The organism is Nonomuraea composti (genome assembly GCF_012034275.1).
Taxonomy (GTDB): domain Bacteria; phylum Actinomycetota; class Actinomycetes; order Streptosporangiales; family Streptosporangiaceae; genus Nonomuraea; species Nonomuraea composti.
This window is the reverse complement of the sequence record NZ_JAATEP010000065.1, coordinates 1-56,057: the sequence shown is the minus strand read 5'-3', so window position 1 is coordinate 56,057 and position 56,057 is coordinate 1. Positions and strand designations below refer to the sequence as shown.

52 protein-coding genes (1 of these 52 running past the window's edge) are annotated in these 56,057 nt (G+C 72.8%); 23 read left to right on the top strand and 29 right to left on the bottom strand.

Features of this window, described 5'->3' with window-relative positions; all coding sequences use genetic code 11:
- Positions 1–522, bottom strand: partial view of an aspartate/glutamate racemase family protein gene (locus HCN51_RS49840; RefSeq protein WP_168019581.1) — the 5' portion only. It extends 207 nt beyond the left edge of the window; 522 of the gene's 729 nt are visible here — the first part of the coding sequence; its start codon is at positions 520–522; its stop codon lies beyond the left edge, outside the window.
- Positions 519–1,979: an NCS1 family nucleobase:cation symporter-1 gene (locus HCN51_RS49835; RefSeq protein WP_240974063.1), complete on the bottom strand. Its 1,461-nt coding sequence runs from the start codon at positions 1,977–1,979 to the stop codon at positions 519–521. Before HCN51_RS49835 ends, HCN51_RS49840 begins: the two co-directional genes overlap by 4 nt.
- 106 nt (positions 1,980–2,085) lie before the next feature.
- Between HCN51_RS49835 and HCN51_RS49830 the strand changes: the two genes are divergently transcribed.
- From HCN51_RS49830 to HCN51_RS49810, 5 genes are all read left to right on the top strand, one after another.
- Positions 2,086–2,700: a helix-turn-helix domain-containing protein gene (locus HCN51_RS49830; RefSeq protein WP_168019568.1), complete on the top strand. Its 615-nt coding sequence runs from the start codon at positions 2,086–2,088 to the stop codon at positions 2,698–2,700.
- 62 nt (positions 2,701–2,762) lie between these two features.
- Positions 2,763–3,101, top strand: a complete 339-nt coding sequence (locus HCN51_RS49825) for a luciferase domain-containing protein (protein WP_155128320.1) — start codon at positions 2,763–2,765, stop codon at positions 3,099–3,101.
- A 66-nt stretch (positions 3,102–3,167) separates the two neighbouring features.
- Positions 3,168–4,415: a Tm-1-like ATP-binding domain-containing protein gene (locus tag HCN51_RS49820; RefSeq protein WP_168019564.1), complete on the top strand. Its 1,248-nt coding sequence runs from the start codon at positions 3,168–3,170 to the stop codon at positions 4,413–4,415.
- A gap of 136 nt (positions 4,416–4,551) precedes the next feature.
- On the top strand, positions 4,552–5,367 hold the full coding sequence (locus tag HCN51_RS49815; protein ID WP_168019562.1) for a phosphoenolpyruvate hydrolase family protein: 816 nt from the start codon (positions 4,552–4,554) through the stop codon (positions 5,365–5,367).
- An 8-nt stretch (positions 5,368–5,375) separates the two neighbouring features.
- Positions 5,376–5,792 (top strand): cupin domain-containing protein, encoded by a 417-nt coding sequence (locus HCN51_RS49810; RefSeq protein ID WP_168019560.1) that lies wholly within the window; start codon positions 5,376–5,378, stop codon positions 5,790–5,792.
- Here HCN51_RS49810 and HCN51_RS49805 read toward each other — a convergent pair.
- The 4 genes from HCN51_RS49805 to HCN51_RS49785 are packed head-to-tail and all read right to left on the bottom strand — an operon-like array spanning position 5,779 to position 9,350.
- A complete protein-coding gene (locus tag HCN51_RS49805; RefSeq protein ID WP_168019559.1) occupies positions 5,779–6,735 on the bottom strand; it encodes a catechol 2,3-dioxygenase in 957 nt (318 codons plus the stop codon). The genes HCN51_RS49810 and HCN51_RS49805 overlap by 14 nt on opposite strands.
- A complete protein-coding gene (locus HCN51_RS49795) occupies positions 6,732–7,940 on the bottom strand; it encodes a 4-oxalomesaconate tautomerase (protein WP_346434087.1) in 1,209 nt (402 codons plus the stop codon). The genes HCN51_RS49805 and HCN51_RS49795 overlap by 4 nt, the downstream gene beginning before the upstream one ends.
- Positions 7,930–8,622 carry a 4-carboxy-4-hydroxy-2-oxoadipate aldolase/oxaloacetate decarboxylase gene (locus HCN51_RS49790; RefSeq protein ID WP_168019557.1) on the bottom strand — a complete coding sequence of 231 codons (693 nt, stop codon included), beginning with the start codon at positions 8,620–8,622 and terminating at the stop codon, positions 7,930–7,932. The genes HCN51_RS49795 and HCN51_RS49790 overlap by 11 nt, the downstream gene beginning before the upstream one ends.
- The gene (locus tag HCN51_RS49785) at positions 8,619–9,350 is read right to left on the bottom strand and encodes a PIG-L family deacetylase (RefSeq protein ID WP_168019555.1); all 732 of its coding nucleotides are present in this window, start codon (positions 9,348–9,350) and stop codon (positions 8,619–8,621) included. The genes HCN51_RS49790 and HCN51_RS49785 overlap by 4 nt, the downstream gene beginning before the upstream one ends.
- Before the next feature lie 121 nt (positions 9,351–9,471).
- On the opposite strand from HCN51_RS49785, the gene HCN51_RS49780 reads away from it, so the two are divergent.
- Positions 9,472–10,266, top strand: coding sequence for an NAD(P)-dependent oxidoreductase (locus tag HCN51_RS49780; RefSeq protein ID WP_168019553.1), 795 nt, complete (start codon positions 9,472–9,474; stop codon positions 10,264–10,266).
- A gap of 43 nt (positions 10,267–10,309) precedes the next feature.
- Here the strand turns inward: HCN51_RS49780 and HCN51_RS49775 are convergent, their stop codons facing one another.
- Positions 10,310–10,951, bottom strand: coding sequence for an FCD domain-containing protein (locus HCN51_RS49775; RefSeq protein WP_168019551.1), 642 nt, complete (start codon positions 10,949–10,951; stop codon positions 10,310–10,312).
- A gap of 205 nt (positions 10,952–11,156) precedes the next feature.
- On the opposite strand from HCN51_RS49775, the gene HCN51_RS49770 reads away from it, so the two are divergent.
- From HCN51_RS49770 to HCN51_RS49750, 5 genes are read left to right on the top strand one after another with little or no spacing between them, the layout of a single operon-like run.
- Positions 11,157–11,648: a hypothetical protein gene (locus HCN51_RS49770; RefSeq protein ID WP_168019550.1), complete on the top strand. Its 492-nt coding sequence runs from the start codon at positions 11,157–11,159 to the stop codon at positions 11,646–11,648.
- Positions 11,648–13,189, top strand: a complete 1,542-nt coding sequence (locus tag HCN51_RS49765; RefSeq protein ID WP_168019548.1) for a hypothetical protein — start codon at positions 11,648–11,650, stop codon at positions 13,187–13,189. Before HCN51_RS49770 ends, HCN51_RS49765 begins: the two co-directional genes overlap by 1 nt.
- A 5-nt stretch (positions 13,190–13,194) precedes the next feature.
- Complete coding sequence (locus tag HCN51_RS49760; protein WP_168019546.1) at positions 13,195–14,529, top strand: vWA domain-containing protein; 1,335 nt, start codon at positions 13,195–13,197, stop codon at positions 14,527–14,529.
- Positions 14,530–14,541: 12 nt separating this feature from the next.
- Positions 14,542–15,657, top strand: coding sequence for an ATP-binding protein (locus tag HCN51_RS49755; RefSeq protein WP_168019544.1), 1,116 nt, complete (start codon positions 14,542–14,544; stop codon positions 15,655–15,657).
- Positions 15,654–18,461 carry a DUF5682 family protein gene (locus tag HCN51_RS49750; RefSeq protein WP_168019542.1) on the top strand — a complete coding sequence of 936 codons (2,808 nt, stop codon included), beginning with the start codon at positions 15,654–15,656 and terminating at the stop codon, positions 18,459–18,461. Before HCN51_RS49755 ends, HCN51_RS49750 begins: the two co-directional genes overlap by 4 nt.
- A 102-nt stretch (positions 18,462–18,563) precedes the next feature.
- Here the strand turns inward: HCN51_RS49750 and HCN51_RS49745 are convergent, their stop codons facing one another.
- The 5 genes from HCN51_RS49745 to HCN51_RS49725 all read right to left on the bottom strand — a co-directional run bounded on the left by HCN51_RS49745 (position 18,564) and on the right by HCN51_RS49725 (position 24,057).
- Complete coding sequence (locus HCN51_RS49745; protein ID WP_168019540.1) at positions 18,564–19,019, bottom strand: MerR family transcriptional regulator; 456 nt, start codon at positions 19,017–19,019, stop codon at positions 18,564–18,566.
- Positions 19,020–19,073: 54 nt separating this feature from the next.
- The gene (locus tag HCN51_RS49740; protein ID WP_168019538.1) at positions 19,074–20,093 is read right to left on the bottom strand and encodes an NADP-dependent oxidoreductase; all 1,020 of its coding nucleotides are present in this window, start codon (positions 20,091–20,093) and stop codon (positions 19,074–19,076) included.
- A gap of 110 nt (positions 20,094–20,203) precedes the next feature.
- Positions 20,204–21,724, bottom strand: coding sequence for a PepSY-associated TM helix domain-containing protein (locus HCN51_RS49735; RefSeq protein ID WP_168019536.1), 1,521 nt, complete (start codon positions 21,722–21,724; stop codon positions 20,204–20,206).
- Positions 21,725–22,169: 445 nt separating this feature from the next.
- Complete coding sequence (locus tag HCN51_RS49730; RefSeq protein WP_168019534.1) at positions 22,170–22,892, bottom strand: hypothetical protein; 723 nt, start codon at positions 22,890–22,892, stop codon at positions 22,170–22,172.
- Positions 22,893–22,974: 82 nt separating this feature from the next.
- Positions 22,975–24,057, bottom strand: coding sequence for a polysaccharide deacetylase family protein (locus tag HCN51_RS49725; protein ID WP_168019532.1), 1,083 nt, complete (start codon positions 24,055–24,057; stop codon positions 22,975–22,977).
- Positions 24,058–24,231: 174 nt separating this feature from the next.
- Between HCN51_RS49725 and HCN51_RS49720 the strand changes: the two genes are divergently transcribed.
- Together HCN51_RS49720 and HCN51_RS49715 are read left to right on the top strand one after the other, a co-directional pair.
- A complete protein-coding gene (locus HCN51_RS49720; protein ID WP_346434086.1) occupies positions 24,232–24,978 on the top strand; it encodes an MFS transporter in 747 nt (248 codons plus the stop codon).
- Positions 24,979–25,034: 56 nt separating this feature from the next.
- Positions 25,035–28,295 carry a glucodextranase DOMON-like domain-containing protein gene (locus HCN51_RS49715; RefSeq protein ID WP_168019528.1) on the top strand — a complete coding sequence of 1,087 codons (3,261 nt, stop codon included), beginning with the start codon at positions 25,035–25,037 and terminating at the stop codon, positions 28,293–28,295.
- Positions 28,296–28,301: 6 nt separating this feature from the next.
- Here the strand turns inward: HCN51_RS49715 and qcrB (HCN51_RS49710) are convergent, their stop codons facing one another.
- From qcrB (HCN51_RS49710) to HCN51_RS49700, 3 genes are all read right to left on the bottom strand, one after another.
- Entirely contained in the window at positions 28,302–29,813 is a 1,512-nt protein-coding gene (qcrB, locus tag HCN51_RS49710) for a cytochrome bc1 complex cytochrome b subunit (RefSeq protein WP_168019526.1), read from the bottom strand.
- Between the two features lie 70 nt (positions 29,814–29,883).
- On the bottom strand, positions 29,884–31,332 hold the full coding sequence (gene qcrB, locus HCN51_RS49705) for a cytochrome bc1 complex cytochrome b subunit (RefSeq protein WP_168019524.1): 1,449 nt from the start codon (positions 31,330–31,332) through the stop codon (positions 29,884–29,886).
- An 84-nt stretch (positions 31,333–31,416) separates the two neighbouring features.
- Positions 31,417–32,112: a hypothetical protein gene (locus HCN51_RS49700; RefSeq protein WP_155128314.1), complete on the bottom strand. Its 696-nt coding sequence runs from the start codon at positions 32,110–32,112 to the stop codon at positions 31,417–31,419.
- Between the two features lie 122 nt (positions 32,113–32,234).
- Here HCN51_RS49700 and HCN51_RS49695 point away from each other — a divergent pair, with 122 nt between their 5' ends.
- Complete coding sequence (locus HCN51_RS49695; protein ID WP_168019522.1) at positions 32,235–33,428, top strand: L,D-transpeptidase; 1,194 nt, start codon at positions 32,235–32,237, stop codon at positions 33,426–33,428.
- Positions 33,429–33,750: 322 nt separating this feature from the next.
- On the opposite strand, the gene HCN51_RS49690 is transcribed toward HCN51_RS49695, so the two are convergent.
- Both HCN51_RS49690 and HCN51_RS49685 read right to left on the bottom strand, forming a co-directional pair.
- Positions 33,751–34,407, bottom strand: coding sequence for a response regulator (locus HCN51_RS49690; protein WP_346434089.1), 657 nt, complete (start codon positions 34,405–34,407; stop codon positions 33,751–33,753).
- A 68-nt stretch (positions 34,408–34,475) separates the two neighbouring features.
- Positions 34,476–35,687, bottom strand: a complete 1,212-nt coding sequence (locus HCN51_RS49685) for a sensor histidine kinase (RefSeq protein WP_168019518.1) — start codon at positions 35,685–35,687, stop codon at positions 34,476–34,478.
- 153 nt (positions 35,688–35,840) lie between these two features.
- Here HCN51_RS49685 and HCN51_RS49680 point away from each other — a divergent pair, with 153 nt between their 5' ends.
- The 3 genes from HCN51_RS49680 to HCN51_RS49670 all read left to right on the top strand — a co-directional run bounded on the left by HCN51_RS49680 (position 35,841) and on the right by HCN51_RS49670 (position 38,869).
- Positions 35,841–36,260 (top strand): hypothetical protein, encoded by a 420-nt coding sequence (locus HCN51_RS49680; protein WP_168019516.1) that lies wholly within the window; start codon positions 35,841–35,843, stop codon positions 36,258–36,260.
- A complete protein-coding gene (locus HCN51_RS49675) occupies positions 36,257–37,897 on the top strand; it encodes a multicopper oxidase family protein (protein WP_168019514.1) in 1,641 nt (546 codons plus the stop codon). Before HCN51_RS49680 ends, HCN51_RS49675 begins: the two co-directional genes overlap by 4 nt.
- 105 nt (positions 37,898–38,002) lie before the next feature.
- Positions 38,003–38,869, top strand: coding sequence for a fumarylacetoacetate hydrolase family protein (locus HCN51_RS49670; protein ID WP_168019512.1), 867 nt, complete (start codon positions 38,003–38,005; stop codon positions 38,867–38,869).
- A 69-nt stretch (positions 38,870–38,938) separates the two neighbouring features.
- Here the strand turns inward: HCN51_RS49670 and HCN51_RS49665 are convergent, their stop codons facing one another.
- The 3 genes from HCN51_RS49665 to HCN51_RS49655 form a co-directional block, all read right to left on the bottom strand.
- On the bottom strand, positions 38,939–40,930 hold the full coding sequence (locus tag HCN51_RS49665) for a glycosyl hydrolase family 28-related protein (RefSeq protein WP_168019510.1): 1,992 nt from the start codon (positions 40,928–40,930) through the stop codon (positions 38,939–38,941).
- Positions 40,931–41,007: 77 nt separating this feature from the next.
- Positions 41,008–41,763, bottom strand: a complete 756-nt coding sequence (locus HCN51_RS49660) for a cache domain-containing protein (protein ID WP_168019487.1) — start codon at positions 41,761–41,763, stop codon at positions 41,008–41,010.
- 75 nt (positions 41,764–41,838) lie between these two features.
- Positions 41,839–42,600, bottom strand: a complete 762-nt coding sequence (locus HCN51_RS49655; RefSeq protein WP_168019485.1) for a FadR/GntR family transcriptional regulator — start codon at positions 42,598–42,600, stop codon at positions 41,839–41,841.
- An 82-nt stretch (positions 42,601–42,682) separates the two neighbouring features.
- Here HCN51_RS49655 and HCN51_RS49650 point away from each other — a divergent pair, with 82 nt between their 5' ends.
- From HCN51_RS49650 to HCN51_RS49635, 4 genes are read left to right on the top strand one after another with little or no spacing between them, the layout of a single operon-like run.
- Positions 42,683–43,717 (top strand): ABC transporter ATP-binding protein, encoded by a 1,035-nt coding sequence (locus HCN51_RS49650; protein WP_168019483.1) that lies wholly within the window; start codon positions 42,683–42,685, stop codon positions 43,715–43,717.
- A gap of 33 nt (positions 43,718–43,750) precedes the next feature.
- Positions 43,751–44,950, top strand: coding sequence for an ABC transporter substrate-binding protein (locus HCN51_RS49645; RefSeq protein ID WP_168019481.1), 1,200 nt, complete (start codon positions 43,751–43,753; stop codon positions 44,948–44,950).
- Complete coding sequence (locus HCN51_RS60695) at positions 44,947–45,777, top strand: ABC transporter permease subunit (RefSeq protein ID WP_168019479.1); 831 nt, start codon at positions 44,947–44,949, stop codon at positions 45,775–45,777. The genes HCN51_RS49645 and HCN51_RS60695 overlap by 4 nt, the downstream gene beginning before the upstream one ends.
- The gene (locus tag HCN51_RS49635) at positions 45,774–46,580 is read left to right on the top strand and encodes an ABC transporter permease subunit (protein WP_168019477.1); all 807 of its coding nucleotides are present in this window, start codon (positions 45,774–45,776) and stop codon (positions 46,578–46,580) included. The genes HCN51_RS60695 and HCN51_RS49635 overlap by 4 nt, the downstream gene beginning before the upstream one ends.
- A gap of 5 nt (positions 46,581–46,585) precedes the next feature.
- On the opposite strand, the gene HCN51_RS49630 is transcribed toward HCN51_RS49635, so the two are convergent.
- The 8 genes from HCN51_RS49630 to HCN51_RS49595 form a co-directional block, all read right to left on the bottom strand.
- Positions 46,586–46,915, bottom strand: coding sequence for a hypothetical protein (locus tag HCN51_RS49630; RefSeq protein ID WP_168019475.1), 330 nt, complete (start codon positions 46,913–46,915; stop codon positions 46,586–46,588).
- A complete protein-coding gene (locus tag HCN51_RS49625) occupies positions 46,882–47,826 on the bottom strand; it encodes a hypothetical protein (RefSeq protein WP_168019473.1) in 945 nt (314 codons plus the stop codon). The genes HCN51_RS49630 and HCN51_RS49625 overlap by 34 nt, the downstream gene beginning before the upstream one ends.
- Complete coding sequence (locus HCN51_RS49620; protein WP_206068819.1) at positions 47,781–48,527, bottom strand: beta-xylosidase family glycoside hydrolase; 747 nt, start codon at positions 48,525–48,527, stop codon at positions 47,781–47,783. Before HCN51_RS49620 ends, HCN51_RS49625 begins: the two co-directional genes overlap by 46 nt.
- Before the next feature lie 111 nt (positions 48,528–48,638).
- Complete coding sequence (locus HCN51_RS49615; RefSeq protein WP_168019471.1) at positions 48,639–50,111, bottom strand: sulfatase-like hydrolase/transferase; 1,473 nt, start codon at positions 50,109–50,111, stop codon at positions 48,639–48,641.
- On the bottom strand, positions 50,108–51,076 hold the full coding sequence (locus HCN51_RS49610) for an aliphatic sulfonate ABC transporter substrate-binding protein (RefSeq protein ID WP_168019469.1): 969 nt from the start codon (positions 51,074–51,076) through the stop codon (positions 50,108–50,110). Before HCN51_RS49610 ends, HCN51_RS49615 begins: the two co-directional genes overlap by 4 nt.
- Before the next feature lie 32 nt (positions 51,077–51,108).
- On the bottom strand, positions 51,109–51,888 hold the full coding sequence (locus tag HCN51_RS49605) for an ABC transporter ATP-binding protein (protein ID WP_168019467.1): 780 nt from the start codon (positions 51,886–51,888) through the stop codon (positions 51,109–51,111).
- Positions 51,885–52,691 carry an ABC transporter permease gene (locus HCN51_RS49600; protein ID WP_168019465.1) on the bottom strand — a complete coding sequence of 269 codons (807 nt, stop codon included), beginning with the start codon at positions 52,689–52,691 and terminating at the stop codon, positions 51,885–51,887. The genes HCN51_RS49605 and HCN51_RS49600 overlap by 4 nt, the downstream gene beginning before the upstream one ends.
- Complete coding sequence (locus tag HCN51_RS49595) at positions 52,688–53,932, bottom strand: ROK family transcriptional regulator (RefSeq protein WP_168019463.1); 1,245 nt, start codon at positions 53,930–53,932, stop codon at positions 52,688–52,690. The genes HCN51_RS49600 and HCN51_RS49595 overlap by 4 nt, the downstream gene beginning before the upstream one ends.
- A 224-nt stretch (positions 53,933–54,156) precedes the next feature.
- Between HCN51_RS49595 and HCN51_RS49590 the strand changes: the two genes are divergently transcribed.
- The gene (locus HCN51_RS49590; protein WP_206068818.1) at positions 54,157–54,954 is read left to right on the top strand and encodes a beta-galactosidase; all 798 of its coding nucleotides are present in this window, start codon (positions 54,157–54,159) and stop codon (positions 54,952–54,954) included.
- An 11-nt stretch (positions 54,955–54,965) separates the two neighbouring features.
- On the opposite strand, the gene HCN51_RS49585 is transcribed toward HCN51_RS49590, so the two are convergent.
- Entirely contained in the window at positions 54,966–55,295 is a 330-nt protein-coding gene (locus HCN51_RS49585) for a putative quinol monooxygenase (RefSeq protein WP_168019461.1), read from the bottom strand.
- Positions 55,296–55,438: 143 nt separating this feature from the next.
- Between HCN51_RS49585 and HCN51_RS49580 the strand changes: the two genes are divergently transcribed.
- On the top strand, positions 55,439–56,057 hold a 619-nt coding region (locus HCN51_RS49580), incomplete at its 3' end, for an ABC transporter ATP-binding protein (RefSeq protein ID WP_346434085.1).

Sequence of the window (56,057 nt, the reverse complement as noted above, 5' to 3'; positions counted from 1 at the left end):
GTCGCTGCCGTCCCGCTCCAGCGCCGCCGCGCACAGCTCGATCACCGCCTTCCTGGCCGGCGGCTCCTCCAGGGCCAGGACCGGGACGTCGCAGGCGTGCACGCCCGCGCACGCGGCGCCGAAGCCGTAGCGGTGGGCCAGCTCCCAGGCCCGGCCGGTCGTCCTGGCCAGCGTGGTCACCACGCTGAAGCGCCGGCCGACCAGCGTGGCGGCGTGCATGGCGGCCTCCGCGACGCCGATCACGGGGCCGGTTGCCAGCTCGCGGGCCGCGTCCAGGCCGGGGTCGCCGAAGCAGGCGATGACGTACGCGTCCACCCCCTCCCGCTCGCCGGCCGCGATCTCGGCCAGCACCCCCGGCACGGCCAACGCCTCGTCGTAGTGACTCTCGATCGACTCGGGCCCCATGGCCGGGCTCACCGCCGTGACGGAGGTCCCCGGGGACGCCACCGCCCTGGCGCGACGGCCGATGGCGGCGGTCATGGCCAGGGCGGTGTTCGGATTGATCACGCGGATGTGGGTCATGCGGGGACGATCCGCGGCGTACGGCGCTCCAGCACGACCATCGCCACGAACCCGAGCCCGCAGCCCAGGAACCAGCTGTAGTCCGCGATCCACGCCAGGCCGGCGGCCGTGACCAGCTTCGGCACCAGGACCGAGGCGATGGCGGGCACGCCGCTGAGCACCATGGCCCACACGGCGTTGCGGTTGTATCCCCGGTCGAACCAGTAGCGCCCGCCCGGGTCCAGCGTGAACAGCTCGTCCACCGCCACCCGCTGCCGCGCGCAGACGTAGTAACCGGCGATCAGGATGCCGAACAGCGGTCCGATCAGCGCCCCCAGCAGGCCCAGCGTGTAGTGGATGGCGTCGGGGTTGCCGTACCAGTTCCACGGCGTCAGCAGCACCGACCCGACCGCGGCGATCATCCCGCCGGTGCGCCAGCTGATGCGCTGCGGGCTGACGTTGGAGAAGTCGAAGGCCGGTGAGATGAAGTTGGCCACGATGTTGATGCCGACCGTGGCGATCACGAAGGTCAGCCCGCCCAGCAGGATCGCGAACGGCGTGTCGATGCGCTGCACCGTGTGGATCGGATCGGTGATCAGCTCGCCGAAGACCGGCACGGTGGCCGAGGCCGTGATCACCGTCAGCAGCGAGAAGAACAGGAAGTTGACCGGCAGGCCGAGGAGGTTGCCGCGCTTGACGGCCCGGAACGAGCGCCCGTACCGGGAGAAGTCCCCGAAGTTCAGCATCGGCCCGGAGAAGTACGACACGACCAGCGCGATCGCGCTCAGCATCACCGGGATCGACTCGGCGAACCCGAGGCTGCGCCCCTGCGACAGGTCCAGGCTGACGTTCTCCCAGCCCGCCTGGCTGACCAGGTAGCCGGCCAGCACGACCATGACCACGTACACGGCGGGCCCGGCCCAGTCCACGAACCGGCGGATCGCGTCCATGCCGCGCCAGAACACCGCCGCCTGCGCCACCCACAGGATGGCGTAGCAGAGGTAGCCGAGCACGGACAGGCCGAGGAAGCTCGGCTCGTTCAGCGCCGCCGTGGCGGGCCAGAACTTGAGGAAGATGATGATCAGCGACTGCGAGGCCAGGTACGTCTGCACGCCGTACCACGCGATCGCGATCGCGCCGCGCACGATGGCCGGGATGTTCGCGCCGAGCACCCCGAAGACGGCGCGGTTGATCACCGGGTACGGCACCCCGGTCACCTGGCTCGGCCTGGCCACCAGGTTGCAGAAGACGTTGACGATGATGATGCCGGCCAGCAGCGCGAACAGCACCTGCCAGCTCGCCAGGCCGAGCGCGAACAGGCTGCCCGCGGTCACGTAGCCGCCGACGCTGTGCACGTCGGACATCCAGAAGGCGAAGATGTTGTACGACGACCAGGTCTGCTCGCGCAGCGGGGCCAGATCCTCGTTGGTGAGCCGGGGGTCGTAGGAAGGGGCGGGGGCGACGGTGGGCTGTGTCATCTGCGGCATCCTTGGGGGGTAGGTCGCCGGACGGTGTTAAGTCATCACTTAACACCTGGGTTCGAGGGCGCGCATTGCGCCCGTGTTAACACCCCGTGAAGGAGCCATGGAGGACCTGGAGGCGGTCAGCGGCGAGCGGCTCGGCCGCCGGCTGCGGGAGCTGCGCGCCCGCTCCGGCAAGTCGCTGCGGGCGGTGGCCCGCGAGCTGGGCATCTCGGCCAGCGCCGTGTCGCAGATCGAGCGCGGCACGATGCGGCCCTCGGTGAGCCGGCTGATCGCCTACACCTCGGCCATCGGGGTGCCGCTGGCCGCCGTGTTCGACCCGCGGGAGGAGCGCGGGCCCGCGCCGGGCCAGGCCGGGGAGCGGGATCCGGCTCCCGAGCTCGCCGTGCGGCGGGCGGGGCAAGTGGCGCCGATCCGGCTCGGCGGCGGGGTGACGTTCCGGCGGTTGTCGCCCGGCCCCACGCCCGACGTCGAGTTCTTCGAGTCCACCTATCCGCCGCACGCCGTCTCCACCGCTCACGGCCGGTTCCTGCGGCACGAGGGGTACGAGGTCGGCACGGTGACGGCGGGGGAGCTGACGATCGAGTTCGAGTCGGAGGTCGTCACCCTGGCCGAGGGCGACTCGGTCACGTTCCCGTGCAGCCGCCCGCACATCATCGGCAACCGCTCCGGCACCGTGACGGCGGTGGCCATCTGGCTGATCGTGCACGCCCGATAACGGTTGCGGAACGGACCATGACGCCGCGTACGCGCATCCCTCAGCATGGAGGTGTGGCAGGGATGACCGCCTGGCGGCGGGAGGCTGAACGTCGGGGGCCGTACGTGGCCCGAGCGGTGGCGGAGCTGAGGTCGTGGCCCGCGCTCGCGGCGCGCGACGGCCGGCGCGGCACGACGTTCGCCGTGAGCGGCACCGAGATCGTCCGGCTCAGCGGCGCCGACGAGATCCAGGTGCGCCTGACGGCCCCGGCCATCGACCGGCTGCGGCCCTACCTGAGCACGTGCGAGCAGGTGCAGGCGTGCGAGGACCGCGCCTGGGTGGCGGTGTACGTCGACGCCGAGCCGGACCTGGCGCTGCTGCTCGCCCTGACCAGTGTGGCCATCAAGGCTCACGTGCCCTGAGAGGCGTGACGGCCCGCACCGCGGGGGAGGCTGCACTGTGGCGGCGAACCCGGAGGAGGAGCGGTCATGGCCGTATTACTGATCGGGACCCTCGACACCAAGGGCGCGGAGTACGCCTACGTGCGTGACCTCGTCACGGCGGCCGGGCAGGAGGTGGTGCTGCTCGACGCAGGGGTGGTGGGTGATCCCGGGCTGCCCGTCGACGCGCCCGCGCTGGTCGCCGACGTGCCGGCGCAGGTCGTCGCCGAGGCGGGCGGGGCCAGCCTGGCGCGGCTCAGGAGCGACGGCGACCGCGGCGCCGCCCTGCGGGTCATGGCCGACGGTGCCGCGCGGCTCGCCAGAGACCTGTGGGAGCGCGGCCGGCTGAGCGGCGTGCTGGCGCTCGGCGGCAGCGGCGGCTCCTCGATCGCGGCGGCCGCCATGGCGGCGCTGCCCGTCGGGGTGCCCAAGCTGCTGGTCTCCACGATGGCGAGTGGCGACGTCTCCCCGTACGTCGGGCAGAGCGACGTGACGCTCATGTACAGCGTCGTCGACGTCGCGGGGATCAACGCGATCTCCCGCCCCATCCTCGGCAACGCGGCGGCGGCGATCGCCGCGATGGCCGCCGCCTACGACGCGCGCCGCCGCGAGGCGCCGCGCGACGACCGGCCCCTGGTCGCGGCCACGATGTTCGGGGTGACCACGCCCGCCGTGACCGCCGCCCGGGCCCGGCTGGAGGAGCTGGGCTACGAGGTGGTCGTCTTCCACGCCACCGGCTCCGGCGGGCGCGCCATGGAGGCCCTGATCAGGGACGGCTACTTCGCCGGCGTGCTCGACCTGACCACCACCGAGCTGGCCGACGAGCTGGTGGGCGGCGTCCTGTCGGCGGGACCCGACCGCCTGTCCGCCGCCGGGGCCGCCGGCGTGCCGCAGGTGGTCAGCCTGGGCGCGGTCGACATGGTCAACTTCGGCCCGATGGACACCGTCCCCGAGCGGTTCGCGCGGCGGCGGCTGCTGGTGCACAACCCGACCGTGACGCTGATGCGCACCACGGCGGAGGAGTGCGCCGCGATCGGCCGGCAGATCGGCGCCAAGCTGGCCGCCGCCACCGGTCCGGTGGCGCTGTTCGTGCCGCGCGGCGGCGTGTCCGCCGTGGACGTCGAGGGCGGCCCGTTCCACGACCCCGCGGCCGACGCCGCCTGCTTCGATGCCGTGACGGAGGCGGTGGCGGGCACCGGCGTCCAGGTGGTGGACAGCGACGACGACATCAACCAGCCCCGGTTCGCGGTCGCCGCCGCCGACCGGCTGCACGAGCTGATCCAGAAATCGGGCTGATCCAGACACTGGGCTGATCCAGACACTGGGCTGATCCAGACACTGGGCTGATCCAGACACTGGGCTGATCCAGACATCGGGCTGATGCAGGAATCGAGCCGATCCCAAAGATCGAGCTGATCCGGAAAGGAGCGGTATGAACCGCGACGAGGCGCTCAGCAGGCTCAGGGCCGAGCAGAAGAGCGGCCGGCTCGTCATCGGGGCCGGCGCGGGCACCGGGCTGTCCGCCAAGGCGGCCGAGCTGGGCGGCGCCGATCTGATCATCATCTACAACTCCGGCCGGTTCAGGATGGCCGGGCGCGGCTCGCTGGCCGGGCTGATGCCGTACGGCGACGCCAACGCGATCGTGGTCGAGATGGCCGGCGAGGTGCTGCCGGTCGTCAAGGACACCCCCGTGCTGGCCGGCGTCTGCGGCACCGACCCGTTCCGGCTCATGCCGCAGTTCCTCGACCAGCTCAAGGCCATGGGCTTCGCCGGCGTCCAGAACTTCCCCACGGTCGGCCTCATCGACGGCGTCTTCCGGGCGAACCTGGAGGAGACCGGCATGGGCTTCGACCTGGAGATCGAGATGATCCGGCTGGCCGCCGAGCGCGGCCTGCTCACCGCCCCGTACGTGTTCACCCCCGAGCAGGCCACGGCCATGGCGCGGGCGGGCGCCGACATCATCGTGCCGCACATGGGCCTGACCACGAAGGGCACCATCGGCGCCAAGACCGCGCTCACCCTCGACGAGTCGGCCGTGCGCGTCCAGGAGATGCGCGACGCCGCCGTCGCCGTGAACCCCGACATCATCGTCCTGTGCCACGGCGGCCCCATCGCCGAGCCCGACGACGTCGCCTACATCCAGGCGCGCACCAGCGGCGTCGCGGGCTTCTTCGGCGCCTCCTCCATGGAGCGCCTGCCCGCCGAGCGCGCCATCGCCGACCAGCTACGGGCCTTCAAGGGCCTTTAGGAGAACGCATGCACCGCAGACCGGACGACGTGCCGACCATGGTCTTCGACTGGGGCTCGATCAAGTGGCACGTGACGCCCGGCAGCGTGCCGGGCGCCTCGTCCACGTTCGGCGAGGTCGTGATCAACCCGGGCAAGGGGCACGACCGCCACCAGCACCCCCTCTCCGACGAGGTGCTCTACATCATCGAAGGGGAGGGCAGGCAGACGGTCGGCGACGGGCCCGAGTTCGCGGTCACGGCCGGCGACGCCGTCTACATCCCGATGGGCACGATGCACTCGACGTTCAACACGGGGTGGCGGCCCCTGCGGATCATCGCCACGTACACGCCGGGCGGCGCCGAGGAGGCGCTGCGCGACCTGCCGGACTTCGTCGAGCTGGCACCGGGCGAGCAACCTGCCTGGGAGGCCGTCAAGCCGGGCTGACCGGCGGCGTCCCGTGCGTGTGGAAGGACTCGATCGTCTTCAGCCCCCACGCCTGGCCCTTGGCGCGCTCGGCCTCCGTCCACGTGATGGTCCGCCAGTCAGGGGCCAGGATGAGCCTGGTCAGCGGGTTGCACAGCTCGACGCGGTTGCCGCCGGGCTCGTAGACGTACAGGAAGAACGTCTGCTGGATGGCGTGCTTGTGCGGGCCCGTCTCGATGAAGACGCCGCTCTCCAGGCAGATGTCGGCCGCGCGCAGGATGTCCTCGCGCGCGTTCGTGGCGAAGGCGACGTGGTGCAGGCGGCCGGACGAGCCCGACCAGTCGTCGGTGTAGACGAGGTCGTACGACTTGCTCGCGAAGTGCAGCCACTGGGCCGAGACGCGGCCGGAGTCGAGCATGATCTGCTCGGTGACGCGCGCGCCGAGCACGTCCCGGACGAACGCGCCGTTCGCCGCGGCCTCGGCGGCCAGGAAGTTGACGTGGTCGAGGCGGCGCACGCCGACGCCGTGCCCGGGGAACGCCTGGGGCTGGTTCTTCAGCGCCGGGCGCAGCTCCTCGGGCGCCTCGTACCACTCCGACTCCCAGTACAGCCGGAACTCGTGGCCGTCGGGGTCGCGGAAGGCGTAGGTGGGGCCGCGGCCCGGCTCGCCGTCGCGCCAGCCGATGCCGAGGCCCGCGTCCTTGATCGCCAGCACCCGGCGGTCGAGCGCCTCCTGGCTGCTCGCCCGCAGGCCCGTCGCCCGGATGCCCGAGGTGTGGTGCGCGGTCAGCGTCAGGCTGTGGTGCTCGTAGTCGTCGTAGGTGCGCAGGTGGACGGAGTCGCCGTCCTGGCTCGCGGCCGTCATGCCGAGGATCTCGGTGAAGAACCACAGGCTGCGCTCGGGCTGGGGAGTGAGCAGTTCGACGTGGCCGAGATGGGCGACGTCGTGCAGCAGCGCGTTCACGGATTTCCTTCCCGCGGGTAGACCGTTCCGTCGAAGAGCTTGCGCGCGGTGCGGACGTTGGCCGCCCGCACCGCGGTCGGCGGGTCGGTGGACAGGTCGAGTTCCACCTCCACCTCCAGGTGCCCGGTCGGATGCTCGACGTCGAACCGCCCGCCCACAGTCGGGTGCTCGACGTCGAACCGGCCCCCTCCGGTCGGATGCTCGACGTCGAACCGCCCGCCCACAGTCGGGTGCTCGACGTCGAACCGGCCCCCTCCGGTCGGGTGCTCGACGTCGAACCGGCCGCCCCCGGGCAGGCGGGCGTGCCGGCCCGCCACGCCGCCCGGCAGCAGCGCGGCCGTCACGACGCTGATCGCGCCCAGCACCCCGATCGCCGCGTGCGGCCGGACCGGGATGAACGTGCGCGTGCACAGCACGCCGCCGTCCCTCGGCGGGGCGACCAGCGTGGTCTTCGGCACCGACGCGGCGCTCACGTCGCCGAGCCCCATCAGCTCGCCCGCCTGGAGCCGCAGCGACTGGATCCGGTCGAGCAGCGCGGCGTCCCGCGCCAGCTCCTCGTGCGGCTCGTAACCGGTGATCCCCAGGTCTTGGGCCGCCGCGACGACGACCGGCATGCCGTTGTCGACGCAGGTCACCTCCACGCCGTCGATCACGTCCAGCACCCGGCCGGTCGGCAGCAACCCGCCGGTCGCCGAGCCGGCCGTGTCCTCGAACCCCAGCACGACCGCCGCGGCCGTGCCCGGCACGCCCGAGATCGCGGTGCCGCCCCGGTAGTCCACCCGGCCGCCCGGCGTCGGGAAGCTCGCGGTGGCGAAGCCGCCCGTGTTCACCAGGCGGATCCGCACGTCCGTACGGTCGCCGCCCGGCTCCACCAGCCCCCGCTCCACGGCGAACGGGCCGACGCCCGCCAGGATGTTGCCGCAGTTCTGGCGGGCGGAGACGACCGGCTCGTCCACCGCCACCTGGAGGAAGAGGTAGTCCACGTCCGCGGACGGGTCCGCGCCGGCCGAGACGACGGCGACCTTGCTGGTCAGCGGGTGCGCGCCGCCGATGCCGTCGATCTGGCGCGGGTCGGGGCTGCCCAGGACGCGCAGCAGCAGGCCGTCGCGCTCCCCGGGGTCCGCCGGCAGGTCCCCCGCCAGGAAGTACGCGCCCTTGGAGGTGCCGCCGCGCATCAGCATGCAGCGCACGCCCTCATCGGTCACCGTCGAACTCCTCGTAGGTGATGCCCAGCGCCGGCAGGCGCTCGCGCAGGCCGTACCGGTCGAGGCCCAGCTCGCCCTTGAGGAAGGCGGCGCGGGTGGTGGCCTCCTTGTCCGCGCGGGCGGCGGAGGCGGCGATGGCCCGGTCGAGGTCCGTGCGCGGGCAGACGAGCACGCCGTCGTCGTCGGCGAGGATCGTGTCGCCGGGCCTGATGAGCTGCCCGCCGATCGTGACCGGCACGTTCACCGCGCCCGGGGTGGCCTTCACCGTGCCCTGCGCGCTGACGGCCGCGCTCCAGGCCGGGAAGCCCATCGCGCGCAGCTCCGCCACGTCCCGCACGCCCGCGTTGACCACCACCCCGCGCACCCCGCGATAGCGCAGCGCGGTCGCGAACAGCTCACCGAACATGCCGTCCGTGGACGGCGACGTCGTGGTGACGACCAGGATGTCGCCGATCTGGCACTGCTCGACCGCGACGTGGATCATCAGGTTGTCGCCCGGCCAGCACAGCACGGTGACCGCGTTCCCGCCCGTCCGCGCGCCCGGCCAGGCGGGGCGCAGCCCGGGGCCGAGGTAGCCGGTGCGGCCCAGCGCCTCGTGCACGGTCGCGACGCCGTACGAGGCCAGCGTGTCGATCCGGCCGAGGTCGGCGCGCGGGATGCCGGTGACGACCACGTTCCTCACGACAGCACGTCCGTGACCTGCGGGTACAGCCGCATGTACGCCTCGCCCATCGTGTCGTGCGCCAGCCCCAGGTTCGGGCCCGCGTTGCGCTTGAGCTGCACGCCGCGGCGCCTGGCCAGGTCGGTGTAGTAGTCCCACATGTGCTGCTGGGCCGGCAGGCACTCCATCGCCTTGCGCTTCGCGCCGAACACCGGCGTGATGTCGAGCAGCACGTCCGGCTTGAAGTCGCACTGCTCCGGCTGGTGCGGCTCGAAGAAGAACACGGGCGGCGCGCCCAGCGGCTCGCCCGGCGCGTCGTACCCGATGGCCTGCGCCAGCACCCGCGCCTGCAACGCCATCCGGGCCGCCGCCGGATGGTCACCGTTGTACGGGTCGGCCGGCGGGTGCGTCAGCACCACGCCGGGCACCACCTCGCGGTAGACGCCGACCAGCCGGTCCACCAGCTCCCGGCTCTCCACCAAAGGGTAGTCGCCCGCGTCGAGGAACTCGATCTCGGCGCCCAGCGCCGCGGCGGCGTGCTCCGCCTCCTCACGCCGGATCGCCTTGATCTCCTCCAGCGTCTTGCCCGCGCGCCACGCCCTCGCGGACTCGCCGCGCTCGCCGTAGCTGAGGCACACCACCTTGGCGCGCTCGCCGCGGCTCGTGGCCAGGGCTATCGCGCCGCCCGCGCGCCAGACGAAGTCGCCGGCGTGCGCGCTGATCACCAACAGGGTACGAGGAGAGGTCACTTCGCTGACGCTAGGAGCGTGGCGACTATATTGTCAACACTTTCTCTGGTTGTGGCGGGTATGTGGCGAGCTGTGCCTTGTTATCGCACAATATTGTTAACCATAAGGAAGGAGTGGCGGCATGGACGCACCCCGGGTGGCACTGCTCGGTTACGGCGAGGTCGGTCGCGTTCTCGCCGTCGGGCTGGCGGGGAAGGTGCCGCTGCGCGTGTACGACCCCGCGTACCCGCCAGGCGATGCGGAGGGGTTCGCGCTGGTCGCCCGCAACGCCGACGCCGTGCGCGAAGCCGACGTCGTCATCGCCGTGACCACCGGGGCCGACAGCCGCAGCGCCGGCGCCGAGTCCCGCCCCCACCTGCGGCGGGGCGTCCTCTACGCCGACCTGTCCACCGGCGCGCCCGGCGACAAGCGGCAGCTCGCCGAGCTGCTGGAGCCGGTCGGCGCGGCGGTCGTGGACGGCGCGATCATGGCTCCGGTCCCATTGCGGGGCCTCGCCACCCCGATCCTGGCGAGCGGCCCTGAGGCGGAGCGGTTCGCCGCGCTCGCGGGCGGCCTCGGCATGTCCGTGACGCCGATCGGGGGCGTGCCCGGTGACGCCGCCGCCCGGAAGCTGCTGCGCAGCGTGCTGGTCAAGGGGTTGAGCGCGCTCGTCATCGAGGCGCAGCGGGCCGCCGGGGAGGCCGGGCTGGGGGAGTGGTTCTGGGGGCATCTGGTGGAGACCGTCACGTCGGCCGACGAGGAGTTCGTGGTGCGGCTGCTGCAGGGCGCGGGGCAGCACGGCGTACGGCGGGTGCACGAGATGGAGGCCGCCACCCGCATGCTGGAGTCGCTGGGCGTGCCGCACACGATGACCAGCGCCACGACCGCGACCCTCGACGAGGTCACCCGCACCGGCGTCCCGACCATCCCCTCGTGAGGCGTCGGCCGGGGGTGGCCTCCAGGGCCTTGGCCCCGAGAGGTCAGTCGGGAGCGGCCTCCAAAGCCTTGGCGACGCTGCGCAGGTGCTGCTGCATGGCCGTCTGCGCCGCCTCCGGGTCGCGCGCCACGATGGCCGCCACGATCAGCTCGTGCTGCGGCAACGACACCGCCGCCCGTCCCGGCTGCCGGGCCAGCCGGAACTTGTGCCGCACCACCTGCGCCCCCAGCCGCTCGATGATCGCCGCGGACGTCCGGTGCTCCGCGATCCGGCGCACCTCCGCGTGCAGCTCGGCGTTCAGCTCCGAGTAGCGATCGAGGTCGTTGCGCTCCACCGCCGCCCGCATGTCGGCGACGATCTCCCGCAGCCGCGCGGCCTGCTCGGGCGTGACCCGCTCGGCCGCCTTGGCGGCCGACAGCCCCTCCAGCACCATCCGCACCTCCGTGATCTCGACGGCCTCCGCCTTCGAGATCGCCCGGACGCGGGCGCCCTTGTTGCGTAGGATCTCGACCAGCCCCTCGCCGGCGAGCTCCTTGAACGTCTCGCGCACGGCGGCGCGCGGGGCGCCGAACTGCTCGCACACGTCCGCCTCGACCAGCCGCTGGTTGGGCACGAAGTCCCCGCCGAGTATGGCCGCCCTGACCCGGTCGGTCAGCGTCTCCGCGTGCGGGGGCCCTGAGCTCACGCCGTCCTCCTCCGTGTCCTGATGGACAATATTATGGACAATCCCTCCCGATCGTGCGCGCCCCGCCCTCGCCGGGAGCTTTGATCATTTACCCGAAGTCTGTCGGTGGCCTCCGGTAAGTTCCCGGGCAATTGATCAGCCGGCCGCGCGGGTGCGGGCACTTCCGCCTGCCCTCCCGAGCCGGCGGGCGGGAGGTTCTGAGGTCGTGGACGCGGACAAAACCGCGTGGGAGCAGCGCAGCGTGGCCCGGGTGGTGCCACCCGTCGAGCCGCGCAAGCTGGCGAAGGTGCCCTTCGTCGAGCTGGCCGACGGCCGGCTGCAAGGAGTCGTGTCGAGCGGATCCGACATCGAACGGGTCTACGTCTCGTCGATCACGGCGGGCACCCACGCGCTGAGCTGCAGCACCAACAACAACCGGCCGTGCGGCGCGCTGCACGGCTACGCGTGCAAGCACATCCGCATGCTGGCCGACGAGGCCGTCGTCCAGTACGGGCTCGACCGGGTGGCCCGCTACCTGCGGGTCGAGGTGCCCGAGGGCGGCCACCTGATGCACGAGATCACCGGGCACGTCGAGCGCACCCCGGCGGCCGTCGTGTTCAGCCGGTTCCTGCGCCACCTCGCCTACCTGGAGGTGCCCGACAGCACGGAGCCGCTGGCCGAGCTGCACTGGTTCCCGGCGACAGGGGCGGTGAAGTGATGCTCGACGTACAGCTGAGCGAGCTGCTGGGCGAGGCTCCCGCAGGGGTCGGTGAGGCGCTCGACCTGGTGGCGGGGTTCGACGGCGCGCTCACCCACGGGCTGGCCCGGATCGGCGAGGAGCCGGCCGCGGCGCTGGCCGCCCTGGCGGGCGCGCTGGCGGGCAGCCCCATCGGCGAGCGGGTGGCCGAGGCCGTGGAGAAGGTGACGGCCGGGTCCGTCGCCGACGAGCACCTGGCGGCGCTGGCGGGCGCGCGGGCCGCGCTGTTCGGCGCGGTGCACGACGCGCTGCTCACCCGCCTCGACACGGCGCTGGGCCGCACCCGCGCCCCCTGGCCGCTCGCCTCCGCCCCAGGAGGCGACTCTGCGAGCGGCTCCACGGACGGTCCGGCGGGCGGCTCTTCCGGCGAGCCGGCGGGCGGCGGCGCGGGGGTGCCTGACAACCTGCTGGCCGGGTGCCGGGTCTGGCTGCGTGAGCTGGCCATCGTCGGCTGGCGCGGCGTCGACCACGACCTGGTCTCCGCGGCCGACCAGACGATCGAGGCGCTGCTGGCCGTGCCCGAGCTGCGCGGGCTGGCGGTGCTGCTCGACGGGCTGGCCGCGGAGCTGCGGGCGTCGAGCCCGGTCGCCACGATGGACCGGCTGCCCGCCCGCAGGTGGGCCGACCTGTGGACGCGTGCCATGCTGCTGTCGCAGCACGGCCCCTGGCACGCCGGCGGGCCCGGCGCCGAGCGGGCCGCAGGGGCAGGGAGCGGGCAACCCGGCGCCACGTGGGCCGCAGGGGCCGGGGGCCCTGGAGGCGTCGAGCTGGTGTCGGGTCGGTTGCTGATCCTGGGTGCCGACGTGCACGAGCACGCCACCGTCGTCCGCGTCCAGATCCACGCGGTCCTCGAGCCGGCCGGCGGCGGGCCCGCGAGGCTGGTCCGCGCGAGCATGGCCGCCGCCAAGGTGGACACCATCGTCGGGCCGACCGTGTGGAAGCTCCTGCGCGACCAGCCCGTGCTGCTGTCCGCGCTGGCCCAGCACCGCAGCGTGGAGATCACCGACATGCGGCTGCTGCCCGGCGGCGACCTCGTGTGGGAGAACCACCGGGCGCGCGCCGCGGAAGAGAGCGACCCGTTCGCCACGGCGCGGATCCAGCTCGCCGGCGCGACGCCGCCGCCGGTGACGCCGCTCGACCGGCATCCCGTACGCATCGCCGAGCCCGTCCTCGTCGAGGGTTACAAGTGCGACGGCCAGAGCGTCGACCTGGGCGGCAACAAGCTCCCGCTCGACCTCGACCGGCTGCCGTCCTGCGGCCCGCTCACGCCGGCGCTGCTCAAGGCGTCCACGGCGTGCATCGGGCTGGTGCGCTGGGACGGCGGGCAGTGGTCGCTGCAGCCGCTCGCCGTGCAGGCGTCGGTCAAGAAGCAGCCGGTCGCCGCGCACAACGGCGACTGGGCGCTCGGCCCCACCGACCCCAAGGTGGCCAAGGCCGAGGCGAAGAACGGCGACGTGGTCGCGGTGCTGCGCGAGCGAGCGGGACGGCTGCTGCGGAAATGACAGAGATGACGGAAACGACGGACATGCCCTCCGAGGCGGGCGGGCAGAGCGCCGACGAGACGCGGCGGCAGGTGCTCTACTGGCGGCTGATGTCGCGGCTGTTCAGCCCCGACGAGCAGCCCGCGCTGGAGACCGCCAGCCTCGGCATCGTCGGCGACCTCGGCCTGCCGCTCGCGCTGCTCGACCCCGGCGTGTCGGTCGACAACCTGGTGCAGCGCTTCCCCGACCTGGCCGCCGAGTTCGAGGGCCTGATGGCCGACAAGGAGCACGCGGCGGGCGACGAGGTGCGCCGCGCGGCGCTGGTCTCCAAGCTGCTGCTGAACGTGTTCGCGACCGGCTCGGGCAACGTCACCGCGGGCCAGCTCGAAAGCTGGAAGCAGGACGCGGCCTGGTTCGAGCGCGGCATGGGCTGCGAGGCGGGCGGGTTGCGCCACAGCCCCGGCAACGAGGAGCTGGCCAAGGTCCTCGCCGGCCTGGAGGGCGACCTGGTCAAGCGCATGCACCTGCGTGAGGTGCTCGCCGACCCGGCGCTGGCCGCGCAGCTCACGCCGAGCATGTCGCTCATCGAGCAGCTGCTGCGCGACAAGTCGAACCTGTCGGGCGTGGCGCTGGCCAACGCCAAGGCGCTGATCCGCAAGTACGTGGACGAGGTCGCCGAGGTGCTGCGTACCCAGGTGGAGAAGACCAGCGCGGGCGTGATCGACCGGTCGGTGCCGCCCAAGCGGGTCTTCCGCAACCTCGACGTGCAGCGCACGATCTGGAAGAACCTCACGAACTGGAGCGCCGAGGACGAGCGCCTCTACGTCGACCGGCTCTTCTACAAGCAGACCGCGCACCGCACCACGCCGGCCAGGCTGATCGTGGTCGTCGACCAGTCGGGCTCCATGACGGACTCCATGGTCAACTGCACGATCCTGGCCTCGATCTTCGCGGGGCTGCCGAAGGTGGACGTGCACCTCATCGCATACGACACCAGGGCCATCGACCTGACGCCGTGGGTGCACGACCCGTTCGAGGTGCTGATGCGCACGAACCTCGGCGGCGGCAACAACGGGCCGGTCGCGATGGCCATGGCCCGCCCCAAGATCAGCGATCCGCGTAACACCGTGATGGTCTGGATCTCCGACTTCTACGAGTTCGGCGCCTCACAGCCGCTCTACGAGGGCATCGAGGCCGTGTACCGGTCGGGCGTGAAGTTCATCCCCGTCGGCTCGGTCAACAGCTCCGGCGTGCAGAGCGTCGATCCGTGGTTCCGCAAGAAATTCAAGGACCTGGGCACCCCGGTGATCTCGGGCCACATCCACAAGCTCGTCTTCGAGCTCAAGAACTTCCTCACTTAGGAGACACCCCCGATGAGTGACGACATGCTGCGCGCCCCCGCAGAGGTGAAGTACGCGGAGGAGCTCGACTACCTGGAGTCGATCGACAACGGCCCCAAGCCGTTCACGTGGCGGCTCAGCCCGCGCATGATCCGGATGTTCATCCTCGGCTCCGAGCGCTCCGACGGCATCGACCGGGAGATCCCGCAGAAGTGGTTCGGCGACCGCAGCTTCGTCGAGCGCGCCATCGTGACGCTGGACTCCGACCGGGGCCTGCTGCTGATCGGCGACCCGGGCACCGGCAAGAGCTGGCTGGCCGAGCTGCTGGCGGCGGCGATCTGCCGCAACTCGACCCTGGTGGTGCAGGGCACGGCCGGCACCACGGAAGACCACATCAAGTACTCGTGGAACGTCTCCATGGTCATCGCCAAGGGCCAGTCGCGCGAGTCGATGATCCCCTCGCCGATCATGACGGCGATGGAGCGCGGCGTGATCGGCCGCTTCGAGGAGCTGACCCGCTCCACCAGCGACGTCCAGGACGCGCTCATCTCGATCCTGTCGGAGAAGTACGTCTCCATCCCCGAGCTCGACGACGACAACATCGTCTTCGCCCAGCCCGGCTTCTCCATCATCGCCACCGCCAACAGCCGCGACCGGGGCGTCAACGACCTGTCCTCGGCGCTCAAGCGGCGCTTCAACTTCGTCCGCATCCCGGTCGTGACCAACAAGAAGAGCGAGGCGGAGATCGTCCGCTTCCGCACCGAGGAGCTGCTGCGCCGGCACCAGATCGAGCTGGACCTGCCGCCCACGCTGCTCGACATCCTGCTGCAGAGCTTCGCCGACCTGCGCTCGGCGGCGGCCTCGGCCACCAGCGACGACGAGAAGCTGGAGTCGGCGCTGTCCACGGCCGAGCAGATCGGCGTGCTGGAGGACGCCATCCTGCACAGCCACTTCTTCGGCGACCGGGTGCTGCGCGCCCAGACGCTGGCCTCGTCGCTGGTCGGCTCGCTGGCCCGGCGCAGCCCCGAAGACCTGGCGATCCTCAACAAGTACTGGCACGGCGTCGTCGAGCCGCGCAGCAAGAAGGCCGGCGGCGAGTGGCCGGAGTTCCTCGAGGGCGGCCGCGAGGCCATCTCGACGCTCTCATGACCGGCCGTACGAGCACCGGGGACGGCGCCCCGGCGAGCGCTCACGACAGCCCCTTCGGCGCGCTGCGCGAGCAGCTCCTCGACGCCGCCGAGCAGTTCGCCGGCAGCCCCGTCGCCGTGTCCGGCATCCTGTCGGGCCTGGTCGACGACGTGGACCGGGCGCTGTGCGAGGAGCTGGAGATCTTCCCGGTCTGCCACCACTCGCCGGCCTCCGCGCTGGCGATGGTGCGCAGGCTGCGCGAGAAGCAGCCGAAGGTCATCTACCTGGAGCTGTGCGAGGACCTGCAGCCGCTGCTGACCGAGCTGCGCAACTGCCGGCTCCCGGTGGCGCTGCAGGCGTTCGCGACCGACCTCGACGGCTTCCCCAAGGAGTCGGCGCCGCTCAGCGTGGTGGCGCCCATCACGGAGGCGTCGGCCGAGTACCAGGCCATCTCGTACGCGCTGGAGACCCCGGGCGTGGAGCTGGTGCTGGTGGACCGCTCGGTCGACCACGTCTTCCAGTGGGACGGCAAGGAGGAGCCCCCGCCCGCCCAGGCGAAGGAGGAGGGCGCCGGGCTGCACGGCGACGCGGTCGGCGTCGAGATCGGCGACCTGCGCCCGCGCTTCGCCGAGCTGGAGGAGCACCTGCTGCACCACGGCAAGGTGCGCCACTGGTCGGAGTGGTGGGACCAGTACGTCGAGCAGCCCCTGTCCGGCGCCGACTACGACACCTACCGCCAGGTCATGGTGCTGATCGGCAGCCTGTTCCGCCGGCTGCGCCCCGACGACGACGCCCGCACGACCGTGGACGAGGACCGCGAGCGCTACATGTGGACCAGGATGCGCGAGCACCTGGCCGCCTCCGGCGCCGACCCGGCCGACTGCCTGTACGTGTGCGGCGCCTTCCACGCCGCCAGCCACGTCGAGCAGTTCGGCCTGCGCTCCACGGCCGCCTTCGAGATCAGCCCGCGCACGGGCACGAAATGGCTGTACGGCCTCATCCCGTCCAGCCACTCGGCCATCGAGGCGCAGTTCGGGCTCGCCTCGGGCTCAGTGTCGATCGCGGCGGCCACCTGGGCCAAGGCACTCACCCGCAGCAGGCTGACCCCGTTCCAGCTCGAAGGGCAGAAGGGCGCGCGCAAACGCGCGGCCAAGCTGCCCCCGCCCGTTCCCCAGGGCGAGGTGGCCGACAAGCTGACCGGCTTCCTGTCCAGGCCGCCCGCGCTCGACCCGCTCGACGACGCCGAGCTGGTCAACTGGTCGGTGGACATCGTCCGGCTGGCCCGCCGCAACGGCTACCTGGCCAGCACCGCCGACGCGATCGCCGTCTACGAGACCTCGATCCTGCTCGCGGGCATGCGCAACCGCGCCAGGCCCACCCCGTACGACTTCCAGGACGCCGCCGTCACCTGCATCGAGAAGGACGCCGTGCCGGGCCGGCGCGACGTCCGGCGGCTGTGCGAGATCCTGCTCGGCGGCGACCGGCTCGGCGAGGTCGGCTACGACGCGCTGCCGCCGCTGGCCAGGAACGTCTACGACCGGCTCGCGCCGCTCGGCCTCGACCTGGAGAAACGCACGATCCAGCGGGCGCTGCTCGACCTGAACGCCCAGCCCGAGCTGGTGCCCTGCTCCGACCTGCTGTGGATGCTGCGCTACCTGCTGCCGTCCGACGCGGTGCGGCCCATCATGGGCGAGCGCCGGCTCGGCGAGCGCTCCATCCAGGAGAGCTGGGACCTGGCGTTCGGCAAGCACCAGCGCTCGATCATCGAGCTCGGCTACGAGGGCGTCACCATCGAGCAGGTGCTGGAGCAGCGGCTGCGGCGCTCGGTGCACGACCCCAAGGCCACGGCGGCGGTCGCGCTGGCGGCGGTCGAGGACTCCATCCTGTTCCTCGGCAGCCGGCGCTTCGCCGACGAGCTCGGCGCGCGGGCGGTGGAGCTGCTCGCCGCCGAGCGCACCGTGGACGACGCGCCCGAGGTGCTGCGCCGCATCCGGCGGCTGCTCGCCTACTACCGGGCCAACGAGCCGGAGCTGCCCGCCTGGTGCGAGTCGTTCGTGACGGCCGGCTACGCGCACTACTGCACGCTGCTGCCGACCGCGTTCGTGGACGACGAGACGGGCGTGCGGCAGGTGGCGGCCATGCTGGGCTTCCTGTTCACCATGGAGAGCCTGGCGCTGGCGCTCGGCTGCGACCGGGCCCAGCTCGAGCTCGCGGTGCGGCAGTCGCACCCGGAGGCGCCCGACAAGGTGGCACTGCTGTGGGCGGCCCACCACCAGCTCGGGCTGCTGCCGATCGCCTCGCTGCGGGCGCGGGTGGACGAGCTGCTGGCCAACCCGCTGGTGATCCCGTCGTTCCCGCGCTACATCATGGGGTTCGTGCAGGCCATGGAGCCGGCTCCCGGCCTGTCGGGATTCGTGGTGGAGGTGATCTCCAAGGCGTTCGGCCGGCTGCCCGACAACGTGCTGCTGCCGTGGCTGCCCAAGCTGATCACCACCCTGCGCGACGGGGCGGCGGAGCTGGTGCCGGTGCTCATCCGGGAGGCGGGACGCACGTTCCCAGGCTCGCTGACGGCCGTGGACGCCTGGACGCCGCCGTGGACCCCGCGCCCCAAATCCGCCGCCACCACCTCCGCACCGGTGGCCGCCGGGCCGGTCGCCTCGCTGCTCGGCGCCCATCCGGACGCCTGCGACGCGGTGGCGGGGCTGCTCGGCTGCGCAGGCGAGTGGCGGGTGGCCGGGGCGGCCGAGAGCGAGCACCAGGAGGTGAGCGCCCTGCTGGCCGAGCATCCTGAGCCGGTGCTGGCGGTCGCGGGCCTGCTGACCTGACACCCCTCGGGCCGCGCGCGGGCCCCGGCTCACGCGTCCGCTGAGCAGCGGGTACAGGCGTCCGCTCACGCGCCGGCCGGTCGGCGGACGCGGGGCCTTGGCTCACGCGCCGGCCGGTCGGCGGGCGTGGGCCTCGGCCCGGTCGTCCGCCGGCCGGTGGGCGTGGGCCTCGGCCCTTTCACCCGCCGGCCGGCGGGCGCGGTCCAGCCACGGCATGCGCGCGGCCACCTGGTCGCGCAGCCGGGTCAGGGTGGCGATGCGCTCGTCCAGGGCGGCCAGGCGCCGCTCGGCCACCTCGTAGTCGGCCTCGCAACTCGGGTGGTAGCAGATCACCGGCGGCAGGTCACCGTCCAGGTGCGGCAGGAACGACCGCACGTCCTCGACGGTGAAGCCGGACGTCAGCAGGTCGCGGATGTTGCGCACGCGGCGCGCCGCGTCCGGCCCGTAGACGCGGTAACCGGCCGGCGTGCGCTCGGAGGTGAGCAGGCCCTGCTCCTCGTAGAAGCGCAGGGCACGAGGGGTGGTGCCGGTCTCGCGGGCCAGTTCGCCGATGAGCATGTCGCGGGTCGTTCCCTTCGCTTGTACGTCCGGTCGCTTGTATATCCGGACGGCTCAACGCGCCAGCCGCACCACGACCTTCCCGGTGTAGGCGCCGCGGATCAGGCCGAGCAGGGCGGCGGGGGCGCTGTCGAGCCCGTCGAGCACCGTCTCGTCGTACACGATCGAACCGTCCGCCAGCCACGCGCGCAACCGCCGGCCGAACTCGGGCGCGAGGTCGAAATGGTCGGAGACCCGGAAGCCGCGCAGAGTGATCCGCTTGCCGATCAACGCGAGCGGATCGCCGACCGGCCCGGCATCGGGGCTCCCGCCCGCGCTCTGCCGGGACAGGGCGCCGCAGAGGGCGACCCGGCCGTGCACGTTCATGACCTCCAGGGCGGCACGCAACTGCTCGCCTCCCACGTTGTCGAAGTAGACGTCCACGCCGCCGGGCGCCGCCTCGCGCAGCCGTTCGGCGAGCGGTGCGTCGTGGTGGTCGAAGGCGGCGTCGAACCCGAGCACCCCGGTGAGGCGGGCCACCTTCTCCGGCGAGCCGGCGCTGCCCACCACCCGCCCGGCGCCCAGCAGCCGGGCGATCTGCCCCGCCATGCCGCCGGTGGCGCCGGCCGCGCTGGAGACGAAGACGGTCTCGCCCGTACGCAGCCCCGCCACCGCCGTCAGCCCCGCGTAGGCGACGAGCCCGAACCCGAGGTGGAACGACGGCGACGGGTACGCGTCCGGATCGACCTGGCGCACCTCGCCCGCCTCGGCCAGCGCGTACTCCCGCCAGCCGAGCCGGTGCACCACGGTCGCGCCCTCCCGGACGGACGGGTCGCGGGAGAGCACGACCTCGCCGACCGCGTCGCCGTACAGCGGGGCCCCGACCTCGTACGCCGGCATGGGCAGGCCGGGGTAGGCGCCGATCAGCATGAGCATGCCGGGGTCCACGGACATGTAGAGGTTGCGGATGAGCACCTGGCCGGGGCCGACGTCGGGTACGGCGGTCTCGGCCAGCTGGAAGGAGTCGAGGCCGGGCAGCCCGTCGGGGCGGGCGGCCAGGCGGATCTCACGGTTCTTCGTCGTGGTCGTGGTCATGGGAGCGACGCTAAGGATTGACGTATACGTGAAGGTCAAGCTCCGCGCCGACGAATCCGGTCACGTCCGTCAAGCTGAAGCCCCGCTCAGGAGTCGCCCGGCGGGAGCGGTCAGCCGAGGAGGCGGGCGAGCGCCGGGACGCGCCGCAGCAGGAGCCGGTCCGCCAGCAGCGCCGCCGCCATCGTCACCCCCGCCAGCGGGAACAGCAGCCCCAGCACCGCCATCACGCCGATCACCCCGTACGTGGTGCGCCGGTCCGTGCTGCGGGCCGGGGCGCCGGCGCGGCCTCGGGGGCGGCGCTTCCACCACATCCACGCGCCCGTCACCACCAGCGTGATGATGGTCAGGCAGGCGGCCAGCATCACGACCAGGTTCGCGGTGCCGTAGCGGCGGCCCTCGTGCAGCGCGACGCCCTGCTCGACGGCCTTGGCCAGCACGCCGTACTCCGCCCAGCCGTAGGAGACCAGCACCCGGCCGCTGTACTGGTCGACGTGGAGGGTCTGCGCGGCCGACGGGTCGCGGCGCGGGTCGGTCACGATCGTGTAGACCCCTCGCGGCCCGTCCGGCAGGAGGACCTTGAGATCGCACTCGGCCGGCGGGCAGGACCGGATCGCGGGCCGGGCGGCGGCCAGGGCGCTCTCGATCGGCAGGGCGCCGGGCTGCAGGACGCCGTGCGCGCTGCCGTGCCCCGCGTGCCCGTCCCGCGAGGCCCCGTCTTGCAAGGCCCCGTCCTGGGAGGGGCCGTCCTGTGAGGGGCCGTCTTGTGAGGGCGGTACCGGAAGGCGTTCGGCCGCCCAGGGCACCTTGGCGTCCGGGTTGGCGGACAGGTCACCGGACAGGGGCGGGGTCGAGGTGTGCGGGAAGTCGTCGGCGCTCGGGTAGGTCGAGCCCGTACGCTCCTGGAGGCGCTGCAGGCCGTCACCCCACACGCCCGACCACGGCAGGCCGGACAGCACGAGGAACACGACCACCGTGCCGCCGCCCAGCCCCGTCAGGATGTGCAGCCGCCGCAGCCGGCCGCGTCCCGCCCGGGCCGGCTTCCTGCGGGTACGCCGGCCGCTCCACCACAGGTAGGAGCCGGTGGCGACGAGGATCAGCGCCCAGCAGGCGGCGGTCTCCACGACCCGGTCCCCGACGGTGCCGGACATGAGCTCGCCGTGGATCGTCCGGACGACCCGCATGAACGTGGCCCCGTCGTCGATCTGCCCGACCACCGTCGCCGTGCCCGGATCCACGTACACGGAGACGCCCTGCGCGAAGGGGCCCGCGTCGGCGCCCTGGAGGATGACGCGGGTGGTGCGGTCAGGCGCGGTGGGTGGGATGACGGACATGACGGGCGCGCCCGGCCGGGCCTGCTGGGCGGCGGCGACCTGCTCCGACAACGGACGGGCCGCGGCGGCGGGCACGGGCTCGGCGAGGGTGCGGACGTCCTGGTAGCGCCACTCCTCGAAAGGCTCCTTGAACAGGTAGATGGCGCCGGTGACGGCCAGGACGAGCAGGACGGGGGCGACGACGAGGCCGGCGTAGAAGTGCCAGCGCCAGACGGCCCGGTAACGCTGGGAGGAGGAGGGGGTGGGGGATTTGGCCGGGGGTGTGAGGGGGGTTTCCGGGCGCGTTTCGACCGAGGTCATGGGGGGCTCCGTTCCGGAGTGCGCGCGTGGGATGAAGTCAGGGGGGATGGGGTGGTGTGCGTGGCCGGCCTCCGCACCGCCGCAGGAGCCTCCGCGTACGGTCGCGGGAGGGCATGCGGGGGTGCGCGGGGGAGACCACGGTCAGGTGGCCGCACGAGTGCGGGGGAGACCACGGTCAGGTGGCCGCACGAGTGCGGGGCAGCCAGGCGCTGGGGTGCGCCGGCGCGGGGCTCATGCAGGTGCGGGTCAAGGCAGCGAGGCAGGGCAAGGCACGTGAGAGGGGCGGGCACCTTCGCGCCGCACCCGGCTCGTCACGCGAGCCGCGGCCGAACCGGAGGCGGTCGCCACGACATGCCGCCGCCATGCCGCTCGCGGGTTGCGGTGGCGATGCCCCGCTGGTCGCGGTGGCGCCTCGCGGGGCGGTGGTGATGCCGCCGGCCGCTGGTCAGCGGGGTGGGCCTCGCCGGCACAGGGCCCAGGTGAGCACCTGGGAGGTGAGAACGGCTGCGGTGCCCGCGCTCACCGGCGCCGCCGCCCGGAGAGGAAGGGCGGCGAGCGCGGTGGCGCGGGCGGTCAGGAGGGCCCACAGGTCGTGCAGCGAGCAGGCCAGGAGCCGCAGCAGCGCGGCCAGCGCGGTCTCGCCGCGGTCGAGCCACCATGCCGACACTGCCGCCACCAGCACGTGCGCCAGCAGCATGCCGATCCCGCTGTAGAGGCTGCCGCCATGGTGGTCGGCGAGGCCGGTGGTGAGATCGGTGGTGAGGCCGCTGGTGACGTCGGTGGTGACGTCGGTCGTGACGTCGGTGGTGAGGCCGCTGGCGAGGCCGGTGGCATCCGCGCCGGGGGTGGTGTGGTGGTGGGCCGGGGGGAGGGCGCCGGCGGTGAAGAGCTGGTGCATGCCGTACTGGGCGGCGAAGGAGGCGGTGAGCAGCGTACCGAGGGATCGTCTGCGGCGAGCCAGCGCGAACGCGCCCGCACCCGTCGCCGCCGTCGCCGCGACCACCGTGCCGAGGCCGGTGATCGGACCGCCGGCCAGGACGTGCATCCCGAGGGCGGCGAGCACGCACACGACCGCGAACACCGCCGCCCGCAGCCCGCGCAGGCCGGGCCGCCCGGCCTGCGCGGTGTCCCTGCTGCCGGTGCCGCGTCCTTTCTGGTCGGGGTTCATGCGCGATCACCGCTCACACCGACAGATACGCCGGCCGCCCGGCCCGGGTTCACCGGATGTGAGAGAAGTTCGCGAGAGCCGGTCAGCCCCGGCTGTGGACGAGGCGTGGCGGCCGGCCGCCGAAGAGCTGGCTGACGGTCACGAACCGGTAGCCGCGCTTGGACAGGGTCCGCAGCACCTTCGGGATGGCGCGCACGGTCGTGGGGTGGATGTCGTGGAACAGGATGACGCTGCCCGGACGGACCGACTTGATCGCCTTGCGGGCCACCCTGGCGCTGTTGCGGTACCGCCAGTCGAGGGTGTCGACGCTCCACAACACCAGCGGCCGCTTGGCCTGCCGCCGCACGCTCGCGTCGAACGCGCCGTACGGCGGGCGGACGAGCGCCGGCCTGACCCCGGTGGCCGCCTCGACGGCCCGGTCGGTGCGGGCGAGCTGCGAGCGGATCGACTTGGCGGGCAACCTCGACAGGTCGGGGTGCGACCAGCTGTGGTTGCCGATCTCGTGCCCCGCCGCGTGCGCCCGGCGCACGATGCCCGGGTACGCGGTGACGTTCTGCCCGACGACGAAGAACGTGGCGCGCGCGCCGTAGGCGGCGAGGGTCCGCAGCAGGGTCTTCGTGTACGGGCCAGGACCGTCGTCGAAGGTGAGCGCCACGCACTTGACGCGGCGGCAGTCGACCGAGCCGGCGTCGGCCGGCGCGGTGGTGCCGACCCCGGCTAAGGGCGCCCCGGCGGTGGCGGGCGCCGTCGGCGTGGCCGGCGGCCCGGTGGGTGTGGCCGGCGGCGATGTGGTGGTGGTTGCCGGCGGCGCCGTCGGTGTGGCGTGCGCCGATGTCACCGTGGTCCGCGGCGCCGTGGTGGTGGTGCTCCGCTGCGCGGGCGTGCCCACCCGCGGCGCAGGAGCGACCGTCTGCGGCGCGGGCGTGCCCACCTGCGGTGTAGGCGTGCCCGTCTGCCGCCCAGGCGTGCCCGTCTGCCGCGCGGGTGTGCCCGTCTGCCGCCCAGGCGTGGTCGCGACGACCGCGGCCCGTGCGGCGTCCGTCGTGGTGACGAGCGTGCCCGCCCCGCTGAGCGCCGCCGTCAGTGTGACCGCGGCGATCGCTCGCGCGGCCCCCCGTCCCGCGCCGGCCGTCCCGGGCCCGCGCGGCGTCCCGCCGATGTGCATGGTTCCCCCCAGTGAGCACCGCCCCCGGTGCCGTCTCCCCGTGCGGAGCCCCAGGTGGGGCCCCGTGTGGTGATCCCGGCGTCTGGACGGGCGCCAGGATCGTGCCAAAGGTTGGACTCCTGGCGGTTGCTCCTGGTTCGCACCGGAGCGCGTTCTGGACGACGGGTGTCAGGCGTGGCCGACCGAGCGCAGCCCCGCCAGGGCGGCCTCGGCGAAGGCGGCGACGACCTCCCCGCCCTGGACCGGCGGCCAGACGGCGGAGGTGGACCAGGTGAGCCGGCGCCGCTGCGCCAGGCCGTGCGGCGCTGCGGGCGGCAGATCGCCACGCTGTTCGGCTACAGCATCACCAACGCCGTCGGGTACTACCTGATGAGCAGCTACATGATCGCGTACATGTCGGAGGAGCTGGGCTACTCCAAGAGCGAGTCGCAGCTCACGAACGTCGTCTCGATGCTCGCCTACAGCGTCGCCTGCGTCTTCGCCGCCATGGCCAGCGACCGGTTCGGGCGGCGGCCCATGCTGATCGCGGCCTGCGCCGGGTTCGTGCTGCTGCCGCTGCCGGCGTTCTGGCTGATGGGCTCGGGGCTGGCGGGGGCGATGCTGGGCACGTCGCTGCTGGCCATGCTGGTGTCGGTGATCGGCACCTCGAACGTGCCCGCGCTGGTGGAGATGTTCCCCGCGAAGGTGCGGGCCAGCGGCTCGGCCATCGGCTACACCGCCGCGTACGTGCTGTTCGGCGGCACCGCGCCGTTCGTCGCGACGGGGCTGGTGTCGGCGTCGGGCAGCGCGATCGCCCCGGCGTTCTACATGGTCGTGATCGCGGCGGTGTCGCTGGTGGTGGTGCTGACCTCGTTCAAGGAGACCCGGGGGCTGCGCCTGGACCGGGGCGTGGACGCGGTCGTTCCCGCGGCGCGGGGTTGACAGCCGCGCGGGGCTGGTCTTCTCTCGTGCCATCGGGGTAGGGAGGGGAGCCCCGCATGAACGCGATCCGCCGATCCGTGCCGGCCCTGATCGTCGTCGTCGCGCTCGTCACCGTCCCCCGTGACCCGGTGCTCGCCCGGACCCCCGCGCCGGGCGGGCCCGGCGTCCCGTCGCACTTCGGCCTGGCCCGCAAGGACTGCGTCGGCACCGCGGCGGGGCGCGCCTCCAAGGTCTGGTACACGGTGGCGGGCGGCGTCCTGTCCGACGTGTACGAGCCTACGATCGACAACACGAACGTCGAGACCCTGCAGTTCGCCGTCACCGACGGCCGGACGTTCACCGAGCTGCAGGCCCGCGACACCACCTACGAGGTGAGCACCGACCGCTCGGGCATGACGTGCACGATCACCTCCGCGAGCAGGGCGGGCCGCTACCGCCTGACCACCACCTACCTGACCGACCCCGACCGGAACGCGGTGGTCGTCCGGGCCCGCCTCCAGCCGCCCACCTTGCGCCTGTACGCCAGGCTGGACGCGAGCGTGAACGGCAACGGCGGCGGCGGAACGCCCAACGGCGGCCCCGACAGCGGCGTGGTGGACGCCACGACCGGCGCCCCCGTCGTCTGGGACGACAACACGCGGACCTCGGCACCGGCCCGCGACTACGCCGTCCCCACCCACCTGGCGCTGCGCGCGGAGCGGCGCCTGCCGCAGGCGAGCGTCGGCTACGCCGGCACGCCCAGTGACGGCGCCATCCAGCTCGACGCCGCCCGCGAGCTGACCCCTTACAGCGAGGCGCCCGGCGGCAACGTGGTGGCCACCGCCCGGCTGCCGATCGACGCCAGGGGAGAGGTCACGTTCGCGCTGGGCTTCGGCCGCGACCGGGCCGCCGCGCTGCGGACCGCCGCCGACGCCGCCGCCCGCCCGTTCGAGGTCACCCGGGCCCGGTACGAGGCCGGCTGGGTCGCCTACGACGCGACCCTGCGCAGGCCGCCCGCCGCGCTCGCCGGCTTCTACCGGCTCTCCGCCAACGTGCTCAAGGCCAGCGAGGACAAGACGTTCCCCGGCGCGGTCGTGGCGTCCCTGGCCGGCCCGTGGGGGCAGGCGATCGGCGCGGGCGAGCTGGTCGGCGGCGAGGCGGTCTACTTCGGCTCCTACCGCGAGGTGTTCGCCCGAGACCTGTACGAGGCGTTCACCGGCTTCCTCGCCGCCGGGGACCTGGCGACGGCCCGCGCCACGGCCCGCTTCCTGCTGGAACGCCAGCAACTGCCCGACGGCCGCCTGCCCCGCAACTCGCTGCTGAACGGCAAGCCGGCCCCCGACTCGGGCGGCGACCAGCTCGACGAGAGCGCGTACCCGATCCTGATGGCCTACCAGTCGGGGCTCCCCGGCAGGTGGGAGGACGTGCGGGCGGCGGCCGACTTCCTCGTCTCGCACGGCCCGGCGTTCGGCGTGGAGCGGTGGGAGGAGCAGTCGGGGTACTCGCCGTCCACGATCGCGGCCGAGATCGCCGCCCTCGTCGCGGCGGCCGAGCTGGCGACCGGGAACGGCGACCAGGCCCGGGCCCGCGTCTACCGCGCCACGGCCGACCACTTCGCCCGCTCGATCAAGGCGTGGACGGTCACCACGACCGGCCCGTACGCCCCCCGCTACTTCCTGCGCCTGTCCCGCACCGGCGACCCGGACGCCGCCGTCAGCTACAACCTGGGCAACGGCGGCCCCACCGAGGACCAGCGCCGGGTGGTGGACGCGGGCTTCCTGGAGCTGACCAGGCTCGGCATCCTGCCGCCCGACGACCCGGACGTGCTGGCCAGCCTCCCCGTCGCGGACCGGGTGATCAGGCGCGACACGGCGAGCGGCCCCGGCTGGTACCGCTACGGCTCCGACACCCCCGGCACCGAGGACGGCTACGGCGACTGCCACGAGCCCGACCCCACCGCCTGCGCGCCGTCCGGCAAGCCGTGGCCCACCGGCAACAACGGCAGCGGTCACGTGTGGCCGGTGCTGGCCGGCGAGCGGGCCGAGCAGGCGCTCCAGACCGGCGACCAGGCCGGCGCCGCCCGGCTGCTGACCGCCATGCGGGCGATGGCGTCCGGCACCGGGCTCATCCCCGAGCAGGCGTGGGAGAACGCCGCCCTGCCCGCCTCCCCGTACGGCACCGACCCGGCCACCGCCTCGATCGGCTTCCGCGACGGCGGCCCCGCCGGCTCGGCGTCCCCGCTGACGTGGGCGCAGGCCCAGGTCGTCCGGCTCGTCCTCTCCCTCGGCTCCACCCGGCCGGTCGAGCAGCCCGACGTGGTGCGCCGCCGCTACGCCGATCCGCCCCAGGCCGCCCCGCTCACCGTCACCGCCCCCGCCGACGGCACCGCCGTGCCCGGCACGTCGGTGGCCGTCACGGGCACGACCGTCCCCGGCGCGCGCGTCGAGGTGGCCGCCACGCCCGTCGACACCGGCGCGCCCACCCAGGTCGTCTCGGTACGGGGCGGCGCGGACGGCGCCTTCACCGCCCCCGCCCCGGTCGCGTTCGGCGAGGTCGTGCTCGCCGTGACGGCCACCACCTCCGACGGCCGGCGCACCGGGTACGCCCGGCGCACGGTCGTCGGGGACATCGTGGGCGCCACCACGGTGCTCGACGTGGAGGACCCCGAGGGCGACGACGACGGGCCCGGCACGTACGCGTACCCGACCGCCGCCGACTTCCACGACGGCGCCTTCGACCTGCGCAGGTTCCAGGTCATCACCGACGACAGCACCGTCTACCTGTGGGCCGCGCTGCGCGACCTGACCCCCACGTTCGGCAACCAGATGGGCGCGCAGCTCCTCGACGTGTACGTCCGGGACCCGGCGGCCACCACCACCTCGACCGAGGCCGCGTTCCCGCAGCGCAACCACCGCATCGCCGAGCAGGACGCGTGGAGCCAGCGGGTGGAGGCGCAGGGCTTCGCCGCCCCCGTCTGGGTGACCGCCGGCGGGACGGCGAAGGCGGGGGCCGTGGTCCGGGCGTCCGGCAGCACGCGCACGATCACGATCGCGCTGCCCAGGGCCGCCTTCGGCACGCCGGGCCCGGGATGGCGCTTCGCCGTGGTGCTCGCCGGCCAGGACGGGTTCAGCGCCGACCAGGCCAGGTCGTTCGCCGCGACGCCGCAGCCGTACCAGTTCGGGGTGTGCGCCGAGGGCGGCACGGCCCCGCTGTGCGCGGTGGACCCGGGCACCGTGCCCAAGGCGCTCGACGTGCTCGTGCCGCCGGGGCGGTCGCAGGCGGACGTGCTGAACCCGCTCCTCGGCCCCGTCACCGTCCCGGCGGTGCAGGTGCCCTGATTCCGCTCAACCGTCCCAGGAGCGCCGCAACGCGTCCTGGAGCCGCCGCTTGGCCGGGGGCGGCACGTCACCCTCGACCACCGGCGGCAGCTCCGGCCGGGCGGGCGGCACCAGCACCGCCGCCTCCTCCTCGCCGACCGGCCGCTCCACCTCGGTGTAACCGCCCTCGACGTCGCGCACGATCACGCCGGTCTCCACGCCGTGCTCGACCGTGTGCCGGTCGCGCGCCCGCAACCCCAGGCAGATGCGCCGCGTGACGACGAACGCCAGCACCGGCCCGGCCACGACGGCCACCCGGAAGATCCACGTGGTGGCGTACAACGAGATGTGGAACGTGGTGGCGATCAGGTCGTTGCCGCCCGCCGCCCACAGCACGCCGTAGTACACGACGCCGGCGACCCCGAGCCCGGCCCGCACCGGCACGTCGCGCGGCCGGTCGAGCAGGTGGTGGATGCTCTGGTCGCGGGTCACCCACCGCTCCACGAACGGGTAGACGGCCAGCGCGGTGAACAGCAGCCCCGGCGCCACCAGCGCGGGGATCAGCACGCTCATCGTCACCGTCTGCCCGAACACGGTGAACTCCCACGGCGGCATGATCCGCAGCGCGCCCTCCAGGAAGCCCATGTACCAGTCGGGCTGGGACCCGGCGCTGACGTGGCCCGGCATGTAGGGCCCGTACAGCCAGATCGGGTTGATCTGGAACACAGTGGCCAGCAGCGCGACCACCCCGGTCACCCACAGGAAGAACACCGTCGTCTTGGCCAGGAACGCGGGGAAGAACGGCGCCCCGCGCACCACCCGGTCGTTCAGCCCCTTGGCGCGGAACTGGGTGTGCGTCTGCCGCCAGGTCAGCACCACCGCGTGCAGCGGGATGAGCAGCAGCAGGATCCCGGGCACGAGCAGCACGTGGATGCTGTAGAGCCGGGGGATGACGTCCTCGCCGGGGAACTCGCCGCCGAACAGGAACATCGCGACGTACGTGCCGACCAGCGGCACGGAGATCGTCACCCCGTGCAGGATGCGCAGCCCGGCGCCCGAGAGCAGGTCGTCTGGCAGCGAGTAACCGAACAGCCCGTTCAGCATGACCAGCGCGAACAGGGCGACGCCGATCAGCCAGTTCAGGTCACGCGGCTTGCGGAAGGCGCCGGTGAAGAAGTTGCGCAGCGCGTGCACCACGATGGCGGCCAGGAAGATCAGCGTGGCCCAGTGGTGCATCTGCCGCATCAGCAGGCCGCCGCGCACCTCGAAGCTGATGTCCAGCGACGAGGCGTACGCCTCGCTCATGGTGACGCCGCGCAGCGGCACGTAGACGCCGTCGTAGACGACCTCGCGCATGCTGGGTTTGAAGAAGAGCGTCAGGAAGACGCCCGTCAGGAGGATCACCACGAAGGCGTACAGGGCGATCTCCCCGAGCAGGAACGTCCAGTGGTCGGGGAAGATCTTCCGCATCGCCTTCTTCACGAACCCGGCGCCGCCGAGCCGGTCGTCCAGCGCTCTGGCCAGTGAGCTGCCTTGCATAGCCACCCCGCATACGGCTTGGTTTCTCTCGTTCAGCACCAAGACGTCGCAGGGCGGCCGATTGTGACACTCACCGGGCGATGAATTTCGGCCGGGGCTCGGCGGGCGGCGTCAGCACCCCCTTCTCCTCCTCGGTCATCGGCCGCGTGACCTCGGTGTAAGCCCCCTCCGGACCGCGCACGATCACGCCGGTCTCCACGCCGTACGCGGCCTGGTGCCGGTCGCGCGCCTGCAGCGCCAGGCACAGCCGCCGGGTGACCTCGAACGCCACCACCGGGCCCAGCAGGAGCGCGATCCGCAGCGTCCACGTGGTCGCGTACAGCGAGACGTGGAAGGTGTGGGCGATGACGTCGTTGCCGCCCGCCGTCCACAGCACGCCGTAGTACACGATGCCCGCCATCCCGAGCCCGGTCCGCCCCGGCACGTCGCGCGGCCGGTCGAGCAGGTTGTGCACGGCCCGGTCACCGGTGAGCCAGCGCTCCGCGAACGGGTAGGCGGCCAGCCCGGCGAACAGCAGCGCCGGCGCCGCGAGCGCGGGGATCAGCACGCTCATGCTCACCGTGTGACCGAACGCCGTGAACTCCCACGGCGGCATCAGCCGCAGCGCCCCCTCCAGGAAGCCCATGTACCAGTCGGGCTGCGAGCCCGCGCTGACCGTGCTCGGCACGTACGGCCCGTACAGCCAGATCGGGTTGACCTGGAAGACGGTGGCCATCAGCGCGACCACCCCGGCCACCAGCAGCAGATACGCCGTCGTCTTCGCGATGAACGCGGGGAAGAACGGCGCCCCGCTCACCTGGTGGTTGGCCACCCCCTTCTCCCGGAACTGCGTGTGCGTCTGCCGCCACGTCAGCACCACCGCGTGCAGCGGGATGAGCACCAGCAGGAGCCCGGGGATCAGCAGCACGTGCAGGCTGTAGAGGCGGGGGATGATGTCGGCGCCCGGGAACTCGCCGCCGAACAGGAACGTCGCCAGGTACGTGCCCACCAGCGGCACCGACACCGTCACGCCGTGCAGGATCCGCAGCCCGGCCCCCGACAGCAGGTCGTCCGGCAGCGAGTACCCGAACAGGCCGTTGAGCATCACCAGGCCGAACAGGGCCACGCCGATCAGCCAGTTCAGCTCGCGCGGCCGGCGGAAGGACCCGGTGAAGAAGTTGCGCAGCAGGTGCACCACGATCCCGCCGAGGAAGATCAGCGTGGACCAGTGGTGCATCTGCCGGATCAGCAGGCCGCCGCGCACCTCGAAGCTGATCTCCAGCGAGGACGCGTACGCCTCGCTCATGGTGACGCCGCGCAGCGGCACGTACGCGCCGTCGTAGACGACCTCGCGCATGCCCGGCTTGAAGAAGAACGTCAGGAAGACGCCGGTGACCAGCACGACCACGAAGGCGTACAGGGCGATCTCGCCCAGCAGGAACGACCAGTGGTTGTTGAACGCCTTGCGCATCGCCCGGTCGAGGAACCGGGCGCCGCCGAACCGATCGTCCAGCGCCCTGACCAGAGAGCCACCCTTCATCGCCACCCCGCACCCGGCTCGGTTTCATCGTCGTACCGGAGGACCGGGCAGGGGTGGCGAGTCGTGACAGCCGCCGGCGGATCGTCAGGCGAAGCGCTCCACGGTGACGGGGATCAGGCCCTGCTCCCGGACGGCCTGCCGGTGGTGGTGCAGCAGCGCGCCGAGCGCCGTGATCGGGCCCGAGCCGAGGCGCGCGGTCACGTCCACGCACCAGGCGATGCCCGCCCCGATCCGGCGCAGCTCCCACGTGAAGCCGTGGCCGCCGGCGCTGGCGGAGGCCGCGCCGACCACGCGCGGGTCGCCGGTGGGCTCCAGGCGCAGTGCCGTACGGGCGTTGGCCAGCCCGGTCTCGCCGAGCTCACCGGCGAACAGGATGCGGTAGCGGCGCGCTCTGGAGGAGCCGTTGCCGAGGTTGAGCGGGGCGGTGGTGGGCAGCGGGCGGCGCTCCTGGAAGAGCGTGCGCAGCCCGGCCTCCTCCGGCAGGCCGCCGCCGCCCAGCAGCTTGAAGGCCCGCACCGCCTCCTGCCTGCTCACCGGCTTCACCCGCGAGCGCAGATCGGTGTCGGCGCGGATGGCCCGGCTCAGCTCGGCCGAGGCGGACCAGGCCCCGATCTCCGCCACCCACTCGGCGCCGTCGATGCCGGCCGCCGTGTAGTCGTCACACAGGACGAACTCCTCCACCAAAAGCCCTGCGGGCGATCGATCGCCCGCCGTCGGGGAGATCAGGTAGTAGTCCACCGGCCCATGATTGTGGTCGGCGGAACGCCAGATCAAGATCATCGCAACGCGCCGCGCCGTCGTGTTCGCATGGGTTCGGTCAATACGGGAAGAGGTCCGCCGGATCGCCGATAACGGTCTAATGTGAATGACTGCCTATACGTCAGGCGCGGGAGGCATCAGGGATGCGGAACGGCCGGACCAACCAGACAATCCTCACCATCTGCGCGGCGGCACTGGCCGTGGCCGCCGGGTGCAGCACGACCGGCGGCGGCGGAGCGCCCGCCGTACCGTCACAGGAGCAGCAACAGGGCCCGGTGGCCACGCTGTCGATCACACCCGCCGACGGCACCAGGAAGGTCGCCCCCGACACCGGCATCACCGTCAAGGCCACCGGCGGCCAGGTCACGAAGGTGACCGTGGCCGACGCCAAGGGCCACGCCGTGAAGGGCGCCGTCGGAGCCGACGGCCAGTGGCGGCCCGAGTGGCCGCTGCGGCCCTCGACCGCCTACACCGTCAGCGCCGAGGCGAAGGGCACCGACGGCAAGCAGGTCACCGGCACCTCCACGTTCACCACGCTCAAGCCGAAACGGGCGCTGGAGAGCGGCATGTCGCCCCTCGACGGCGAGAAGGTCGGCGTCGGCATGCCCGTCCAGCTCCTGCTCTCCCAGCCCGTCACCTCCCGCGAGGCCAGGGCCGCCGTCGAGCGGTCGCTGGTGGTGCGCATGTCGCAGCCGGTCGAGGGCGCGTGGAGCTGGGTGAGCGACCGCGAGGTCCAGTTCAGGCCGCGCGAGTACTGGCCGGTGGGGGAGAAGGTCACCGTCGTGGCCCACCTCACGGGCCTGCGCGCCGGACCGGGCCTGTGGGGCACCAAGGACCGCAGCCTGTCCTTCACCGTCGGCCCCGAGCACATCACCAAGGTCAACGCCCGGACCCACCAGGCCGTCGTCCGCGCGAACGGCAAGGTCGTCAGGACCATCCCCGTCAGCCTCGGCAAGCCCGGCGACGACAGCTACTCCGGCACCATGATCGCCCAGGAGAAGGCCGCCGAGACCGTCATGGACTCCGCCACCATCGGCGAGCCCGGCGAGTACCGCATCAAGACCAAGTGGAACGTCCGCATGACCTACAGCGGCACCTTCTTCCACGCCGCCCCCTGGTCGACCGGCGCCCAGGGCAGCTCCAACGTCAGCCACGGCTGCGTGAACGCCAGCCCCGCCAACGCCAAATGGTTCTACGAGTTCACCCAGCGCGGCGACATCATCGAGGTCACCGGCACCTCCCGCAAGCTGCGCTTCGGCAACGGGCCCACGCCCTGGGCCAAGTCGTGGGAGGACTGGCTGGCCGGAAGCGCGCTCGGCAAGCCCGTGAACGGGTGATTTCAGCGGATATTTTGGGCCGATTTTCCGGTGCCGAATCTGAATTACCGATATTTTCGTGGCCCCCCGGCGGCATACCATGGAGGAAACAGGAGTGCCGTCCCGTTCAATTGAGCAGATAAACCGAGTCCGTTGGAGGGGCGAATTCGGGAAAGCTTCGTGCTCGCCGTGAGGGCGCGCCGGCGGCGCTTCCGCGCACAGGGAAGGTGGCGTGATAACGGGTGCCTGCTTACGGAGCCTGGCGGGGGCTGCACCGGCTCCCCGCCATCGCCCTGTGGCTGCTGATCTGGCTGCTGAACGCCTACGAGTTCCTGCTGGCGATCTAGAGCGCGGTGCCGGGCACCACGAGGCCCGACTCGTAGGCGAAGACCACGAGCTGGGCCCGGTCACGCACGCCCAGCTTGATCATCGACCTGCTCACGTGTGTCTTGGCCGTGGCGGCGCTGATCACCAGGTGCTCGGCGATCTCCTCGTTCGACAGGCCGCGCGCCACCAGGGCGACGATCTCGCGCTCCCTCGCCGTCAGCCGGTCTTGGCCCGCGACGAGGGCCGGGCGGGGCGGGGTGCTCACGTACTCCTCGATCAGGCGGCGCGTCACCGACGGCGACAGCAGCGCGTCGCCGCGCGCCGCCACCCGCACCGACTGCAGCAGGTCGCCCGGCTCGATGTCCTTCAGCAGGAAACCGCTGGCGCCCGCCCTGAGCGCGGCGAAGACGTACTCGTCGAGGGCGTAGTTCGTGAGGATCACCACGCGCACGCCGTTCAGCTCCGGGGTGGCGCCGATCCTGCGGGTGGCCTGGATGCCGTCCAGCAGCGGCATGCGCACGTCCAGCAGGGCCACGTCGGGCAGCAGCCGTCCGGCCAGCTCCACCGCCTGCGCGCCGTCGCCGGCCTCGCCCACCACCACGATGTCGTCGGTGAGCTCCAGCAGGGCCCTGAAACCGGCGCGGATCAGCGGCTGGTCGTCGGCCAGCAGCACCCTGACAGGTGCGGACTCCCTGGTCGCGGGCTCTGTGGTGACGGGCTCCGCGGGCGTCGGTTCCCGGGTCACGCCGCCGCTCCGGACGGGAGCTCCGCGCGCACGGTGAAGCCGCCGTGCTCGCCGGGGCCCGCCGTCAGGCAGCCGCCGACGGCGACCGCGCGCTCGCGCATCCCGATCAACCCCATCCCCGGCCCGGGCGTGCCCGGCTCGCCGTCGTTCTCCACGAGCAGCACGACCTTCGCACGATCGTAGGCGACCGCCACCGTGACGGCCGCCGCGCCCGCGTGCCGCAGCACGTTCGTGAGCGCCTCCTGCGCGATCCGGTACGCGGCCCGATCCACCTCCGGCGGCAACACGTAAGGGTCGCCCGCCACCGTGTGCGCCACCCGCAACCCCGCCCCCTCGGCCCTGGACAGCAGGCGCGGCAGCCCCGCCAGCCCCGCCTCGGCCCCCTCCGGCTCGCTCTGCCGCAGGACGCCCAGGGTGGCGCGCAGCTCGTGCATCGCCTCCTGGCCCGACTCCCTGATCGCCGCCAGCGCCTCCCGGACCCGCTCCGGCCTGCGCTCCAGCAGCTCCATGGCCAGCGCCGCCTGCACGTTCACCACCGAGATGCTGTGGGTCAGCGAGTCGTGCAGCTCCTGCGCGATCCACAGCCGCTCCTCGCCGGCCCGCCGCAGCGCCGCCTCCTCCCGGCTGCGCTCCGCCTCCCGCGCCCGCTCCGCCTCCGCCTCCGCCCGCTGCGCCATCGCCTCCGCCCGCTGCGCCTCGGCGCGCGCCCGCTCCGCCTGCGCCTCGGCGCGTTGCTCCACCGCGTGCAGGTACGCGCGGCGGCCGCGCGTCACCTCGCCCACCACCACCATGGCCACCAGCCAGCCGCTCAGCAGCATCATCCAGTTGCCCGCCGCCGGGTCGTCCGACGACAGCGCCATCAGCCCGTACACCGGCACGGCCAGGCCCAGCGCCAGCCAGATCGCGTCCCCGCGCCGGCCCAGCACGGCCAGGGTGTAGATCGAGGCCAGCGCGGGCGCGGCGGCGAACACGCCCGGATAGTGGGCGGCGTAGTACACCACGCCGCAGGCCGCCGCCACGATCCCGGCGGCCAGCGGGGCGCTGCGCCGGAAGGCGAGCGACAGGGCCGCGATCGTGATCAGCGCCAGGCCCGCCGGGTCGAGCGGCCGCTCGTACGGGCCCGTCCACGACAGGTTCGCGTACGTGGCCGGCACGATCGCGACCAGGCTGCCCACCGCGATGAGCGTGTCCGTTCTGCGGCTGTCCATGCCCATAAGGTAGCCATCGCCGCCCCGGGCGGGCGTCATCCCCGTGGCGTACGTTTCCCGCCCCGCACCGGCCGCGTACGCCCCCGGGAGTACGGCCCGGTGCCGCCCCGCGCGGGATGTGGCCGGACCGCCCGCCGAAGGAGCATTCCCGGCATGACCTCCTCGGACTCCACACCGGTGCCGCGCCCCTGGATCGTCTGGTCGTTGCGGGTGACGGCCACGGCGCACCTGGCGGGCGTCCTCGCGCAGGCCGCCCTGGCCGGGCTGTTCGTCACCGGCGACGTCGACCTGCTGGCCTGGCACCGCGACAACGGCGGCTTCACCCACGCCCTGCTCTACCTGCAACTCCTGGCGGCCGTCCTGCTGTGGCGGCCCGGCCGGGGAGCGGGGTGGCCGGCGGTGGCCAGTGCGGGGCTCGTGGTGGTGGAGACGGTGCAGGTGGCGCTCGGGCAGTGGCGCGTGCTCGGCGGCCACTTCCCGCTCGGAATGGCGATCTTCGGCCTGTCGGCCGTCTTCACCGCGTGGACCTGGCTGGCCTTCCGCCGGCGCACGAGCGCGGCGGGTGCGGCATGAGCCGAAGCCAGGCCCGCGGCACAGGCGACGGCGCAGGGCGCGATGCGGGCACGAGGCTCGGCGCGGGTGCCGGGCGCGATGCGGGCACGGGGCTCGGCGCGGGTGCCGGGCGCGATGCGGGCACGAGGCCCGGTCCGGGTGCCGGGCGGCCGGGGGGATGGTCGCGGCGCGGGTTCCTCGGGCTGCTCGGCGGGGCCGGGCTGGCCGTCGCCGGGTGCGGCGGGGCCGCCGAGAGCGCCGGCGAGCTGCTGGCCAGCAGGGTGCGCCTGCCGGAGCCGTTCACCGTGCCGCTGCCGATCCCCGAGGTGGCCAGGCCGGTGCGGCCCGGCCGGTACGAGATGACGCAGCGGGTGGCGGCCGTCGAGATCCTGCCCGGCCTGCGCACCGAGGTGTGGGGGTATGGTGGCACCTTCCCCGGCCCCACGTTCGAGCTGCGGCGCGGCATCCCCGCCGTGCTCCGCGTGCGCAACGAGCTGCCCGTGCCCACCTCCACCCACCTGCACGGCGGCGTCAACCCGCCCGGCTCGGACGGCTACCCGACCGACCTCGTCGTCCCCGCCGGCCACGCCGCCCCGCACGGCCATCCGGGCGAGGTGCACCACCCGGTCGCCAAGGACTACCACTACCCGGTGGAGCAGCGGGCCGCCACGCTCTGGTACCACGACCACCGCATGGACTTCACCGCGCCGCAGGTGTGGCGGGGGCTGGCCGGGATGGTGCTGGTCCGGGACGAGGAGGAGGACGCGCTGCCGCTGCCGAGGGGCGAGCGGGAGCTGCCGCTGATGATCTGCGACCGGTCGTTCGAGGAGGACGGCTCCTTCCGCTACCCCCAAGCCCACGGCGGGCACGACCACTCGCACGCGCGGGACCCCGACTTCATGGAGGGCGTCGAGGGCGACGTGATCCTGGTCAACGGGGCGCCCTGGCCGGTGGCCGAGGTGACGGCCACGCGGCACCGGCTGCGGCTGGTGAACGCCTCCAACGCCCGCAGGTACCGCCTGCGCCTGTCGCCGGGCGGCCGGTTCACGCAGGTCGGCAGCGACGCGGGCCTGCTGGCCGCGCCGGTCGCGCACGACACGATCACGATGGCGCCGGGCGAGCGGTTCGACGTGGTCGTGGACTTCTCGGCCTACCCGCCCGGCAGCGCGGTCACGCTGCTGAACACGCTGGCCGGCGGCCCGGCGGGCAACGTCATGCGTTTCGTCGTCACCCGCCGGGCGCCGGACGACACCGCCGTGCCCGCCGTCCTGTCCCGCCCGCCAGGCCGCCCGCGTCCCGTCGCCGCCCGTACGTTCGACTTCCGCAGGACGGACGAGTCGTGGACGATCAACGGCCACCGCTACCGGCCGGGGGTGCCGCTGGCGCGCCCGCGCCTGGGCACGGCCGAGGTCTGGCGGCTGACCAGCGACTTCCACCATCCCGTGCACCTGCACCTGGCCCACTTCCAGGTGCTGGCCAGGAACGGCAGCCCGCCGGCGGCGACGGACGCGGGCTGGAAGGACACGGTGGACGTGCGCCCGTACGAGGTCGTGGAGGTGCTGGCCCGCTTCGACGGCCACCGGGGCCGTTACATGCTGCACTGCCACAATCTGGAGCACGAGGACATGGCGATGATGGCCGACTTCGACGTGATCTGACGGGGAGGGGCCTCCCGCTCACTGCGACAAACTACTAAGTTGATCCCATAGGGGACATTCATCGGATGACATGTGCCCCCTCGTTCGATGGAGCTAGGAGCAGGCATGCAGATCGTACGGTTCACCAGCCCTCTGACCAGCGCGGACGCGGTCGGGGTGGACGACGGTGAGCAGGTGGTGGAGCTGTCGGGGATCACCAGCGTGGGCAAGCTGCTCCGACTGTCCTCCGATGAGCTGCGGGAGCGCTGCGCCTCCGCCGATGGGACGCGGCACCCGTCCGGCTCCGTGCCGCTGCTGCCGCCCGTGGACGGGCGCATGGAGGTGTGGGCGGCCGGCGTCACCTACCGGCGCTCGCGGGAGGCGCGCGTGCTGGAGAGCGAGCGGGCCGCCGACGTGTACGAGCTGGTGTACGACGCCGAGCGGCCCGAGCTGTTCTTCAAGTCGGTGGCGTGGAAGGTCGCCGGGCACGGCGGGCGCGTCGCGGTGCGCGCGGACTCCGAGATCGACGTGCCGGAGCCGGAGCTCGGCCTGGTGCTGAACGCGGCCGGGGAGATCGTCGGCTACACCGTCGTGGACGACGTCAGCTCCCGCACCATCGAGGGCGTCAACCCGCTCTACCTGCCGCAGGCCAAGATCTACCTCGGTGCCTGCGCGGTCGGGCCGGCGATCAGGCCCGCCTGGGAGGTCGCGGACCCGTACGCGCTGGACATCTCGCTCAGCATCGCCCGGGCGGGGGAGACGGTGTGGGAGGGCAAGGCCAGCACCTCGCAGCTGAACCGCCGCCTGGACGACCTGGCCGGCTACCTCTACCGCGCCGACGTCTTCCCCGACGGCGCCGTGCTGGCCACCGGCACGTGCCTGGTGCCGGACCTGCCGTTCACGCTGCACGACGGCGACACGGTCACGATCGGCATCGCCGAGATCGGCACCCTGTCCACCACCGCGGTCAGGGGCGTCCCGGACCTGACCTGACCGGGCCCGCCACGGCGTGACCCGCCGCACCGCCTGCCGGGAGGGGGCCGCCTGCCCGGCAGGCGGGGGTCACCAGGGGGACGGGGCGGGCGGCGGGACGACCGGCGGGCGGTCGTCGCAGGTGATCGTGTTGGGCAGCAGCCAGGGCGCCAGCCAGCCGCCGTCGTTCCCGCCGCGATCCTCCAGGGAGAACTCGGAGCCGGTGGCGGGGAAGCCGAACGAGCCGCAGTTGTTGACGCCCACCGCGCCGACGTTGCGGGCGTCGACGTTCTCGAACGTGGCCGACCCCTTCACCCGGGCGCTGACCACCGACGTGCCGGTGCCGTCCACGCGCAGGTCCTTGAAGTGCACGTTCGTGATCGCGTACAGGTCCTTCACCGACCACTCGCTCACCAGCATGATCGCGTTGTAGGTGGTGTCGAGGAAGTCGTTGCCGGTGACGCGGATGTCGGCGGCGATGTCCCGCTCCAGCGCGTAGAACCAGATGGCGCCCAGCCCGATGTTCCAGTTCAGCTCGTACGTGCCGGAGCGCACGGTGGTGTTGCCGGTGATGTCGAGGCGGCCGGCGAACGGCTCGGCGCCGAAGCGGGAGCCGACCTGGAGCGCGCTGCCCTCCCTGACGGGGTCGGCGACGAGGTTGCCCGAGATCGTGTTGTCGGTGCCGCCGTAGACGGCGATGCCGTTGGCCAGGACGGGCGACTGCACGGTGTTGTGGTCGAACGTGTTGCCCGCGTTCGTGCTCTTCTCCGACCACATGGCCAGGGCGTCGTCGCCGCTGTTGCGGATGAAGCTGTTCGAGACGGACGAGTTCGTGACGCCGGTGTGGAAGTTCACCGCGTCGGCGATCTGGTCGACGATGATCGTGTTCGTGACGCGCAGGTTCGACATGGGGCCGTCGAACCACATGCCGGCCTTGGTGTGCCGGATGTGCAGGCCGTCGATGGTGGAGTCGCTCATCGCGCCGCCGATGCCGTTGACCTGGTCGGTGTCGATGCGCTCGCGGACGTCGCCCTCGATCGCGAAGCCCGACAGGTGCACGTTGCGGCTGCCGCCCTCGGCGGCGGGTTTGCCGTAGAAGCCGACGCCGGTGTGCACGGAGCCGTCGGGCGCCGGCTCGGGCAGGGCGACCTCGCGGCCCTTGACGACGGTGTACCAGCTGCCCGCGCCGGTGATCGTCACGTCGTCGACGATGATGTGCCGGTTCACCTGGTACGTGCCCGGCGGCAGGTACACCTTCAGCCGCTTGCGCTTGGCGTACGCGATGGCCTGCTCGATCGCGCCCGCGGAGTCGCGCCGGCCGGTCGGGTCCGCGCCGAAGGCCAGCACGTTCGCCGCGCGCAGCTCGACTTTGGGCGGGCCGACGAGCTCGGAGTCGAGCAGGTCGATGACCGTCCACTCCGCCGCCCGGCCCGCCGGCGCGGTCAGCCGGACGCGGTCGCCCGCCCGGTAGGTGCGGCCGAGGAGCAGGCGCTGCTCGTCGTAGAAGTGGCTGGGCCGGAACGGCTTGGCGATCACGGGCGGCGGCGTGGTCGCGGCGGGCACGCAGGCGCACTCGGTGATCCACCAGTCGGGGTGCAGCAGGCCGGCGCCGGGGTCGTTGGAGAACGGGTACTGGTTGTAGAGCCAGGAGTACTGCGAGGTCAGCGTCATGCTGGTGCGGCGCCCGCCGTTGACGGTGACGTCGAGCGGCGCGGTGATGCCGCCTCCGCCGGGCGCGTCGGGGATGCTGTAGCGCACGGTGATCGCGTTCGCCCTGGCGGGCAGCGTGAACTCGACGTGCTGCCCGGGCGCCAGCCGCACCGCCTTGCGCCCCGACGCCTCGGCGAGCAGCGTGTACGCGCTGCGGTCGGGGCCGATGACCGTGCCGTTCGTGGCCGCGTTCTCCGCCTCCTGCTCGTCGAACGCCACGGCGGCGCCCCGGCCCGCGACGAGCGCCGGATCCAGCGCCGCCCGCGTCACTTTCGGCACCGGCGCCGAGGAAGCCGCCAGGGCGGGCGGGGCCGTCAGCCCGCAGGCGACGGCGGCCACGAGGAGCGCCGCGGTGAGGGTGCTACGGGGCATGCGTGCTCGATTCTCTCGGGGGGTGAGGCGACAGTAGGCCCCGCGCACACCGCTCCACAAGAGCCTGTGAACGACTTTCAGTGATCCCTCAAATTCTTGCGCACCGAACGCAAGGGGCTTGCGGTGTTTGCGGCGACGACCGACAGCGGCAGCCCGTCGCACGGATGCACGGCGAACCCCGCCTCGCCACGGAACACCGACCCGCCGATCCACCTGGCGGTGTTGGACGCCACGACCCGCCCGGCCGCGCTGATCACGAACGCCGGCACCGGCACCTCCCGCAGCACCGGCACCACCGCCCCCTCGAACCGCCGCACGAACACGTCCGCCGCCGCCACCCCCACGAACGCGCACCCGGCCGTCACCGGCACCGACAGCGTGAGGCTGTACTCGTCGGTGCACAGGTAGTCCACGTACGGCCCGCAGATCGTCCGCTCCGCCCCCTCGCTCGGCCCCGCGTACCACTCCCAGTGCGTGTAGTCGTAGAACGCGCTGCTGGCCGGGTCGAGGTCGCGCAGGAGCTGCACCGGCGGACCCGACGGGTCGTCCTGCCACCACTCCAGGTACCACGGCGCGTCCGCCAGCAGGCCCGGCGCGGCGATGAACCCGATGCCCGCGATCAGCCCGCCGAGGTGGCGGAAGAGCAGCGGCCGCAGCGCCGCCAGGTCGCCCCTGGACAGGGGCCGCCGGGCGCGGGCGAGCGCGGCGGTGCGGGCGCGCACCTCGTCCAGGACGGTGAACACGCCCCGCACGGTCTCGCCGATGCGGGAGACGGCCCGCCCGACGGGGGCGGTCGCGGCGGTGGGCGGGACGGGAGTCGGGGGCTGGGGCATCGCGCTGCTACCTCCGTGCCGGTGGTCGCGCCCGGCACGGCCGGAGGCTCCCGCTCCGCGGCGCGCGGTCAGCCGTCAGCCGAGCCGCAACCGCAGCTCGATGAGCCGTTCGATCGCGTCGAGCACATGCTGTTCGGCCAGGTCGCGGGCCAGGCCGGGGTCGGCGCGGCGGATGGCCTCGGCGATGGCGCGATGCTGGGCCGTGGCCTCATCGTGCCTGCCGGGCTCGTCGTACGGAAGCCAGAGCAACGGCCCGATGTCGGCCTGTAACCGGATCTCCTCCTGAGTGAGTCGTGCCGACTGGGAGGCGGCGGCCACCTCGATGTGGAAGCGCCCGTCGAGCCGGCGCAACGCCGCTCCATGGTCGGCGGTGCCCGCTCCCGCCTCCGTCGCGGCGGCGCGGGCGCGGGCCATGGCGTCGAGGGTGCGCCGCAGGGGCGCGATGTCGCCGGGCAGGGCGCGCAGGGCCGCCAGCCGGGCCGCCGCACCGGCGATGGCCGCGTAGTGGTCGCCCAGGTCGCGCAGCTCGTCCACGGTGAACGCGCGCAGCCGCGCCCCCAGCTCGGGCGGCTCGCTCGGCGTACGGACGAAGCTGCCGCCGCCGCGCCCGCGCCGCGTCTCGACCAGCCCCTGCTGGCGCAGCGCCATGAGCGCCTCCCGCAAGGTGACCGTGGAGACGCCCAGCCGGGCGGCCAGCTCGGCCTCGCTGGGCAGCTGCTCCCCGTCGGCCAGCAGGCCGAGCGCGATGGCGTCGGACAGGCGGCGCACGACCGCGTCCACCCGGCCGGCGCCTCCCACGGGCGCGAACACGGCCGGGTGGGATCCCCTCGCGCCCATCGCCCCCACCTCTCCGACGTCAACGACATTGATACAGGAGACGCCCTTGTCGCAAAACCTTTGAAATCATATGTTTCAGGTTATGCCAGGCAGCGAGACAGCCGTCGGCTTACGCGGGCTGCGCAAGGAGTTCGGGCCGGTCACGGCCGTCGACGGGATCGATCTGGAGGTCCGCGACGGCGAGTTCTTCGCGATGCTGGGGCCGTCCGGATCGGGCAAGACCACGGTGCTGCGCATGATCGCCGGCTTCGAGCCGCCCACGGCCGGCACGATCGAGCTGGGCGGCGCCGACGTCACCCGGCTGGCCCCGTTCGAGCGCGACGTCAACACCGTCTTCCAGGACTACGCCCTGTTCCCGCACATGAACGTGCTGGCCAACGTCGAGTACGGCCTGCGCGTGAAGAAGGTCCCCAAGGCCGAGCGGCGCGAGCGGGCCCTGGCCGCGCTGCGCTCGGTGCGGCTGGCGGGCTTCGAGTCCCGCCGCCCGGCCCAGCTCTCCGGCGGCCAGCGGCAGCGGGTCGCGCTGGCCAGGGCGCTGGTCAACCGGCCGCGCGTGCTGCTGCTCGACGAGCCCCTGGGCGCGCTCGACCTCAAGCTGCGCGAGGAGATGCAGGTCGAGCTGAAGGAGCTGCAGCGCGCGGTCGGCATCACGTTCCTGTTCGTCACGCACGACCAGGAGGAGGCGCTGACGATGAGCGACCGCGTGGCGGTGTTCGACCGGGGCCGGATCGAGCAGGTCGGCACGCCCGCCGAGGTGTACGAGCGGCCCGCGACCGCGTTCGTGGCCGGGTTCGTCGGCACGTCCAACCTCATCGCGGGCGCCGCCGCCGAGAAGCTGCTCGGCCGCTCCGGCACCTACAGCGTGCGGCCGGAGAAGCTGCGCGTGGTGCCCGGCGCGGACGCCCCGGCCGGCCCCGACGAGCGCTCGGCGGCGGGCACGGTCGCGCAGGTCGTGTACGCGGGCCCCGCCACCCGGTTCGTCGTGGACCTCGACGCCGGCGGCCGGCTGATCGCCCTTCAGCAGAACCTCCAGGTCTCCTCCATGGAGGTGCTCGGCCTGAGAGGCGCCCGCGTCCGGCTCGTGTGGCAGCGGCGCCACGAGTTCGCCATCACCTGACCACCACCTCGCGACCCCGGAGGAGACAAGGCCATGCGACGGATCGGATCGGCCCTCGCGGCGGCGGCCCTCGCGCTCGCCGCCGCCTGCGGCGGCACCACCCCCACGACGGGCGCCCCCGCCCCCGGCCAGAGCGGGTTCGTCCCGCCCCGGCTGAGCGCCCCGCAGGCCCTCGGCACCGGCGAGGGCCGGGTCGACCTCGTCGCGTGGGCCGGCTACGTCGAGGACGGGAGCAACGACCCCAAGGTGGACTGGGTCACCCCGTTCGAGCAGGAGACCGGCTGCCAGGTGAACGTGAAGGTGGCCGGCACCTCGGACGAGATGGTCGCGCTCATGCGCACCGGCCAGTACGACGCCGTCTCCGCCTCCGGCGACGCCTCGCTGCGCCTCATCGCGGCCGGCACCGTCGCCCCGGTCAACACCAGCCTCATCCCCAACTACACCGACGTGTTCGACGGCCTGAAGAGCAAGCCGTGGAACTCCGTGAACGGCGTCCCGTACGGGGTGCCGCACGGCCGCGGCGCCAACCTGCTGATGTGGCGCACCGACACGGTCAGGCCCGCCCCCGACTCGTGGAGCGTCGTCTTCGACCCCGACTCGCCCTACAAGGGCAAGGTCACGGCCTACGACTCGCCCATCTACCTCGCCGACGCCGCCGTCTACCTCATGTCCACCCGCCCCGACCTCGGGATAAAGAGCCCGTACGCGCTGGACGACCGGCAGTTCCAGGCCGCCGTGGACCTGCTCAAGCAGCAGAAGCAAATCGTCGGCGAGTACTGGTCCGACTACACCAAGGAGATCCAGGCGTTCAAGAGCGGCGACTCGGTCGTCGGCACCACCTGGCAGGTCATCGTGAACGTGGCCAAGGGCGAGCAGGCCCCCGTCGAGGCCGTGCTGCCGAAGGAGGGCGCGACCGGCTGGTCCGACACGTGGATGGTGGCCGCCAGGGCCGCGCACCCCAACTGCGCGTACCGGTGGCTGGACTGGATCATCTCGCCCACCGCGAACGCGCAGGTCGCCGAGTACTTCGGCGAGGCGCCGTCGAACGCGAAAGCGTGCGCGGAGACCGCCGACCCCCAGCACTGCGTGACCTTCCACGCCACCGACGAGGCGTACTTCTCCAAGGTGCACTACTGGACCACCCCGATCGCCCAGTGCCTCGACGGCCGCACGAACGTCACCTGCAAGGACTACGCCGCCTGGACGCGGGCCTGGACGGAGATCAAGGGGTGAGCCGGGCCGGCGCCTTCCTGCACCGCAGGGCGGGGGTGCGCCTGGCGCTGCTGCTGTCGGCGCCGCTGGCCTGGCTCGGGCTGGCGTACCTGGGGGCGCTGGCGGCGCTGCTCGTCACCGCGTTCCACTCGGTGGACACCTTCACCGGCGCCCTGAACCGGACGTTCACCTGGGCGAACTTCCTGGACCTGGCGACCGGCGAGGTCTACCGGACGATCGTGCTGCGCTCGGTCGGGGTGGCGCTCGCGGTGACGGCCATCGACCTGGTGGTGGCCTTCCCCATGGCGTTCGCGATGGCCAAGCTCGCCGGGCCGCGCACGCGGCGCTGGCTGGTGATCGCCGTGCTGACCCCGCTGTGGGCGAGCTACCTGGTCAAGGCGTACGCGTGGCGGGTGATGCTGTCGTCCGGCGGGCTGCTCGGCTGGGGCTTCGGGCTGACCGCCACGGTGCTGACGCTGGCGTACCTGTGGCTGCCGTACATGATCCTGCCCATCTACGCGGGGCTGGAGCGGCTGCCCGGCTCGCTGCTGGAGGCCGCGGGCGACCTCGGCGCCCGCTCCTGGCAGGTCTTCCGTACGGTCGTGTGGCCGCTGACCTTCCCGGCCGTGATCGCCGGGTCGATCTTCACGTTCTCGCTGTCGCTGGGCGACTACATCGCCGTCAAGATCGTCGGCGGGCGGAGCCAGCTCATCGGCAACGTCGTCTACGACAACATCGGCGCCGCCGGCGACCTGCCGTTCGCCGCCGCCGTGGCCACCGTGCCCGTCGTCGTCATGCTCGGTTACCTCGCGGCCGTGCGCCGCACCGGCGCCCTGGAGAGCCTGTGAACCTGTCCCGGCCGGCCCGGCTGCTGCTCCGGCTCGCGCTCGCGGCCGGCCTCGCCGTCATCTACGTGCCGCTGGCCGTCGTGCTGCTCAACTCCGTCAACGCCGACCGCACCTTCGGCTGGCCGCCCGCCGGGCTGACGCTGCGCTGGTGGGGCGCCGCCTGGGCCTCCTCCGGGGTGCGCGACGCGCTGTGGACCTCCGTTCAGGCCGGGCTCGGCGCGACCGCGATCGCGCTGGTGCTCGGCACGATGGCGGCCTTCGCCGTGCAGCGCCACCGCTTCTTCGGGCGGCAGGCCGTCTCGCTGGTGATCATCCTGCCCATCGCGCTGCCCGGCATCGTCACGGGCATCGCGCTCAACAACGCCTTCCGTACCGTGCTGGAGCCGTTCGGGGTGGGGCTCGGGCTGTTCACCGTGGTCGTCGGGCACGCCACGTTCTGCGTCGTGACCGTCTACAACAACGTGCTGGCGCGGCTGCGGCGCACCGGGACCACCCTGGAGGAGGCGTCGGCCGACCTCGGGGCGGGGCCGTTCACGACGTTCCGGCTGGTGACGTTCCCCCTGATCCGGTCGGCGCTGCTGGCGGGCGGGCTGCTGGCGTTCGCGCTGTCGTTCGACGAGATCATCGTGACCACGTTCACGGCGGGGGCGGGGGTGCGGACGCTGCCCATCTGGATCTTCGAGAACCTCTTCCGGCCGAACCAGGCCCCTGTGGTGAACGTCGTGGCCGCCGCGCTCATCGTCGCCTCGCTGATCCCCGTCTACCTCGCCCAGCGGCTGTCGTCGGACGTGGGCACCCACTGACATCCCTAGGCCGGGCCGGCGACCTGGGCGGCCTGCTCGCGCAGCCTCAGGGCGCGGTGGCGCAGGCTCTCGGCGGTGGCCAGGCAGGCGTCCTCCAGGTCGTCCAGCTCCCCGCGCAGCCTGATCACCTGCGTGACGAACCGCTGCGCGGCCGCCCCTCGCCAGAAAGTCTCGTGATCGGACGGGCGCGCCGGCAGGCCCTCCAGCGCCTCCGGCAGCGCCCTGGCGTAACGCAGGAACGTGACGGCCAGCGCCTCCTTGTCGGCGGCCTCGCGGAGCAACTGGTCCCTGGTCGGCATCGTCAGCCGCCCGCGCTGCCCCGGACGTTCGCCCACGCCCGCTCCCGCAGCCCTTCCGCGCCCACGCCCGGCGTGAGCGCCGCGTCCAGCGCCTCCTGGAGGGCCGGGTCGCCGACGGCCAGCAGGGTCGCGCTCTCGCGGGGGTGCTCGGCCAGGAACTGCTGGAACGCCAGCGGGTTCGCGGCGAAGGCCGTGACGAGGGCGTGCACGTCGTGCGGCGGGTCCGGCCGGCCGAGCAGGGTGAGCGCGGCCTGGTTGAGGAACGTTCCGGACTGGGGGGCGAGCGAGACCAGCGCGCCGAGGACGGCCGGCGGGGCCGTCTCGGCCACCGCCTGCCACTCGTCCCCGAGCCGCCCGGTCCGCTCCCCGCTGGCGAAAGCCCTGGCCAGCAGCCCGGCACCCGAGCCCGCCGTGCTGTGCGCGCCGCTCGCGTCCTGCGGTGCGCCGGGCGTTCCGGCGCCCGCCTCGGTCAGGAGGCGCAGGGCGCGGACGAAGAGCTCAGGGCCGAGCGCCCCCAGGAGCGCCGCCGCGTAGGCCGGGTCGGCGACCTGGGCGGCGGCGGGGGAGAGCACCTGGTCGAGGGCCTGGCCGGTCGGGTCGGGGGTGGCGAGGGCCGTGCGGAGGGCGGCGGCCGTCTGCTCGGCCGCGCGCCGCGCCTCCGGCTCCGCGTCGAACGGGAAGGCCGCCGTCAGCAGGCCGCGCTCGCGCACCGGCACGAGCTGCTCCACCGTGTCGATGCGCCACTTCAGATCCCGCTGGGACTCGTCGAGGAACGCCCACGTGCGGTGCAGCGCCGTCGTGCCCTGGCGGCCGGCCCAGTCCTGGCCCGCTTCGGCGATCGCCGCGTCGAGCCCGGGCCGCGTCCGGCCCACGAACGCCTTCACCGCCTCCATCCGGCGGATCAGCTCGTGCGCACCGCGGGGGTCGATCCCCACCAACTCCCCCATGAACCCTCCCAAGAGGTCACCAGGCGGGAGTCAAGCACACCGGACGCACCGGAGGGGACACGTTTCGCAGAACGGGAATCGCCCCCGGTGACGGAAGCCACCGGGGGCTCGGGTCTCAGTCGCGATACGTCCGTACGTAGTCGAACGTAGTCGAACGCGGCGACCGCGCCCGTCCGGTTCATCGAGACGAGTCCGATCTTGAGCGGGCCCTTGGCGGGCAGCGTCCAGACGCCGTTGCGCACCCAGCGCTCGCCGCGGCTGGTGGCCGCGCGCACCTCGTTCGCGCGGTTGGCCGCGTCGTAGGGGTACGACAGCCGCAGCCACATCGTCTCCGCCGCGGGCCCGCCGAACATGGGCCCGTTGGCGACGGCGATCGGCGGCGTGGTCGTCGGCCGCTCGCCCTCCTCGCCGAACTCGCTCATCTGCAGCACGGCCCCGTTGCCCCGCTGGAGCGGCAGCGCGCTGTGGGCCATCTTGAAGTAGCGGTCGTCGTTCTCGTACAGCAGCAGCCCGGCCTGCTGGGCGGCCTGGGTGGGCGCGAAGCGCACCTTCGTCTCGACCGTGTAGTCGCCTTCCGGCGCCGGCCGCCACAGCACGGAGGCGGTGTTGTTGGCCAGGTGCAGCTCGGCGTTCTGGGTGCCGTAGGCGTACCAGAGGCCGTCCTGGGCGCGGATCATCGTGGGGTCGGGGAAGGTGTCCACGACTCCGGCCGAGACGGGGTGGGAGTAGGTCGGGGCCGCCTGTGCGGCGGCTGGCGGGGCGGCGGGGAGGGGGTGATCAGCCCCGCCGCGAGGGCGGCGGGGCCGAGGAGCTTACCCATCAACCAGTGTCTCTTTCTCGAACGAGCTCAGCGTCGGGTCGTAGTCGAGGGCGCCGATGTCGTACATGGGCGTCATCCAGTGGTAGAAGTTGTCGCCGCGCTCGCGCAGCAGGTCGTACAGCCTGCGCATGAGGCGGCGCCGGACGGGCGCCAGCTCCGGGTGGGTGTACCGGTTGCTCAGCTCGTGCGGGTCGGCGTGCAGGTCGTACAGCTCGTTGACCGACTCCGGGTTGACGACCAGCTTGTAGCGGTCGTCGCGGATCATGCGCTGCGGGTAGGGGAAGTGGTGGCCGTGGAACTCGGCGAGCAGCTCGCCCGGCCACTCGGGGTGCTCGCCGCGCACCAGCGGCACCAGGCTGCGGCTGTCCACGGCCGGCTTCGGGTCGCAGCCGGCCAGCTCCAGGATCGTCGCCGTGCAGTCGGTGAGCGACACGAACTCGTTCCTGACCTGCGGCGGCGCGCCCGGGATCCGGACGATGCCGCAGATGCGGTAGATGTCCTCGTACATCGCCGGGCCCTTGTCGTGCAGCCGGTGGGCGCCGGTGAACTCGCCGTGGTCGGAGGTGAAGAACACCGACGTCTCATCCGTCAGGCCCAGCTCGTCCATGCGGTCGAGGATGCGGCCGATCTGCTGGTCGATCAGCGTGACGTACCCCCAGTAGACCGCGATCAGCTTGCGGGTGATCTCGATCGGGATCGTGTCGAACGTCCAGTGGTCGCTGTAGTTGCGCTGCACCGGCGGCTTGCCCTCGAACGTCTCCGCGATCGACGGCGGCAGCTCGACCAGGCTCGGGTCGTACATGTCGAAGTACTCGTCCGGCAGCAGGTACGGCAGGTGCGGCCCGAAGAAGTGGGTGGCCAGGAAGAATGGCTTGCCCTCGGCCGCGTACCGCTCCAGGTGCTCGATCGCCCTGGTCGCCAGGTAATGCTCGAACGTGGCCTCGACCGGCTGGTGCAGCCGCGCGGCGAGCAGGTTGCCCTGGTTGCCGTTCGGCGTCGTGCCGCGGATCAGGCCGGAGATCCGGTACGGCGGCAGCCCCCGCTCCTCCAGGTAGGCGAGGTAGTCGGGGTGGTCGACCGGGTTGTGCCAGCCGGGCAGGTCGGGCCCGTCGAAGCCGTAGGAGGCGGCGTTGCGGCTGGTGCCGCCGTGCCACTTGCCGATCAGCCCCAGGTTGTAGCCGCGCTCCTTCAGCGCCTCGGGGAAGGTGAACGCGTCCTCGCGCAGGTCCTCCAGGTAGCCGACGTTGCGCTCGTAGTTCGCCAGCAGCCGGTGCCGGAACGGCGCCTGCCCGGTGAGCAGGCTGGCCCGCGCGGGCGTGCAGATGGCCGTGGGCGTGTAGAACCGGTCGAACCGCGTGCCGGTGGCGGCCAGCCTGTCGAGGTTGGGCGTGGCCACGTGCGGGTTGCCGTAGCAGCCCAGGGTGTCGACGCGGTGCTGGTCGGTCATCAGGAACAGCAGGTTCACTTGGTGAAGGCCTTCGTGTAGAGGTCGCCGGTGTAGTACGTCGCCGGGTCGGGCCTGGACTTGAGCTGGCCGGTGCCGACGAAGAAGTCGCCGAGGCTGTTGAGCCACTTGGCCACGGTGCCGTCCTTGGTCTTGTTGACCAGGTCCTCGGTGGTCATCACCTTGACGTTGGCGGCGTCGGCCTTGACCTTGGCCGCGTCCAGCTTGAGCAGCGCCGCCGCCTCCGTGATCGACTCCTCGTAGTGCGCGGCCCGCCAGTCGTTGGCCTCCTGCAGCACCTTGATCACCTTGTTGGTGAGCTCGCCGTCCACCTTCGTGCCGCCGACGAACGCGGTCGGGAACGAGCTGTCCGGCCACTCCTTGGTGCTGGCCAGCTCGGTCAGGTCCGGCACCTTCTGCTTGATGTTGTCGATCAGCGGGTACCAGATGCCGGCCGCGTCGATCTGCCCGGCGACGAACGCCGAGACGACGGTGGCCGGGTCCATCGGCACCTTCTGGATGTCCTTGACGCTCATGCCGGCCTTCTGCAGGGCCAGGTTGAGCACCATGTCACCGGACGTGCCCTCCGGCACGCCGACCTTCTTGCCCTTGAGGTCGGCGATGCTCTTGATGCCGGGCCGGCCGATGACGCGGTCGGCGTAGGCGAGCGTGTTGATGGCGACGACCTTGGCCTTGCCGGTGGCGGGCAGCCACATGGCGCCCGGGCCGATGTAGCCGAAGTCGAGGTCGCCGGCGCCGAGCGCCTGGATCTGCAGCGGCCCGTTCGTGAAGACCTTGATCTCGGGGGTGAGCCCCTGCTTCTCCCAGAGGCCCTGCTTCTGCGCGATCGCGAGCAGGCTGGCGCCGTTGTAGTCGCTGATGTAGCCGAACCGCACCGTGGAGCTGTCGTCGGAGCAGGCGGTGACGGAGAGTGCGAGCAGGCTCACCGCCGTGGCGGCCGTCAGGGCGCGGCGAAGAGAACGCATGGCGGATCAGTCCTTTCCGGGGGGTTGGGTTTCTAGGCCGCGGGTACGGCCGGAGCCTGGTGGTAGACGGCGTGCCAGACCTCGTTGCGGATCCGCCCGAACTCGGGCGACAGCCGCATCTCCTCGGTCCTCGGGTACGGCAGGTCGACGTCGACGACCTTGTGCAGGCGGCCAGGCCGGGCGGCCATCACGATCACCCGGCTGGCCAGGTACACGGCCTCGTCCACGTCGTGCGTGATGAACATGACCGTGCGCTGGTCCTTGCTCCACGTGTCGAGGAGCTGGTCCTGGAGCTGCACCCGGGTCAGCGCGTCGAGCGCGCCGAACGGCTCGTCCATGAGCAGCACCTGCGGGTCGACCGCGTACGCGCGGGCGATGGCGCAGCGCTGCTTCATGCCGCCCGACAGCATCTTGGGCAGCGCGTCGGCGAAGTCGGCCAGCCCGACCAGCTCGATCGCCCGCTGGGCGCGCCGCCGGCGCTCCTCGGCGGGCAGGTCCATGAGCTTGAGCCCGAACTCGACGTTCTTGCGCACGGTCAGCCAGGGGAACAACGCGTACTGCTGGAAGATCACCCCCCGGTCGGGCCCGGGGCCGTCCACTGGCGAGCCGTCCACCAGCACCTCGCCCGACGTGGGCTCGACCAGGCCGGCGGCCATGCTCATCAGCGTGCTCTTGCCGCAGCCCGACGGGCCCACGACGGTGACGAACTCGCGGTCGGCGATGTCCAGCGACACGTGGTCCAGCGCGGTGAAGGTGTCGTCCTTCAACGGGTACGTCTTGACGACGTCCCTGAACGAGATCTTGGCGTTCATCGGCGCTCCTGCCAGTTGGTGAGGCGGCGCTCGGCGAGCAGCAGCAGGCGGTCCATCAGCAGGCCGAGCACGCCGATGGCGATCAGGCCCACGAAGATCGTGGACAGGTCGTAGTAGAGCTGGGCCTGCTGCATCCGGAAGCCCAGCCCCTCCTGGGCGGCGATCAGCTCGGCGGCGACCAGCGTGCCCCAGGCCGAGCCGAGCCCGACCCGCATCCCGACCAGGATGAACGGCGTCGAGGCCGGCACCACGACCTTGAGGAAGATGGTGCGGTCGGAGGCGCCCAGCACGCGGGCCGCGTTGATGAGCGTCCTGTCCACGTCCACGACGCCCTGGAACGTCGAGACGACGCTGGACAGGAACGCCGCCAGGAAGATCACGAAGACCTTCGGCACCTCGCCGATGCCCATGAGCACGATGGCCAGCGGGATGATCGCCAGCGGCGGGATCGTGCGGAAGAACTGCACGTACGGCTCCAGCAGGCCGCGCGCGGTGGCGTACCAGCCCATGAGGAAGCCGACCGGGACGGCCAGCAGCGTGCCGAGCAGGAAGCCGACGAGCACCCTGCGCAGGCTGGCCAGCGCGTCGGTGAGCAGGGTGCCGTCGGCGATCAGCTCGCCCGCCTTGGCCGCCACCTCCAGCGGCCCCGGCAGCCCTTGCACGCCGACGGTGGCCAGCACCGTCCACACGACCAGGCCGATGACGACGGCGACGAGGTTGAGCGCGACGGCGCGCCGCGAGCGGCTGGGGGCGCGCCGGGCGGGCTGCGCCGGCGCCTTGCCCAGCGCGGTGAGCTGGGTCATCGGGACTCCTTGTCGGGGATCGGGTCCTCCGCGAGATCCGGGCCGGCCGGATAGCGGGAAAGCAGGGGGGATTCGTGCAGCACCAGGGCGATGCCGCCGAGGGCGCCGGCGACCTCGCCGAGCGTGGCGCGGCGCAGGCTCACCCGGTGCCGGGAGACCGGCATGACGTGGTCGCGCAGCGCCCGCTCGATCGGCGCCACCAGCGCCTCGCCGGTCTCCGCCAGCTCGCCGCCGATCACGATCACGCTCGGGCCGATGGCGTTGCACAGGGCCGCCAGCACCTCGCCGATCCGGGCGCCGACGCCGCCGAGCAGGGTGAGCGCCGCCCGGTCGCCCGCCCGGACGGCCTTGACCAGCTCCGGCACGTCCGCGGCCCGGCCGCCGGCGGCGCGGTAGGCGTCGAGCACGGCCCTGATCGAGGCGACGGTCTCCAGGCAGCCGGTGCCGCCGCAGTCGCAGCGGGCGCCGCCCGGCTCGACGGTGATGTGGCCGAACTCGCCGGACAGCCCGTACGCGCCGCGGTGCAGCGACCCGCCGACCACCAGGCCGCCGCCGACGCCGTGCGACAGGCGCAGGTACAGCACGTCCTGCCCGCCCGCGGCGGCGCCCCAGATGCTCTCGCCCAGCGCGGCCAGCCGGGTGTTGTTGTCCAGCAGCACCGGGACGCCGAACCGCTCGCGCAGCAGCACCTGCGCGGGATGCGGCTCGGGCTGGTCCCTTCCCTCCTCGGCGTGCCGGTCTTCCTCACCGGCGTGTTGAGAGCCCACCACGCCGACCACGCCGACGCCGATCGCGTCGAGCGCGCCCAGCCGCAGCGCGCCCGTGCCGGTGCCGGTGAGCGAGCCGACGAGCCGTACGGCCAGCTCGACCCGCTGCTCCCACGGCAGGTCGGCGTCGTGCGGCTCGCTGGCCGAGCCGACGACCTCGTGCGCCAGGTTGACGGCGGCGACGTGCAGGGCGCGGCGGGCGAAGTCGATGCCGATGGCCTGGCCGGCATCGGGGTTGAGGGTCAGCGTCTCGGCCGGCCTGCCGCGGCCGCGCGGTGCCTCCTGGGAGGTGGCGGTGACCACGGCGCCGCTGGCGACGAGCTCGGCGAGAATGTCGTAGAGGGTCGTACGGGACAACCCGCAACGCTTGCCCAGCTCGCCCCGGCTGAGGGGGCCGTGCTTGCGCAGCAGCCCCAGCACGAGCTCTTCGTGCCCGCGCCGGAGCTGTGACAGGGGGCCACGGGGGTGTGACATGACGGAGAGTCTGCCGACGTGCGGTGTTTTTCGTCAATAACCCGGAAAAAAACTTACCCGTGCTGACATCGGGCCTGTGAGCTGCGAGGACAGGCCCGAGCGGGGTTCCGTGCCCGTCGTAACGTTCGCGTAACGCCCGGCGATGATCGTTTCCCGCGGCCCTCGTCGCGCCCGCCCGCGCCGGCAGCGCGCCCGAGGTCACCTACGACCGGTACTCGCTGATCGTGAACGGCCGCCGGATCGTGCTCCAGTCGGCCGAGTTCCACTCCTTCCGGCTGCCCAGCCAGGAGCTGTGGCGGGCCGTGATGGAGAAGCTCAAGGCCGCCGGCTTCAACGCCGTCTCGCTCTCCTTCTCCTGGGCCTACCACTCGCCGGCGCCCGGCACGTACGACTTCACCGGCGTCCGCGACGTGGACCGGCTGCTGCGCACCGCCCACGAGGCCGGCCTGTACGTGATCGCCCGGCCAGGGTCCTACATCAACGCCGAGAGCACCGGCGGCGGCTTCCCCGCCTGGCTCAAGACCGTGCCGGGCCGGGCCCGCAGCTTCGAACCCGGCTACCGCGAGGCATACCGGGAGTGGCTGCACCGGATCAACCCGATCATCGCCCGCCCCCAGCTCCCGCGCGGCGGCCCGGTCATCCTCTACAACGCCGAGAACGAGTACCGGGTCGGCACCGACGCCGCCTACATGCAGGACATCCAGGACCAGGCCAGGGCCGACGGCATCACCGTGCCCATCACCACCAACGACTGCTGCGACGACTCCCGCTGGAGGTCCGCCGACCACACCACGACCACCAGCCCGCACCCGCCCAAGACCCTGCCCGTCCTGTACGCCGACGACTACGGCTACCACTACGGCAACGTCATCGGCCCGCAACGCGCGTTCTCGCTCCCGGCCGGGATCCTGACCGGGCACGGGACGAACACGCTGGCCCTGGCCGTCACCGCCGAGCAGCCGGTGACCGGCCCGGGCCCGCTCACCCTGTTCGCCTACGGCGACGTCCGCGGCGGCCCCTGAACGCCGCCGGGTCAGCCCTTCGGCACGGCCATCTCGCCCAGCTCGGACCAGTCGTCCTGGTCGAGAGTGGTGTTGACGATGCGCGGCGTCTCGGCGAGGTGCTGCGGCAGCTCCTGCTGGGCCTGCTTGAAGTGGGCCGACCGCACGTGCGCCGCGCCCGCCTCGCCGTCCCTGAACGCCTCGACCAGGACGTACTCGTTCGGGTCGTCGAGGCTGCGCGACCAGTCGAACCATAGGCAGCCGGGCTCGGCGCGGGTGGCCGCGGTGAAGGCGGCCGTGATCTCGGGCCAGCGGTCGGCGTGCTCGGGCAGGACGCGGAACTTCGCGGTAATGAAGATCATCTCAAAACGATCCTTCGCTGGTCGGCGGCATGACGGAACGAGACTATCGGCCAATTCTCTAGTTATCCTGTAGGAAATGTTGACTTCATGCCCCGGGGGCTCGTACCTTCGTACGCATGGGCCTCCATCTCAGCCTCCGGAAGGTGAGCAAGACGTTCCACGGCGACCGGCCGCACACCGCGCTGTCCGAGCTCGACCTGGACGTGCGCGCGGGTGAGCTGCTCACCCTCGTCGGCCCCAGCGGTTGCGGCAAGTCCACCCTCTTCGCCCTCATCGCCGGCCTCACCGAGCCGACCACCGGCGAGATCCGCATCGGCGGCGCCCCCGTCACCGGCCCCGCGCTCGACCGCGGCGTGGTGGTGCAGCAGTACACGCTGTTCCCGTGGCGCACGGCGCTCGGCAACGTGGAGTTCGGGCTGGAAGGTGAAGCTGGGACGAAACGGGAGCGAGCGCGTGAACTACTCGCTCTTGTGGGGATGTCCGGATATGAGGAGTGTTATCCGCAGGAGCTGTCCGCCGGCCGGCGGGAGCTCGTGGCGCTGGCCCGCAGCCTCGCCTTCGCGCCGGGGGTGCTGCTCATGGACGAGCCGTTCGCGGGGCTGGACCGGCGCACGCGGGAGTGGGTGGGGGAGGAGTTCGTCCGGATCGTGGAGCGCACCGGCAGCACCGCCGTGCTCGCCACGCACGACGTCGGCGAGGCGGTGCGGGTCGGGCGGCGGGTCGCCGTGATGACCCCGGGGCCCGGACGGATCAAGGAGATCG

Coding starts and splice junctions, on each gene's coding strand:
- HCN51_RS49660 (WP_168019487.1), bottom strand. CDS start 41,763: ATGCCCCAGCCCCCGACTCCCGTCCCGCCCACCGCCGCGACCGCCCCC.
- HCN51_RS49830 (WP_168019568.1), top strand. CDS start 2,086: ATGGAGGACCTGGAGGCGGTCAGCGGCGAGCGGCTCGGCCGCCGGCTG.
- HCN51_RS49750 (WP_168019542.1), top strand. CDS start 15,654: ATGACCGGCCGTACGAGCACCGGGGACGGCGCCCCGGCGAGCGCTCAC.
- HCN51_RS49825 (WP_155128320.1), top strand. CDS start 2,763: ATGACCGCCTGGCGGCGGGAGGCTGAACGTCGGGGGCCGTACGTGGCC.
- HCN51_RS49600 (WP_168019465.1), bottom strand. CDS start 52,691: ATGACCCAGCTCACCGCGCTGGGCAAGGCGCCGGCGCAGCCCGCCCGG.
- qcrB (WP_168019524.1), bottom strand. CDS start 31,332: ATGAAGGGTGGCTCTCTGGTCAGGGCGCTGGACGATCGGTTCGGCGGC.
- HCN51_RS49595 (WP_168019463.1), bottom strand. CDS start 53,932: ATGTCACACCCCCGTGGCCCCCTGTCACAGCTCCGGCGCGGGCACGAA.
- HCN51_RS49755 (WP_168019544.1), top strand. CDS start 14,542: ATGAGTGACGACATGCTGCGCGCCCCCGCAGAGGTGAAGTACGCGGAG.
- HCN51_RS49680 (WP_168019516.1), top strand. CDS start 35,841: ATGACCTCCTCGGACTCCACACCGGTGCCGCGCCCCTGGATCGTCTGG.
- HCN51_RS49670 (WP_168019512.1), top strand. CDS start 38,003: ATGCAGATCGTACGGTTCACCAGCCCTCTGACCAGCGCGGACGCGGTC.
- HCN51_RS49585 (WP_168019461.1), bottom strand. CDS start 55,295: ATGATCTTCATTACCGCGAAGTTCCGCGTCCTGCCCGAGCACGCCGAC.
- HCN51_RS49835 (WP_240974063.1), bottom strand. CDS start 1,979: ATGACACAGCCCACCGTCGCCCCCGCCCCTTCCTACGACCCCCGGCTC.
- HCN51_RS49725 (WP_168019532.1), bottom strand. CDS start 24,057: ATGCACATCGGCGGGACGCCGCGCGGGCCCGGGACGGCCGGCGCGGGA.
- HCN51_RS49815 (WP_168019562.1), top strand. CDS start 4,552: ATGAACCGCGACGAGGCGCTCAGCAGGCTCAGGGCCGAGCAGAAGAGC.
- qcrB (WP_168019526.1), bottom strand. CDS start 29,813: ATGCAAGGCAGCTCACTGGCCAGAGCGCTGGACGACCGGCTCGGCGGC.
- HCN51_RS49625 (WP_168019473.1), bottom strand. CDS start 47,826: ATGGGGGAGTTGGTGGGGATCGACCCCCGCGGTGCGCACGAGCTGATC.
- HCN51_RS49735 (WP_168019536.1), bottom strand. CDS start 21,724: ATGACCTCGGTCGAAACGCGCCCGGAAACCCCCCTCACACCCCCGGCC.
- HCN51_RS49730 (WP_168019534.1), bottom strand. CDS start 22,892: ATGAACCCCGACCAGAAAGGACGCGGCACCGGCAGCAGGGACACCGCG.
- HCN51_RS49605 (WP_168019467.1), bottom strand. CDS start 51,888: ATGAACGCCAAGATCTCGTTCAGGGACGTCGTCAAGACGTACCCGTTG.
- HCN51_RS49760 (WP_168019546.1), top strand. CDS start 13,195: ATGACGGAAACGACGGACATGCCCTCCGAGGCGGGCGGGCAGAGCGCC.
- HCN51_RS49700 (WP_155128314.1), bottom strand. CDS start 32,112: ATGATCTTGATCTGGCGTTCCGCCGACCACAATCATGGGCCGGTGGAC.
- HCN51_RS49655 (WP_168019485.1), bottom strand. CDS start 42,600: ATGGGCGCGAGGGGATCCCACCCGGCCGTGTTCGCGCCCGTGGGAGGC.
- HCN51_RS49715 (WP_168019528.1), top strand. CDS start 25,035: ATGAACGCGATCCGCCGATCCGTGCCGGCCCTGATCGTCGTCGTCGCG.
- HCN51_RS49695 (WP_168019522.1), top strand. CDS start 32,235: ATGCGGAACGGCCGGACCAACCAGACAATCCTCACCATCTGCGCGGCG.
- HCN51_RS49675 (WP_168019514.1), top strand. CDS start 36,257: ATGAGCCGAAGCCAGGCCCGCGGCACAGGCGACGGCGCAGGGCGCGAT.
- HCN51_RS49740 (WP_168019538.1), bottom strand. CDS start 20,093: ATGACCACGACCACGACGAAGAACCGTGAGATCCGCCTGGCCGCCCGC.
- HCN51_RS49745 (WP_168019540.1), bottom strand. CDS start 19,019: ATGCTCATCGGCGAACTGGCCCGCGAGACCGGCACCACCCCTCGTGCC.
- HCN51_RS49665 (WP_168019510.1), bottom strand. CDS start 40,930: ATGCCCCGTAGCACCCTCACCGCGGCGCTCCTCGTGGCCGCCGTCGCC.
- HCN51_RS49685 (WP_168019518.1), bottom strand. CDS start 35,687: ATGGACAGCCGCAGAACGGACACGCTCATCGCGGTGGGCAGCCTGGTC.
- HCN51_RS49610 (WP_168019469.1), bottom strand. CDS start 51,076: ATGCGTTCTCTTCGCCGCGCCCTGACGGCCGCCACGGCGGTGAGCCTG.
- HCN51_RS49645 (WP_168019481.1), top strand. CDS start 43,751: ATGCGACGGATCGGATCGGCCCTCGCGGCGGCGGCCCTCGCGCTCGCC.
- HCN51_RS49820 (WP_168019564.1), top strand. CDS start 3,168: ATGGCCGTATTACTGATCGGGACCCTCGACACCAAGGGCGCGGAGTAC.
- HCN51_RS49765 (WP_168019548.1), top strand. CDS start 11,648: ATGCTCGACGTACAGCTGAGCGAGCTGCTGGGCGAGGCTCCCGCAGGG.
- HCN51_RS49780 (WP_168019553.1), top strand. CDS start 9,472: ATGGACGCACCCCGGGTGGCACTGCTCGGTTACGGCGAGGTCGGTCGC.
- HCN51_RS49810 (WP_168019560.1), top strand. CDS start 5,376: ATGCACCGCAGACCGGACGACGTGCCGACCATGGTCTTCGACTGGGGC.
- HCN51_RS49650 (WP_168019483.1), top strand. CDS start 42,683: ATGCCAGGCAGCGAGACAGCCGTCGGCTTACGCGGGCTGCGCAAGGAG.